At 61.1% G+C, this 56,128-nt stretch carries 59 protein-coding genes and 1 riboswitch (2 of these 60 only partly in view); of the genes, 35 read left to right on the forward strand and 24 right to left on the reverse strand.

The features are described from left to right. The 7 genes from ftsH to C7T36_RS24355 all read left to right on the forward strand — a co-directional run. Positions 1–660: the 3' end of an ATP-dependent zinc metalloprotease FtsH gene (gene ftsH / locus C7T36_RS24325; protein ID WP_045068298.1), read on the forward strand. 1,965 nt of this gene lie to the left of the window's left edge; only the last 660 of its 2,625 coding nucleotides appear in the window; its start codon lies off the left edge, out of view; the stop codon is at positions 658–660. Between the two features lie 58 nt (positions 661–718). Beyond that, entirely contained in the window at positions 719–1,336 is a 618-nt protein-coding gene (gene folE, locus C7T36_RS24330) for a GTP cyclohydrolase I FolE (RefSeq protein WP_033236318.1), read from the forward strand. 53 nt (positions 1,337–1,389) lie between these two features. Next, positions 1,390–2,202 (forward strand): dihydropteroate synthase, encoded by an 813-nt coding sequence (gene folP, locus C7T36_RS24335; protein WP_045069601.1) that lies wholly within the window; start codon positions 1,390–1,392, stop codon positions 2,200–2,202. Position 2,203: 1 nt separating this feature from the next. Next, the gene (gene folB / locus C7T36_RS24340) at positions 2,204–2,569 is read left to right on the forward strand and encodes a dihydroneopterin aldolase (RefSeq protein ID WP_045068300.1); all 366 of its coding nucleotides are present in this window, start codon (positions 2,204–2,206) and stop codon (positions 2,567–2,569) included. Next, positions 2,566–3,069, forward strand: coding sequence for a 2-amino-4-hydroxy-6-hydroxymethyldihydropteridine diphosphokinase (folK, locus tag C7T36_RS24345; protein ID WP_033236320.1), 504 nt, complete (start codon positions 2,566–2,568; stop codon positions 3,067–3,069). The genes folB and folK overlap by 4 nt, the downstream gene beginning before the upstream one ends. 17 nt (positions 3,070–3,086) lie before the next feature. Next, a complete protein-coding gene (locus C7T36_RS24350; protein WP_033236378.1) occupies positions 3,087–3,554 on the forward strand; it encodes a DUF3180 domain-containing protein in 468 nt (155 codons plus the stop codon). 70 nt (positions 3,555–3,624) lie between these two features. Next, a complete protein-coding gene (locus tag C7T36_RS24355; protein WP_045068303.1) occupies positions 3,625–4,773 on the forward strand; it encodes a DUF6779 domain-containing protein in 1,149 nt (382 codons plus the stop codon). Between the two features lie 13 nt (positions 4,774–4,786). Here the strand turns inward: C7T36_RS24355 and C7T36_RS30665 are convergent, their stop codons facing one another. Beyond that, positions 4,787–4,912 (reverse strand): hypothetical protein, encoded by a 126-nt coding sequence (locus tag C7T36_RS30665; RefSeq protein ID WP_255285245.1) that lies wholly within the window; start codon positions 4,910–4,912, stop codon positions 4,787–4,789. Between C7T36_RS30665 and C7T36_RS24360 the strand changes: the two genes are divergently transcribed. The 6 genes from C7T36_RS24360 (at position 4,893) to C7T36_RS24385 (ending at position 9,267) form a co-directional block, all read left to right on the forward strand. Then, complete coding sequence (locus C7T36_RS24360) at positions 4,893–5,834, forward strand: Rossmann-like and DUF2520 domain-containing protein (protein WP_033236322.1); 942 nt, start codon at positions 4,893–4,895, stop codon at positions 5,832–5,834. The two genes, C7T36_RS30665 and C7T36_RS24360, sit on opposite strands and share 20 nt — an antisense overlap. After that, positions 5,827–6,759 carry a pantoate--beta-alanine ligase gene (gene panC, locus C7T36_RS24365; protein ID WP_172935946.1) on the forward strand — a complete coding sequence of 311 codons (933 nt, stop codon included), beginning with the start codon at positions 5,827–5,829 and terminating at the stop codon, positions 6,757–6,759. The genes C7T36_RS24360 and panC overlap by 8 nt, the downstream gene beginning before the upstream one ends. A 28-nt stretch (positions 6,760–6,787) precedes the next feature. Continuing rightward, positions 6,788–7,234 (forward strand): aspartate 1-decarboxylase, encoded by a 447-nt coding sequence (gene panD, locus C7T36_RS24370; protein ID WP_033236324.1) that lies wholly within the window; start codon positions 6,788–6,790, stop codon positions 7,232–7,234. 2 nt (positions 7,235–7,236) lie between these two features. Beyond that, entirely contained in the window at positions 7,237–8,052 is an 816-nt protein-coding gene (locus tag C7T36_RS24375; RefSeq protein ID WP_033236325.1) for a type III pantothenate kinase, read from the forward strand. A gap of 277 nt (positions 8,053–8,329) precedes the next feature. Next, the gene (locus C7T36_RS24380; protein WP_033236326.1) at positions 8,330–8,842 is read left to right on the forward strand and encodes a cysteine dioxygenase family protein; all 513 of its coding nucleotides are present in this window, start codon (positions 8,330–8,332) and stop codon (positions 8,840–8,842) included. Between the two features lie 2 nt (positions 8,843–8,844). Further along, entirely contained in the window at positions 8,845–9,267 is a 423-nt protein-coding gene (locus C7T36_RS24385) for a rhodanese-like domain-containing protein (protein WP_033236327.1), read from the forward strand. Here C7T36_RS24385 and C7T36_RS24390 read toward each other — a convergent pair. Next, complete coding sequence (locus C7T36_RS24390) at positions 9,228–10,205, reverse strand: AraC family transcriptional regulator (RefSeq protein WP_045068308.1); 978 nt, start codon at positions 10,203–10,205, stop codon at positions 9,228–9,230. The genes C7T36_RS24385 and C7T36_RS24390 overlap by 40 nt on opposite strands. Positions 10,206–10,285: 80 nt before the next feature. On the opposite strand from C7T36_RS24390, the gene C7T36_RS24395 reads away from it, so the two are divergent. From C7T36_RS24395 to lysS, 3 genes are read left to right on the forward strand one after another with little or no spacing between them, the layout of a single operon-like run. After that, complete coding sequence (locus C7T36_RS24395) at positions 10,286–11,119, forward strand: NAD(P)H-binding protein (RefSeq protein ID WP_045069603.1); 834 nt, start codon at positions 10,286–10,288, stop codon at positions 11,117–11,119. Then, complete coding sequence (locus C7T36_RS24400; RefSeq protein ID WP_045068310.1) at positions 11,116–11,637, forward strand: DUF1772 domain-containing protein; 522 nt, start codon at positions 11,116–11,118, stop codon at positions 11,635–11,637. The genes C7T36_RS24395 and C7T36_RS24400 overlap by 4 nt, the downstream gene beginning before the upstream one ends. Beyond that, complete coding sequence (gene lysS, locus C7T36_RS24405; RefSeq protein ID WP_033236329.1) at positions 11,630–13,141, forward strand: lysine--tRNA ligase; 1,512 nt, start codon at positions 11,630–11,632, stop codon at positions 13,139–13,141. The genes C7T36_RS24400 and lysS overlap by 8 nt, the downstream gene beginning before the upstream one ends. Positions 13,142–13,221: 80 nt before the next feature. Here the strand turns inward: lysS and C7T36_RS29945 are convergent, their stop codons facing one another. Continuing rightward, positions 13,222–13,599 (reverse strand): hypothetical protein, encoded by a 378-nt coding sequence (locus C7T36_RS29945; RefSeq protein ID WP_045069606.1) that lies wholly within the window; start codon positions 13,597–13,599, stop codon positions 13,222–13,224. A 267-nt stretch (positions 13,600–13,866) separates the two neighbouring features. On the opposite strand from C7T36_RS29945, the gene C7T36_RS24410 reads away from it, so the two are divergent. The 4 genes from C7T36_RS24410 (at position 13,867) to C7T36_RS24425 (ending at position 19,151) form a co-directional block, all read left to right on the forward strand. After that, a complete protein-coding gene (locus C7T36_RS24410) occupies positions 13,867–14,808 on the forward strand; it encodes a triacylglycerol lipase (protein WP_045069608.1) in 942 nt (313 codons plus the stop codon). A gap of 20 nt (positions 14,809–14,828) precedes the next feature. After that, the gene (locus C7T36_RS24415) at positions 14,829–15,737 is read left to right on the forward strand and encodes a triacylglycerol lipase (RefSeq protein WP_045068313.1); all 909 of its coding nucleotides are present in this window, start codon (positions 14,829–14,831) and stop codon (positions 15,735–15,737) included. Between the two features lie 308 nt (positions 15,738–16,045). Further along, positions 16,046–18,589, forward strand: a complete 2,544-nt coding sequence (locus tag C7T36_RS24420) for an ATP-dependent Clp protease ATP-binding subunit (protein ID WP_033236331.1) — start codon at positions 16,046–16,048, stop codon at positions 18,587–18,589. 82 nt (positions 18,590–18,671) lie between these two features. Next, the gene (locus tag C7T36_RS24425) at positions 18,672–19,151 is read left to right on the forward strand and encodes a nucleoside deaminase (protein WP_045068315.1); all 480 of its coding nucleotides are present in this window, start codon (positions 18,672–18,674) and stop codon (positions 19,149–19,151) included. Positions 19,152–19,219: 68 nt separating this feature from the next. Here the strand turns inward: C7T36_RS24425 and fadD5 are convergent, their stop codons facing one another. Both fadD5 and C7T36_RS24435 read right to left on the reverse strand, forming a co-directional pair. Next, positions 19,220–20,809 (reverse strand): fatty-acid--CoA ligase FadD5, encoded by a 1,590-nt coding sequence (gene fadD5, locus C7T36_RS24430; RefSeq protein ID WP_045068318.1) that lies wholly within the window; start codon positions 20,807–20,809, stop codon positions 19,220–19,222. 17 nt (positions 20,810–20,826) lie between these two features. Next, the gene (locus C7T36_RS24435; protein WP_045069609.1) at positions 20,827–21,603 is read right to left on the reverse strand and encodes an enoyl-CoA hydratase; all 777 of its coding nucleotides are present in this window, start codon (positions 21,601–21,603) and stop codon (positions 20,827–20,829) included. Between the two features lie 242 nt (positions 21,604–21,845). On the opposite strand from C7T36_RS24435, the gene C7T36_RS24440 reads away from it, so the two are divergent. Both C7T36_RS24440 and C7T36_RS24445 read left to right on the forward strand, forming a co-directional pair. Further along, positions 21,846–23,057, forward strand: a complete 1,212-nt coding sequence (locus C7T36_RS24440; RefSeq protein WP_045069611.1) for a TetR/AcrR family transcriptional regulator — start codon at positions 21,846–21,848, stop codon at positions 23,055–23,057. 63 nt (positions 23,058–23,120) lie between these two features. After that, a complete protein-coding gene (locus C7T36_RS24445) occupies positions 23,121–23,555 on the forward strand; it encodes an OsmC family protein (protein ID WP_007726950.1) in 435 nt (144 codons plus the stop codon). On the opposite strand, the gene C7T36_RS24450 is transcribed toward C7T36_RS24445, so the two are convergent. Both C7T36_RS24450 and C7T36_RS24455 read right to left on the reverse strand, forming a co-directional pair. Then, complete coding sequence (locus tag C7T36_RS24450; protein WP_045068321.1) at positions 23,530–24,006, reverse strand: hypothetical protein; 477 nt, start codon at positions 24,004–24,006, stop codon at positions 23,530–23,532. The genes C7T36_RS24445 and C7T36_RS24450 overlap by 26 nt on opposite strands. Next, positions 24,003–24,518, reverse strand: coding sequence for a DUF4352 domain-containing protein (locus tag C7T36_RS24455; protein ID WP_045068324.1), 516 nt, complete (start codon positions 24,516–24,518; stop codon positions 24,003–24,005). Before C7T36_RS24455 ends, C7T36_RS24450 begins: the two co-directional genes overlap by 4 nt. Before the next feature lie 165 nt (positions 24,519–24,683). On the opposite strand from C7T36_RS24455, the gene C7T36_RS24460 reads away from it, so the two are divergent. The 3 genes from C7T36_RS24460 (at position 24,684) to C7T36_RS24470 (ending at position 27,287) form a co-directional block, all read left to right on the forward strand. Next, on the forward strand, positions 24,684–25,898 hold the full coding sequence (locus tag C7T36_RS24460) for a sensor histidine kinase (protein WP_045068327.1): 1,215 nt from the start codon (positions 24,684–24,686) through the stop codon (positions 25,896–25,898). Between the two features lie 35 nt (positions 25,899–25,933). Then, positions 25,934–26,587 carry a response regulator transcription factor gene (locus tag C7T36_RS24465; protein WP_033236385.1) on the forward strand — a complete coding sequence of 218 codons (654 nt, stop codon included), beginning with the start codon at positions 25,934–25,936 and terminating at the stop codon, positions 26,585–26,587. A gap of 70 nt (positions 26,588–26,657) precedes the next feature. Continuing rightward, entirely contained in the window at positions 26,658–27,287 is a 630-nt protein-coding gene (locus tag C7T36_RS24470) for a DsbA family protein (protein ID WP_245005902.1), read from the forward strand. 49 nt (positions 27,288–27,336) lie between these two features. On the opposite strand, the gene C7T36_RS24475 is transcribed toward C7T36_RS24470, so the two are convergent. The 4 genes from C7T36_RS24475 to C7T36_RS24490 are packed head-to-tail and all read right to left on the reverse strand — an operon-like array spanning position 27,337 to position 31,881. Next, positions 27,337–28,503 carry an NADH:flavin oxidoreductase gene (locus C7T36_RS24475; protein WP_045068329.1) on the reverse strand — a complete coding sequence of 389 codons (1,167 nt, stop codon included), beginning with the start codon at positions 28,501–28,503 and terminating at the stop codon, positions 27,337–27,339. Next, complete coding sequence (locus C7T36_RS24480; RefSeq protein WP_052683570.1) at positions 28,500–29,798, reverse strand: alkyl sulfatase dimerization domain-containing protein; 1,299 nt, start codon at positions 29,796–29,798, stop codon at positions 28,500–28,502. Before C7T36_RS24480 ends, C7T36_RS24475 begins: the two co-directional genes overlap by 4 nt. After that, a complete protein-coding gene (locus C7T36_RS24485; protein WP_045069616.1) occupies positions 29,795–31,084 on the reverse strand; it encodes a sulfotransferase in 1,290 nt (429 codons plus the stop codon). Before C7T36_RS24485 ends, C7T36_RS24480 begins: the two co-directional genes overlap by 4 nt. 5 nt (positions 31,085–31,089) lie before the next feature. Beyond that, positions 31,090–31,881 carry an SDR family NAD(P)-dependent oxidoreductase gene (locus tag C7T36_RS24490; RefSeq protein ID WP_045068331.1) on the reverse strand — a complete coding sequence of 264 codons (792 nt, stop codon included), beginning with the start codon at positions 31,879–31,881 and terminating at the stop codon, positions 31,090–31,092. A 78-nt stretch (positions 31,882–31,959) separates the two neighbouring features. Here C7T36_RS24490 and C7T36_RS24495 point away from each other — a divergent pair, with 78 nt between their 5' ends. The 5 genes from C7T36_RS24495 to C7T36_RS24515 are packed head-to-tail and all read left to right on the forward strand — an operon-like array spanning position 31,960 to position 36,576. Continuing rightward, positions 31,960–32,571 carry a TetR/AcrR family transcriptional regulator gene (locus C7T36_RS24495; RefSeq protein ID WP_045068334.1) on the forward strand — a complete coding sequence of 204 codons (612 nt, stop codon included), beginning with the start codon at positions 31,960–31,962 and terminating at the stop codon, positions 32,569–32,571. An 11-nt stretch (positions 32,572–32,582) separates the two neighbouring features. Then, a complete protein-coding gene (locus C7T36_RS24500) occupies positions 32,583–33,365 on the forward strand; it encodes a 3'(2'),5'-bisphosphate nucleotidase CysQ (protein ID WP_084702893.1) in 783 nt (260 codons plus the stop codon). Next, a complete protein-coding gene (gene cysD / locus C7T36_RS24505; RefSeq protein ID WP_045068338.1) occupies positions 33,362–34,267 on the forward strand; it encodes a sulfate adenylyltransferase subunit CysD in 906 nt (301 codons plus the stop codon). The genes C7T36_RS24500 and cysD overlap by 4 nt, the downstream gene beginning before the upstream one ends. Beyond that, positions 34,267–36,168: a sulfate adenylyltransferase subunit CysN gene (cysN, locus tag C7T36_RS24510; RefSeq protein ID WP_033236341.1), complete on the forward strand. Its 1,902-nt coding sequence runs from the start codon at positions 34,267–34,269 to the stop codon at positions 36,166–36,168. The genes cysD and cysN overlap by 1 nt, the downstream gene beginning before the upstream one ends. 45 nt (positions 36,169–36,213) lie before the next feature. Then, positions 36,214–36,576 carry a nuclear transport factor 2 family protein gene (locus tag C7T36_RS24515; protein ID WP_033236342.1) on the forward strand — a complete coding sequence of 121 codons (363 nt, stop codon included), beginning with the start codon at positions 36,214–36,216 and terminating at the stop codon, positions 36,574–36,576. On the opposite strand, the gene C7T36_RS24520 is transcribed toward C7T36_RS24515, so the two are convergent. Further along, positions 36,566–37,819 (reverse strand): GAF domain-containing protein, encoded by a 1,254-nt coding sequence (locus tag C7T36_RS24520; RefSeq protein WP_080711836.1) that lies wholly within the window; start codon positions 37,817–37,819, stop codon positions 36,566–36,568. The two genes, C7T36_RS24515 and C7T36_RS24520, sit on opposite strands and share 11 nt — an antisense overlap. A gap of 37 nt (positions 37,820–37,856) precedes the next feature. Continuing rightward, complete coding sequence (locus C7T36_RS24525; RefSeq protein WP_045068340.1) at positions 37,857–38,636, reverse strand: acetoin reductase; 780 nt, start codon at positions 38,634–38,636, stop codon at positions 37,857–37,859. A 209-nt stretch (positions 38,637–38,845) separates the two neighbouring features. On the opposite strand from C7T36_RS24525, the gene C7T36_RS24530 reads away from it, so the two are divergent. Further along, entirely contained in the window at positions 38,846–39,991 is a 1,146-nt protein-coding gene (locus tag C7T36_RS24530; protein WP_045068342.1) for a hypothetical protein, read from the forward strand. Positions 39,992–40,033: 42 nt separating this feature from the next. Here C7T36_RS24530 and C7T36_RS24535 read toward each other — a convergent pair whose 3' ends face one another. Then, positions 40,034–41,479, reverse strand: coding sequence for an MFS transporter (locus C7T36_RS24535; protein ID WP_045068345.1), 1,446 nt, complete (start codon positions 41,477–41,479; stop codon positions 40,034–40,036). 165 nt (positions 41,480–41,644) lie between these two features. On the opposite strand from C7T36_RS24535, the gene C7T36_RS24540 reads away from it, so the two are divergent. Beyond that, positions 41,645–42,100, forward strand: coding sequence for a MarR family winged helix-turn-helix transcriptional regulator (locus C7T36_RS24540; RefSeq protein WP_045068347.1), 456 nt, complete (start codon positions 41,645–41,647; stop codon positions 42,098–42,100). 116 nt (positions 42,101–42,216) lie between these two features. After that, positions 42,217–44,064 (forward strand): NAD(P)/FAD-dependent oxidoreductase, encoded by a 1,848-nt coding sequence (locus C7T36_RS24545; protein ID WP_045068349.1) that lies wholly within the window; start codon positions 42,217–42,219, stop codon positions 44,062–44,064. Positions 44,065–44,123: 59 nt separating this feature from the next. Here the strand turns inward: C7T36_RS24545 and C7T36_RS24550 are convergent, their stop codons facing one another. The 3 genes from C7T36_RS24550 to mhuD all read right to left on the reverse strand — a co-directional run bounded on the left by C7T36_RS24550 (position 44,124) and on the right by mhuD (position 45,603). Then, complete coding sequence (locus C7T36_RS24550; RefSeq protein WP_045068352.1) at positions 44,124–44,888, reverse strand: CbtA family protein; 765 nt, start codon at positions 44,886–44,888, stop codon at positions 44,124–44,126. Continuing rightward, positions 44,879–45,073 carry a CbtB domain-containing protein gene (locus C7T36_RS24555; protein WP_033236349.1) on the reverse strand — a complete coding sequence of 65 codons (195 nt, stop codon included), beginning with the start codon at positions 45,071–45,073 and terminating at the stop codon, positions 44,879–44,881. The genes C7T36_RS24550 and C7T36_RS24555 overlap by 10 nt, the downstream gene beginning before the upstream one ends. Before the next feature lie 31 nt (positions 45,074–45,104). Then, positions 45,105–45,241, reverse strand: a riboswitch (cobalamin riboswitch). A gap of 53 nt (positions 45,242–45,294) precedes the next feature. Next, entirely contained in the window at positions 45,295–45,603 is a 309-nt protein-coding gene (gene mhuD, locus C7T36_RS24560; protein ID WP_033236389.1) for a mycobilin-forming heme oxygenase MhuD, read from the reverse strand. A 44-nt stretch (positions 45,604–45,647) separates the two neighbouring features. Between mhuD and C7T36_RS24565 the strand changes: the two genes are divergently transcribed. Continuing rightward, positions 45,648–46,385 (forward strand): alpha/beta fold hydrolase, encoded by a 738-nt coding sequence (locus C7T36_RS24565; protein ID WP_045069618.1) that lies wholly within the window; start codon positions 45,648–45,650, stop codon positions 46,383–46,385. On the opposite strand, the gene C7T36_RS24570 is transcribed toward C7T36_RS24565, so the two are convergent. From C7T36_RS24570 to C7T36_RS24600, 7 genes are all read right to left on the reverse strand, one after another. After that, entirely contained in the window at positions 46,376–46,792 is a 417-nt protein-coding gene (locus C7T36_RS24570) for an HIT family protein (protein WP_045068355.1), read from the reverse strand. The genes C7T36_RS24565 and C7T36_RS24570 overlap by 10 nt on opposite strands. Before the next feature lie 27 nt (positions 46,793–46,819). After that, positions 46,820–49,420, reverse strand: a complete 2,601-nt coding sequence (locus C7T36_RS24575) for a LuxR C-terminal-related transcriptional regulator (RefSeq protein WP_052683571.1) — start codon at positions 49,418–49,420, stop codon at positions 46,820–46,822. 276 nt (positions 49,421–49,696) lie between these two features. Beyond that, on the reverse strand, positions 49,697–50,578 hold the full coding sequence (locus C7T36_RS24580; protein ID WP_033236392.1) for an A/G-specific adenine glycosylase: 882 nt from the start codon (positions 50,576–50,578) through the stop codon (positions 49,697–49,699). A gap of 152 nt (positions 50,579–50,730) precedes the next feature. Beyond that, on the reverse strand, positions 50,731–52,089 hold the full coding sequence (locus C7T36_RS24585) for an MFS transporter (protein ID WP_045068357.1): 1,359 nt from the start codon (positions 52,087–52,089) through the stop codon (positions 50,731–50,733). 25 nt (positions 52,090–52,114) lie between these two features. Further along, positions 52,115–53,341, reverse strand: a complete 1,227-nt coding sequence (locus tag C7T36_RS24590) for an acyl-CoA dehydrogenase family protein (RefSeq protein ID WP_045068359.1) — start codon at positions 53,339–53,341, stop codon at positions 52,115–52,117. Positions 53,342–53,378: 37 nt separating this feature from the next. Further along, complete coding sequence (locus C7T36_RS24595; protein WP_045068361.1) at positions 53,379–54,458, reverse strand: phosphotransferase family protein; 1,080 nt, start codon at positions 54,456–54,458, stop codon at positions 53,379–53,381. Positions 54,459–54,718: 260 nt separating this feature from the next. Further along, positions 54,719–55,306, reverse strand: a complete 588-nt coding sequence (locus C7T36_RS24600; protein ID WP_033236354.1) for a TetR/AcrR family transcriptional regulator — start codon at positions 55,304–55,306, stop codon at positions 54,719–54,721. 157 nt (positions 55,307–55,463) lie between these two features. Here C7T36_RS24600 and C7T36_RS24605 point away from each other — a divergent pair, with 157 nt between their 5' ends. Then, on the forward strand, positions 55,464–56,128 hold the 5' portion of the coding sequence (locus tag C7T36_RS24605) for a crotonase/enoyl-CoA hydratase family protein (RefSeq protein WP_033236355.1). 202 nt of this gene lie beyond the right edge of the window; 665 of the gene's 867 nt are visible here — the first part of the coding sequence; its start codon is at positions 55,464–55,466; its stop codon lies off the right edge, out of view.

Consider the following 56,128-nt stretch of genomic DNA (forward strand, 5'->3'; position numbering starts at 1 on the left):
GTGAAGTCGGGTGCGCCCGCTGCCTCGAGCATCGGCGGTTCCAACGGTTACGCGCAACCCAATGCTCCGCAGCAGCAGCCTGCGGCCCCCCAGCAACCCGCACCCGCGCCGGGTACTCCCGACTACGGAGCACCGGCCGGTTGGTCGGCTCCGGGTTGGCCGCCGCGCGAGAACGAGACGCAGGCGTACCCCGGCCAGCAGACCGGCGGATACCAGGGCACGCCCAACCAGGGCGCTCCCAACCAGGCACAGCCTGCGCCGGGCCAGTACGGTCAGCCGGCACCGGGTCAGTACGGCCAGCCCGCACCGGGTCAGTACAGCCAGCCCGCACCCGGTCAGTACGGTCAGTCGCAGAGCCATCCGGGTGAGCAGGCCTATGGTCAGCAGAATCCGGGCCAGCAGCAGAATCCGGGCCAGCAGTACCAGGGCCAGCCTCAGTACCCGACCCAGCATTACACGGGTCAACAGGGTCAACCGAGCTACCCGGTGCAGTACCCGGACGGTGGGCCGTTTGCCGATCCGAACCGTGGAAATGCCGGTGGAAACACGGGCGTCGAGGGTCAGGATCAGTGGCTGGCGCCGGAGTCGGATCCCAACGCCGCGTCGAGCGACGACGGACCGAGCACCATGCGCTGGGACGGACCGGACGGATCTCGCTGACCAACCGCCGTTAGGCTCATGCGGCGGGGTATGAAACAAACTCTCGAGGAGCGTTCGGTTGTCGGTGAATGAAGTGGTCAGTGAACTGGTATCGGTTGAAACAGGGCGGCCGTTCGATCAGGCCCGTGCAGAAGCAGCGGTCCGTGAACTGTTGATCGCGGTGGGCGAGGATCCGGACCGTCCCGGTTTGCTCGATACACCCGCACGGGTGGCTCGGTCGTACAAGGAGATTTTTGCCGGGCTGTACTCCGAACCGGATCAGGCGCTGAACACCACGTTCGACGAAGGACACCAGGAACTGGTGCTCGTGCGAGACATTCCGATGTACTCGACCTGCGAACACCACCTGGTCTCGTTCCACGGAGTGGCACATGTCGGCTATATCCCGGGTAAATCCGGCAAGGTCACCGGCCTGTCCAAGTTGGCGCGAGTTGTCGATCTGTACGCAAAGCGGCCGCAGGTCCAAGAACGGCTGACAAGCCAGATCGCCGATGCGTTGATGCGCAAGCTCGATCCGCGCGGTGCCATCGTCGTCATCGAGGCCGAGCATCTGTGCATGGCGATGCGTGGTATCCGCAAGCCCGGTGCGAACACGACGACCTCGGCTGTTCGTGGGCTCCTGCAGTCCAGCGCGGCCTCGCGTTCCGAGGCTCTGGACCTCATTCTTCGTAAGTGAGCGCCGTGAACTCCGCGGGCGGCGTGTCGACGGATCCGGGTCGGACGCTGGTGATGGGGGTCCTCAACGTCACCGCTGATTCATTCTCGGACGGTGGCCAGTTCCTCGATCGAGATGCGGCGCTTGCCCGCGGACTGGAACTGAAAGCTCTGGGCGTAGACATCGTCGATGTCGGTGGCGAATCGACCCGGCCGGGAGCCTCGAGGGTTGATCCGAAAGTGGAAGCGGGACGGGTAGCGCCGGTCATCGAGGAGTTGGTGGCCGCGGGCATTCGCGTCAGCGTCGACACCATGCGCGCATCGGTTGCCGCTGCTGCGATCGAAGCCGGCGTCGACATCGTCAACGACGTATCCGGTGGTCGCGCAGATGCCGACATGGCGTCGGTGGTTGCCGATGCCGGGATTCCGTGGGTTCTGATGCACTGGCGTTCGGCGAGTGACTACGTTCACCGCGGCAGCGCCGATCACTACGACGACGTTGTCGCCGACGTTCGTGATGAACTCCTGACTCAGGTCGACCTCGCACTGAAAGCGGGTGTCGATTCCTCTGCCATCATCCTCGATCCGGGCCTGGGGTTCGCGAAGAACGCCGACCACAACTGGGCACTGCTGCGGGCGTTGCCCGAGTTCACGGCGTTGGGTTTTCCTGTTCTGGTGGGGGCGTCGCGTAAGCGTTTCCTCGGGTCGCTGCTCAGCGATTCCGACGGGACGCCGCGGCCGCCGGCCGGTCGGGAAACTGCGACGGCGGTGGTCTCCGCGCTTGCCGCACGTGATGGCGCGTGGGGTGTTCGTGTTCACGACGCCCAGGCGTCACTCGACGCTATCGCTGTTGTGGAAGCGTGGTCTCGTGGACGGGAAAGGGACTGACATGGGCGATCGGATCGAGTTACGAGGACTGAAAGTCCGTGGCAATCATGGTGTTTTCGACCATGAGAAGCGTGACGGTCAGGACTTCTTCATCGACATCACGGTGTGGATGGACTTGGCCCCGGCCGCCGCGTCGGACAATCTCGAACACACGCTGCACTACGGCGAGTTGGCCGAGGCTGCCGCAGCGATTGTCGGTGGACCGTCACGCGATCTCATCGAAACCGTTGCTGCCGAGATCGCCGACAACGTCATTACGGATACGCGGGTGCAGAGCGTCGAAGTTGTTGTCCACAAGCCGTCGGCACCGATCCCACTCGTGTTCGCAGACGTTGCCGTCGTTGCTCATCGGACGAGGCAGAAATGACTCGGGCCGTTCTGTCGATCGGCTCGAACATCGGCGATAGCCTGGCCCATTTGCAATCTGCGGTCGACGGTCTCGGAGACGCCGTAGTGGCTGTGTCACCGGTGTATTCGACCGCGCCGTGGGGTGGCGTCGAACAGCAGGATTTTCTCAACGCCGTCCTACTCGTGGACGATCCGACGGCCGGAAGCTACGACTGGCTGCTGCGGTCGCGCAAACTCGAGGAAGACGCCGATCGGGTGCGTGATCAGCGATGGGGTCCGCGGAGCTTGGACGTCGACGTGGTGGATTGTGAAGGAATTGTCAGTGCTGATCCGGAGCTGACGCTGCCGCACCCGCGGGCACATCTGCGGGCCTTTGTACTCATTCCCTGGCTTGACGTCGAACCAGGTGCAACCCTGATGGTCGATCAGGAGGTTCGGGCTGTTGCGCAGGTGCTCGCGAACCTCGATCGCTCGGAGCGCGACGGAGTGCGCGTCACGGATTCGGTTCTGATTCGGTGACCGAACAGGATCGGGGCATGAAACCGACAAAAATCAGCGAACTACTGGTTTTGACCGGAGTGGCCGCGGTTGCCACCTGGATTCTGATTCGTGTGTTCTACGGTTCGATGCCGCCCATCCCGGTGTACGCGGGCGCGTCGCTGTATCTGGCCGCGATCGCCGAGGTGATCCTCGCGTTTGTCATTCGGTCCCGGATCAAGGGAAGCCAGATCGGCGACGGTTATCGACAACTGCACCCGATCGCTGCGGCACGCGCCCTCGCGCTCGCAAAAGCGTCAGTACTGGTCGGTTCAGCTACCACCGGGGTGTGGATCGGGGCACTGGTGTATCTGATCCCACAACGATCCGTTTTGAAAGCTGCCGCCGAGGACACGCCGGGGGCGTGGGTCGGACTTGGTGCAGCAATTGCGCTGGTAGCAGCCGCGCTGTGGCTCGAACACTGTTGTAAGACGCCAGAAGATACACCTGACGAGCCGGCGCACTGAGCGCTGCGGTAGGCGAATCGCATGGGTAAGGTCCATGGCACCTGCGCTCTCGACAAGTACCCTGGCAACCATGACGAATTCTGGTCGATCGAAGTCTGCGCGCCGTAGCAAGCGCAGCGCGAGCCAGATGATCGTTGCCGGTCTTCTTGCTCTCGCCGTCATCGCCTCACTGTTTCTGATCTTCAGTAACAGTGTTCAACTCCTTCGTGTCGGACTGGTGGTGGCGCTCTGGGCAGCCACGCTGGGTGCGATCGCGATGACGAAGTACCGCCGCGAATCGGCGCTCGACAAAGCAAAGGTCGCGGACTTGCAGACCGTGTACGAGCTGCAGTTGGAGCGTGAGATTTCCGCCCGACGCGAATACGAGTTGAGTGTCGAAAGTCGTATCCGCCGCGAAGTCGGCACCGACTCGGCAGAACTGTCAGCACTTCGCGAAGAATTGGTAGCGCTTCGACGCAATCTCGAAGCGCTCTTCGACGGTGGATTGCTCCCCGAACGCCCGGCTTTGAAGGCCGACTCGACGCGCGTCGGAGAACTCGGTGGCGGCTCCTACAGCGCATATCAACCCGCAGCATCGGGCCTGTACGTACCCGGTGCCGGTCAGAACGCCACCAATTCTCCGAGCCCTCAGGTAGGTGGGTTGGCGTCACCGAACGACGGTCCGGTCACCGCCGAAACCACCGTCGTATTCGAGGAAGTCGCGTGGCGCGAGGCAGCTGCGAAGAATGCGGCAGTGAAAGATGCTCAGGTCAAACGCAATTCGCAGCAGGCGCAAGGCGCGCAGCGCGGCGAAAACCGTGAGCCTGCTGTTGCCGCAGTGAAGCCTGTCGTTGTCACGCCGCCGATCGCGAAGCCTGCAGTTGTGAAGCCTGAGACCGTCAAGCCTGTCGCCAAGCCGGTCGTTGACGAGCCAGTAGTCGAAGAAGTGGTCGAGGTAGTCGCCGAAGTAGTCGAAGAGCCAGTGGTCGCCGAAGTAGTCGAAGAGCCAGTAGCCACACCTGCAAGCAGTGCTCCTGAGCCAATTGTCACACCTGCAAGCAGTGCTCCTGAGCCAACATCCGAACCCACGGAGGAACCACGTCGTCGGCGTCGCGCAGTCCCGGACAGTGCCGACAGCGGTGCTCACTCCAACGGTTTGACGGTGGCCGAGATCATGGCAAATCTCAGTTCTGCGAATCCGGCGGAAGGCTCGGGGCGCCGTCGGCGCCGTGAGGATTGAGAGCCGTTGAGTCCTAGATCACTCGCTCGTCCATAGCGTCGCGTCTGGCGCGGGGGATATCCTCGTCGAAGAACGTCTGGTACCCGCAGAGCGGGACTGGAACGAACGAGAGGAATCCGGTGACTTCCTTCGGGATCACTAACGGACCTGTGCCTGCGCGATTGACGGTTGGAATTGTCTCGGCAGGGCGGGTCGGAACTGCTGTAGGCGCCGCACTCGAGCGCGCTGGACACATTGTCGGCGCATGCTCTGCTGTCTCGGCGGCATCAGTTGCGCGGGCGGCCAAACGACTGCCCGATTCCGAGATCCTGCCTGCCGCCGATGTTGCAGCTCGTTCGGAATTGTTGATCCTTGCAGTTCCGGACGATCAACTGGCGGATCTGGTCAAGGGCCTGGCAGCTACGAACGCAGTCAAGCCCGGGACACTTGTGGCCCACACATCCGGTGCCAACGGGATTTCGATCCTGGCTCCGTTGACGGAACTGGGCGCGCTGCCATTGGCTATCCATCCGGCGATGACGTTCACCGGGCACGACGAGGACACCGCACGGTTGTCGTCGGCGTGCTTCGGGATCACCGCTGCAGATGACATCGGGTACGCGATCGCTCAATCGCTGGTCCTCGAGATCGGCGGCGAACCGGTTCGGGTCCGCGAGGAGAACCGTGCGCTGTACCACGCTGCATTGGCGCACGGCAGTAATCACCTCGTCACGCTGGTGGTGGATGCCGTCGAGGCGCTGCGCGCGTCGTTGCAGGGAGATGAGCTGCTCGGTCAGCAGTTGATCGACGGCGATCCCGGAGGAGTTGCAGAGCGAGTTTTGCAGCCACTTCTCTCCGCTGCCTTGGACAACGCATTACGACGCGGCCCGTCGGCATTGACGGGTCCGGTGGCTCGCGGTGATGCCGCGGCTGTCGAGACACATTTACGAGTACTGACGGATCTCGACCCGGAGCTTGCAGCCGGATATCGAGCGATGTCCTTGCGATCGGCCCAGCGGGTGGGCGCCCCCACCACATTGTTCGACATCTTGACTGAAACGGGAGGTGACCGTCGTGAGTGATTTGCAGGGCGGATACAAGCGCGGCGAACTGACAGTGCACCACGAGCCGGACATGATTCGGCGTGTGTCGAAGGCCTTGCGCGGAGTGGGTCGCCAGGTGGCGTTGGTTCCGACGATGGGCGCTCTCCATGCGGGGCACATCGAGTTGGTTCGTCAGGCCAAGATCACCGGAGCGGTTGTCGTCGTCTCCATCTTCGTGAATCCGCTGCAGTTCAGTGCGGGCGAGGACCTGGACGCGTACCCGCGCACCCTCGACGCGGACCTCGATCTGCTTCGGGCCGAGGGCGTCGAGTTGGTCTTCGCGCCGAGCGCGAAGACGATGTACCCGCGCGGTCAGCGCACGACAGTAATGCCGGGTCCGTTGGGCAGCGAACTCGAAGGCGGCGCCCGCCCGACGCACTTCGCAGGCATGCTGACGGTGGTGGCGAAGCTGCTGCAGATCGTGGCTCCCAACCACGCGTACTTCGGGGAAAAGGACTACCAGCAGCTGACGCTGATCCGTCAGATGGTGTGGGATCTCAACTTCGACGTGCAGATCATCGGTGTTCCGACGGTCCGCGAGTTCGACGGACTTGCATTGTCTTCCCGCAACCGTTATCTCGACGAGAGCCAGCGGACCGCGGCCGTGGCATTGTCGGCGGCGTTGATCGCCGGCGCTCATGCTGCCGCCGGTGGTGCGGAAGCGATCCTCGAGACTGCGCGCGCCGTTCTGACCGCGGTGCCCGAGATCGAGGTCGACTATCTCGAAGTTCGTGGTGTTGATCTCGGACCGGCCCCGGAGCGAGGTGACGGCCGACTGTTGGTGGCCGCCAAGCTCGGTACCACCCGGTTGATCGACAACGTGGGAGTCGCGGTGGGAACCGGATTCCTCGAACGTGACACCGATCCTTCCGCCGACGCTGTTGACGACCTGCTGTCTCACTGAGCCCCCTCACGAGTAAAGGACCTTGGATATGTTTCGCACCATGATGAAGTCGAAGATCCACCGCGCGACGGTGACTCATGCCGATCTGCATTACGTAGGCTCGGTCACGGTCGACGAGGATCTGATGGATGCCGCCGATCTGCTCGAAGGTGAGCAGGTGTGCATCGTGGACATCGACAACGGTGCCCGCCTCGAGACCTACGTCATTGCCGGTGAGCGCGGCAGCGGTGTCATCGGAATCAACGGTGCGGCAGCGCATCTGGTCAAGCCTGGCGATCTCGTGATCCTCATCGCGTACGGCGTGATGAACGCGCAGGAAGTCAAGGAGTACAACCCGCGAGTCGTGTTCGTCGACGCCGACAACAACCAGGTGGAACTTGGTTCCGACCCAGCGCACGCACCCGAAGGTTCCGGTCTGATCACTCCTCGTATGCTGTCGACCCTGGACGCCGAGCGCGAATCCAGTCTGGTCTAACCGTGCTGCTCACGGTCGACGTGCGGAACACCAACATCGTTCTGGGATTGTTCTCCGGGGTTGGTGAGTATTCGAAGTTGTTGCAGGACTGGCGGATGCGTACCGATCCGCGGATGACGGCTGATGAATTGGCGTTGACCTTCCGCGGGCTGCTGGGGCAGCATGTCGATCAGATCACCGGTGTCGCGGCGTTGTCGACGGTACCGTCGGTGCTGCGTGAGATTCGCGTGATGCTCGGGCGGTACTGGGGACATGTTCCGCACGTTGTGGTTGAACCAGGTGTGCGAACCGGAGTGCCGCTGCTGGTGGACAATCCCAAAGAGGTGGGTGCCGACAGGATCGTGAACAGCCTTGCTGCGCATTATCTTTACGAGAGCCCCTGCATCGTTGTCGATTTCGGAACGTCGACGTGTATCGACGTCGTGTCGGGCAAGGGTGAGTTTCTGGGCGGCTGTATTGCGCCGGGCCTCGAGATCTCGACCGACGCCTTGGCGTCGCAGTCTGCCGCACTGCGGAAAGTGGAATTGGTGCGTCCGCGTTCGGTGGTCGGAAAGAACACCGTGGAGTGCATGCAGTCAGGAGCGGTGTTCGGCTTTGCCGGTCTTGTAGACGGATTGGTACGACGCGTTCGTGAGGAGTTGCCGGAGTTCGGTGGCTTGGACGTCGCGGTGATCGCCACGGGAGACAGTGCACCGCTGATCATTCCGGAGTCCGCCACCATCGAGCACCTCGAACGGGATCTCACGCTCGAGGGGTTGCGGTTGGTGTTCGAGCGCAATCAGGCGCGTAGGGGATCGGGTCGACGGCCGATAGCGTGACCGTCCATGTGTGACGTAGGGAATTCTCTCCACAGGTTTCGCGATCGCAGAAGTTGTGCCACAATGGTCAACGTGAATCGCTGCATGAGTGCTCAGGAGTGTTGTCGAGGCTGACCGCTGCCTTGACCAATTCACATCTCCTTGGAGCTAGCTCGTGCTACCCACATATTCTGCAGATCTCTCTGTTTTGACCCCTACTCTTGCATCTGGTCGTGGTGTTTCCGCAGGTAACGGTGCTAATCGCGGTTCGTCCGGACGACGTCAGAACCGGGCTTCGTTGCCCACCCGCTTGCGTCCCGCTGATCTTCTGCGCCTCACTGACGAGGGTGCAAACGGTGTTCTCGACGGACGTTTCGATCACCTCATTCCCGAGGCGTTCCCGACCGTCGAGCGGTGGTCCACTCGCTTGTATGCCGACGACGACGTCGACGTCTGGCTCATCAGCTGGGTTCCGGAACGTAACACCGAATTACATGACCACGCAGGTTCTTTCGGGGCCCTCACGGTTCTCAGCGGTTCGCTCACCGAATATCGCTGGGCAGGTGAAGAATTGGTGGAGCGTCAGCTCGACGCCGGCGATCAGGCGGCATTCCAGCTCGGGTGGGTACACGACGTCGTATGGACACCGCCGCAGCCCGGATCGAAGATCGAAATAAGCTCTGATTCACCGACTTTGAGCGTCCATGCCTACTCGCCGCCATTGACGGCAATGTCCTACTACGAAGTCACGGACAACAACACACTTCGTCGCACACGTACCGAGCTGACCGACCAGCCCGAGGGAGTTTGAAAATGACTATCGACCAAATGCTCGACGACGCTCGCGCACAGATCGATCGTATGTACGTCTTCTCGCTCACCGAAGCCTTTCATCGCGGGGCGATCTTCGTCGACATTCGCCCGCAGGCGCAGCGCGCCATCGAGGGAACTCTTCCCGGCGCACTCGCGATCGAGCGGAACGTTCTCGAGTGGCGACTCGACCCCACCAGCAGCGCACACCTCGCGTTGGCCACCGACCACGACGTCGAGTGGGTGATCGTCTGCTCCGAGGGCTACACCTCCAGCCTGGCCGCTGCGTCGTTGCAGCAACTCGGCCTGCGTAACGCCACCGATCTGGTTGGCGGATACAAGGCGATCAAGGCTGCGGGCTTGCTCGGTGCGCTCAGCGGAGTGCGTCATTGCACCCGTGAGTTGGCGGCGGTTTCCGCCCACTGAGGCGGCCGGCGGGTTTGCCGGAACGCTTTCGGGCTCACCCCGTGATGTCGGGTGAAGGCGGTTGTGAGGGCAAAGGGGCTCGAGTAACCCACTTCTCGCGCGATCGACGACACCGTTCGTGCCGGGTCTGCGAGCAGATCTGCCGCCACCGACAAGCGCCACTCGGTCAGGTAGCCAACCGGTCCGATCCCCATGAGACCGGTGAACCGGCGCGCGAAGGCCGCTCGCGAACAGCCGGCCTCCTGGGCCAAAGCCGCGACCGTCCAGGGGTGTTCCGGCCGATTGTGTATGAGCCGCAAGGCATGTCCGATGATGGGATCCTCGTAGGCCTTGATCCATCGCGGTGATCGATCCGGGTTCGCCGCGAACCAGGTACGGACCGCCGAGATCAGAACCAGGTCGAGGAGCCTGTCCAACAACACTTCCTGTCCTGGCCCGTCCGCGGCGATTTGTTGTTCCAGAAGCGTCGTTATCGGTGTGGTTTCCATGCTGCGACGGACTACCGCGACGGGTGTCAGGCTGTCGAGAATCTGCCCGCTGACGTAAGAGTCCAAACGGTATGTGCCCGTGAGCATGACGGTCTGGCCGCTGGTCGAGTTGCCCCACGTGCGAACGCCGAGAACCGACATGTCCTCGAGTGGTGATCCGTCGACTGCGGCGCAGTTTTGTGCCTCGTCGATGAGTACGTGGATCGGGGTGCTTAGGTTATCGGCGACCGTATAGGGATCGGGGCCGCGCAGGAGTGCAATGTCGCCGGCCTCGAGGTTCTCGGTCTGTCCGGTGTCCGAGGCGACGACTGCGGTGCCGCGAACCAGAATCAGCACGGTGACGGGTGCGTGGTCCTCGATACGTAATGACCAGGGCGGATCGAGCAGCGAGCGCAGCAGAAAAGCGCCCTCCGCCCGCGATCCGGCCAGCATCATCGACAATGCATCCATGTTTCGACGGTAGACGCTGACGTATGTTTTTGCGACCTTCAGCTATGGATCGTATTGCCGCCGCGCGATCGAATGAGTTCATGACTACAACAAGCGACATTCAATCGGCAGTAGTGATCGGTGGTACCGGCAAGACCGGTGCGCGCGTTGCGCAGAGGCTGACGGCGGTGGGAATCCGTACCCGAATCGCGTCGAGAACATCCGGGACGCTTTTCGACTGGAACGATCAGACGACGTGGCAGCCCGCAGTGTCCGGCGTCGAAGTGGCATACGTGACGTATGCGCCGGATCTGGCTGTTCCGGGATCGAGCACACACATCGAGGAGTTTGCGAATCTCGCGGATCGCGAAGGGGTCAGGCGCATGGTGCTCCTGTCCGGGCGCGGTGAACCTGCGGCGCAGAAAGCCGAGCAGGTTCTGGCCGACAGCGGTCTGGAATGGGCTGTGGTGCGGGCCAGTTGGTTTGCCCAGAACTTCAGCGAGGGGTATCTACTCGATCCGATTCGGGAAGGCCACCTGGAACTTCCGGTAGGCGAGGTGGGGGAGCCGTTCATCGACGTCGACGATCTCGCCGATGTGGCGGTGGCCGCATTGACTCGGACCGACCTCCTCGGCCGAGTTCTCGAGGTGACGGGTCCGGAGTTGCTCACCTTCGTGGAGGCCGTTGAGGCGATTTCGGCGGCGTCGGGGCGTGCGGTGTCATTCGAAAGAATTGGACTGCAACAGTTTTCCGACGGCATGGCGGAAGTCGGAGTCCCGAGTGATGTCGTGGAGTTGCTCACGTACCTGTTTGCCGAGGTTCTCGACGGACGAAATCAAAGTGTGACCGGCGTCGTCGAAGAGGTCCTGAAACGACCCGCTCGAGATTTCACCACTTTTGCCGCCGAGGCTGCTCGAACGGGGGTCTGGTCGTGAAGAAATCCGAGATCTTTCTGGAGTTGCTGGTCGGCGTGACTGCGTTCGGTGCACTGGTCGCCGGCGGTGCGCTGTTCGCATTCTCCGCCTTCGTGATGCCGGCCCTGCGCTCGGTGGATGCACATACCGCGATTACGTCGATGCAGGCGTTCAACGTGGAAGCACCGCGGAGTGCCTTGATGCTGCCCCTCGTCGGATCGGCGCTCACCGCGATCGCCGCCGGAATCTGGGCATCGATCTCGAGACCGGACGGTTGGGTGCTCGCTGTTGTCGGTTGCGGCGGGGTGCTCGCGTCCTTCGCGGTGACAGCGATCTACCACGTCCCACGCAACGACGCTTTTGCCTCGGTCAGGGCTACCGACGCAGGCGCATGGTCGTCATACGAGGCCGCTTGGACGATGTGGAATCACGTCAGGGTTGGCCTCTACCTCCTGTCGGGAATCGTGCTCGCGGTGGCCGCGGTGCTACCAGCAACAAACGCGGTGGACACGCCCAGTAGTCTTGTACCCCGTGAGTGATGTAGAAGCCCAGCCAGTCGACGACACCCCCGAGCAGCTCCGTATCCGGCGCGAGAAGCGTGAACGGATCCTGGCGCAGGGGCAGGAGGCGTACCCGGTCTCGGTTGATCGCACGCATACTCTGGCGCAGATCCGTGCCGAGTTCCCGGAACTCGAAGCTGACACCGCTACCGGCGTGATTGTCGGCGTCGTTGGCCGCGTCATCTTCATGCGCAACACCGGCAAGCTGTGCTTCGCGACTTTGCAGGAGGGCGACGGTACCCAGCTGCAGGCCATGATCAGCCTCGCCGGCGTCGGCGAAGAGGCACTGGCCGCCTGGAAGTCCGACGTCGACCTCGGCGACTTCGTCTTCATCCACGGTGAGGTCATCAGCTCCCGTCGGGGTGAGCTCAGCGTGATGGCCGACGCGTGGCAGATCGCGTCCAAGGCGCTGCGTCCCCTGCCGGTCGCTCACAAGGAAATGAGTGAAGAGTCCCGTGTGCGTCAGCGCTACGCGGACCTGATCGTTCGGCCCGAGGCTCGGGACAACGCCCGCAAGCGTGTCGCTGTTGTCCGTGCGCTGCGTAATGCGCTCGAGAGCCGCGGCTTCCTCGAGGTCGAGACGCCGATGCTGCAGACGCTGCACGGCGGCGCGGCAGCTCGCCCGTTCGTCACACACTCCAACGCCCTCGATATCGACCTGTACCTGCGTATCGCGCCGGAACTGTTCCTCAAGCGTTGCGTCGTCGGCGGTATCGAGAAGGTCTTCGAGATCAACCGCAACTTCCGCAACGAGGGCGTCGACTCCACTCACTCGCCCGAGTTTGCGATGCTCGAGACGTACGAGGCCTACGGCACGTACGACGATTCCGCGAAGATGATTCGTGAGCTCGTCCAGGAAGTTGCGCAGGAAGCATTCGGCACGCAGGTCCTCACCCTCGCCGACGGTTCCGAGTACGACGTCAGTGGCGAGTGGCAGGTTCTCGAGATGTACCCGTCGCTGTCGGCTGCCATCGGCACCGAGGTCACGCCGGATACGACGGTCGACGAGCTTCTCGCCTTGGCGGAGAAGGTCGGCCTCGAGGTTCCCAAGGACAAGGGCTACGGCCACGGCAAGCTTGTCGAGGAGCTGTGGGAGCACCAGTGCGGCGATCAGCTGTACGTGCCGACGTTCGTGCGGGACTTCCCGGTCGAGACGTCGCCCCTGACTCGTGATCACCGCAGTAAGAAGGGTGTCACCGAGAAGTGGGACCTCTACATTCGCGGATTCGAGCTGGCGACAGGCTACTCCGAGCTGGTCGACCCGGTCATCCAGCGTGAGCGTTTTGTCGATCAGGCGCGCCTCGCGTCGGCCGGCGATGACGAAGCAATGGTGCTGGACGAGGAATTCCTTGCCGCCATGGAGCAGGGCATGCCGCCCACCACGGGAACCGGCATGGGTATCGATCGACTACTGATGGCGCTCACCGGCCTCGGAATCCGCGAGACGATCCTGTTCCCGATCGTGCGTCCGTCTGCTCGCTAGATTTTCCTGAAAAGGGTTCGACCGCACACTGTTGTGGTCGAACCCTTTTTCTGTTCCCCGACGGATTCGGGCCCGCCAGTTCAACGAACTGTTGCGTCCGTGGTCTCCGACTTTCGGATCGTCGAGATGATCTGGTCGATCGCTGCCTTGTCGAGGGACTTGGGGTGACCCTGATCTGACTGGATCAGGAAGATCATCACTTCCGCCGTGGCGTATCCAGGTGTGGCGACGATGTCGAATGTTGCTGATGACGGGTCGCATTCGTTGTCTGGGGGGATGTTGGTGGCGGTTGCGGTGTATCGGACAGCGGGGCGTCCGGAAATGGTGAAGTGAGTTGGTTCGCTGTAGGCGATGGTGGCGTGGGTGCCGTGCTTGTCGGAAAAACTGAGATCGGCTTTGTGGACCCATTCTTGTGCGACGGTGTCGATGTCGACGCCGTTGCGACCGGTTGTCCCCAAGTGCGCCAAAGATAATGGTGTCCTCAGTGGTGGTCCACCCGGCGACTGAGTCTGAGCTATTTCGCCAATCGGGTGGAATGTCATAGGTGAGACCGAATTTGGTGGCGATAGGCTGAGGTTGGCCGGGTTCCACATCGATCTTCGGTGGTGGCCGATCCAGAGGGTTGAATCAGCACATTGTGGGCGCGTTTTCCGAAAAGCGATTGATAACGCGTTCTAGTTTGTTAGCGTCTGCACGGTTTGTATCTGCCGTCAGAGGAGTCGATCGTGCGCAGAACTGGGATTTTCGGGGGAGTTGTACTCGCGGCGGCGATCCTCGTCGGGATGGGGTCGACGGCGTCGGCGCAGGCACCGTTGCCCGTTCCCAGCGCGTTTCTTGCCGGCGTTCCCCAGGAGTTGGGGAATCCTGGTGGTTCGGCTCCCGGATCCAACGACTTTTCGTGTAAGCCGACTGCTGAACATCCGAATCCCGTTGTGCTCGTGCATGGTACGGCCGGCAACCGGGCGACCAACTGGGCTACCTATTCGCCATTGCTCGCCAATGAGGGGTACTGCGTTTTCGCGCTGACCTACGGCAATTTTCCGGAACAGCCGTGGCCGCTGTCGGCGATCGGTGGGATGCAGGAAATACCCTCCAGTGCAGCGCAATTGTCGAGTTTTGTCGATCAGGTTCTTGGTGCTACCGGAGCGTCGTCGGTAGATCTGATCGGACATTCGCAGGGCACGATCATCAACGGGTATTACGCGAAGTTCCTCGGTGGCGCCGACAAAGTGGACAACATCATCTCGGTTGCGCCGCTGTGGAAGGGAACGCTCGGAAACGAGCAGGTCAGCATCGGGCGCACCATGCGTGATCTCGGGGTGTCCGAGGCAGCGCAGGCCGGATTCCCGATCTGTAAAGCCTGCTTGAACATGGGCGCGGGATCGGAGTTCATCGAGAATCTTCGTGCCGGTGGCGTCTACGCGTCGGGTGTTCACTACACGAACATCACGACGCGATACGACGAGCTGGTTCTTCCGTACACAAATGGTCTCGAGCCTGGGCTGAACGCCACCAACATTGTTGTCCAGGACGGTTGTGAGCAAGACATCTCCGATCACCTCGCCATCGCGGCATCGCTGCGCGCTGCGACATTTGCTCTCAATGCGCTCGATCCATCGCACCCGCGACCGGTACCGTGTCATCCGGTGTGGCCCATCGTGGGTTGAGCAGAGCATGGAGGCGTGCGATGGGCATACGGGCACTAGCCTGCGCGGCGGTTGCGGCAGCAGTACTGGGGGCTGCTGCCGCGCCGGAACGTGCGTCGGCGGATACGCCGCCCGTGACTACACCGTCTGTCACTTCAACACTGCCTGTTCCGTTCGGTTTCGCCAGCGGGATTGCGCTGGAAGCGCTCGACCCCGGGGGATCAGTGCCGGGAACCAACAACTACTCGTGCACGCCTTCGGTGGCGCATCCGGATCCCGTGGTCCTCGTCCACGGAACCGCGGCAAACCGTCAGACCAACTGGGCGGTACTTGCGCCGGTTCTCGCGAACGAGGGTTATTGCGTTTTTGCACTCACCTTCGGGAACCGATTCGACCTGCCATGGCCGTTGTCGGCTGCAGGTGGCCTCGCGCCGCTGCCGGAGAGTGCACAGCAGTTGTCGGACTTCGTCGACGGAGTACTGGAGGCGACGGGTGCCTCGAAAGTCGATCTCGTCGGACATTCGCAGGGGACGACCGTCAGTGGGTACTACGCCAAGTTCTCAGGCGGTGACGACAAGGTCTCGAAGATCGTGTCGATAGCCCCGCTGTGGAACGGTTCCGACGTCGGTCCGCCGAAAGGCGTCGGCGGTCCGGATTTCGACAACGCGAGCTTTGTGTCCGAGCTGCGTGACGCCGGCGTGTACGCGGACACCGTCGAGTACTCCAATATCGTGACTCGCTACGACCAAGTAGTGGTTCCGTACACCAGCGGAATACTCGCGGCGTCGAATGCGTCCAACATCGTGGTGCAGGATGGTTGCCCGCAGGACCGGTCGGACCACATTGCCGTGGTGGCGTCACAGAGAACGGCAGCGTTGACGCTGGCGGCACTCGATCCGTCGACGACCCGTGAAATCCCGTGTGATCGAGTGCTCCCGATTATCGGCTGATCTCAGCGCCGAACTCGAATTACGTACCTGTTCGCTTCAGGCGTACAGGAAGTGGGAAACGATTGCCGGAGCTGCGACGTTGTGAGATGTAAGTAAGCCGGTATCCCCTGCCAATCGGGTGGAGGAGCAGCAGGTGGACTTCGCGCCCTCTAGAGTAATAAGTGGGGTCGTGCAACCTCAGTCGATTCGTAGACGCCATGTCTGCTGACCGGCGAGGCGATCAGTCTGTAGTGCCGGAGCGAAACGCGGCGACCAGGGACGAGACATCCGGTCTCGAACCTGCACGCCGGAGAGTGTGAGGGAGAGCGATGTTCGAGAGGTTCACCGATCGCGCGCGGCGCGTTGTTGTCCTGGCTCAAGAAGAAGCCAGGATGCTCAACCACAACTACATCGGTACGGAGCACATCCTCCTCGGCCTCATTCACGAGGGCGAAGGTGTTGCCGCCAAGTCGTTGGAGTCGTTGGGTATCTCCCTCGAGGGAGTCCGCAGCCAGGTCGAGGAGATCATCGGCCAGGGCCAGCAGGCTCCGTCCGGTCACATCCCCTTCACACCGCGCGCCAAGAAAGTCCTCGAGCTGAGTCTGCGCGAAGCGCTGCAGCTCGGACACAACTACATCGGTACGGAGCACATCCTGCTCGGTCTCATCCGCGAGGGTGAGGGCGTTGCAGCCCAGGTTCTGGTCAAGCTCGGTGCCGATCTCAACCGTGTCCGCCAGCAGGTCATCCAGCTGCTGTCGGGCTACCAGGGCAAAGAGCCCACCGAAACCGGTGGCACTCGCGGAGAGGCCGGCACGCCGTCCACCTCGCTCGTGCTCGACCAGTTCGGTCGCAACCTGACGCAAGCTGCCCTCGAAGGCAAGCTGGACCCGGTCATCGGCCGCTCGAAGGAAATCGAGCGTGTCATGCAGGTTCTCTCGCGTCGTACCAAGAACAACCCGGTCCTCATCGGTGAACCCGGTGTCGGTAAGACCGCTGTTGTCGAGGGCCTGGCTCAGGCAATCGTCAACGGTGAGGTCCCCGAGACCCTCAAGGACAAGCAGCTGTACACGCTCGACCTCGGGTCGCTCGTGGCCGGCAGCCGTTACCGCGGTGACTTCGAAGAGCGCCTGAAGAAGGTTCTCAAGGAGATCAACACCCGCGGCGACATCATCCTGTTCATCGACGAGCTGCACACTCTCGTGGGTGCGGGCGCGGCTGAGGGCGCTATCGACGCGGCCTCCATCCTCAAGCCCAAGCTTGCCCGCGGTGAGCTGCAGACCATCGGTGCCACCACTCTCGACGAGTACCGCAAGTACATCGAGAAGGATGCCGCACTCGAGCGTCGTTTCCAGCCCGTTCAGGTGGGCGAGCCCACCGTCGAGCACACCATCGAGATCCTCAAGGGTCTTCGTGACCGCTACGAGGCTCACCACCGTGTGTCCATCACGGACGGTGCTCTCGTGGCAGCTGCGACGCTCGCCGACCGCTACATCAACGACCGCTTCTTGCCGGACAAGGCGATCGACCTCATCGACGAGGCGGGCGCGCGAATGCGCATCCGTCGGATGACTGCACCGCCGGACCTGCGCGAATTCGACGATCGCATCGCCGACGCGCGTCGCGAGAAGGAGTCCGCGATCGACGCGCAGGACTTCGAGAAGGCCGCGAACCTGCGTGACAAGGAAAAGACCCTCGTTGCTCAGCGCGCTGAGCGTGAGAAGCAGTGGCGTGCGGGCGACCTGGACGTCATCGCCGAGGTCGACGACGAGCAGATCGCCGAGGTTCTGGGCAACTGGACCGGCATCCCCGTCTTCAAGCTCACGGAGGAGGAGACCACTCGTCTGCTCCGCATGGAAGAGGAACTGCACAAGCGGATCATCGGCCAGGAAGAGGCAGTCAAGTCCGTCTCGAAGGCGATCCGTCGTACGCGTGCAGGTCTGAAGGATCCCAAGCGTCCCTCGGGTTCCTTCATCTTCGCCGGCCCGTCCGGTGTCGGTAAGACGGAGCTCGCGAAGTCGCTCGCCAACTTCCTGTTCGGCGACGACGACGCTCTGATCCAGATCGACATGGGCGAGTTCCACGACCGCTTCACCGCTTCGCGTCTGTTCGGTGCCCCTCCCGGGTACGTCGGATACGAAGAGGGCGGCCAGCTCACCGAGAAGGTCCGTCGCAAGCCGTTCAGCGTCGTGCTGTTCGACGAGATCGAGAAGGCACACCAGGAGATCTACAACACCCTCCTGCAGGTGCTCGAGGACGGCCGTCTCACCGACGGTCAGGGTCGTACCGTCGACTTCAAGAACACGGTGCTGATCTTCACGTCCAACCTCGGTACGTCGGATATCTCCAAGGCTGTCGGCCTGGGCTTCAGCTCGGGAACGGGCACCGGCTCGAACTACGAGCGGATGAAGCTCAAGGTGCACGATGAGCTGAAGAAGCACTTCCGCCCCGAGTTCTTGAACCGTATCGACGACATCGTCGTGTTCCATCAGCTCACGAACGAGCAGATCGTTCAGATGGTGGACCTGATGCTTGCTCGCGTCGAGAAGGCACTCAAGAACAAGGACATGGCCATGGAGGTCACCGACAAGGCCAAGTCGCTTCTGGCCAAGCGCGGATTCGATCCGGTACTGGGTGCGCGGCCGCTGCGTCGCACCATCCAGCGCGAGATCGAGGACCAGATGTCCGAGAAGATCCTCTTCGGAGAGATCGGACCGGGACACATCGTGCTCGTCGACGTCGAAGGCTGGGACGGCGAAGGCTCGGGCGAGGACGCGAAGTTCACGTTCACGCCTACGAAGAAGCCGATCGACGTGCCGGACGCACCGCCGATCGAACTGTCCAAGGCAGGCGAGAGCGAAAGCGCCGCAGAGTAAGTAGTACAGAGCTGTAAACGAAAACGGGCGGCACCCTTACCGGTGCCGCCCGTTTTGTGTATCACGGGGAGAGAGCATATTCATGAACGAGATCGAGATGGGCCATCTGCGTCGTTGTGTCGAATTGGCGCGAGAGGCCTTGGACGAAGGCGACGAACCGTTTGGATCGGTACTTGCTGCCGCTGACGGGACTTTCCTCGCGGAAGATCGAAACCGAATTGCGGGAGGCGACAGCACACGACATCCGGAATTCGAGTTGGCGCGGTGGGCTGCGCAGTATCTGACGACGGAAGAGCGCTCTACGGCAACGGTATTCACCTCCGGCGAGCATTGTCCGATGTGTTCGGCTGCTCATGCCTGGGTGGGATTGGGCCGGATCGTGTACGTGTGTTCGTCTGCGCAGTTGAGTGAATGGCTTACGGAGTGGGGAGTGGCCTCGGGGCCGGTACGATCCCTCTCGATCAACGAGGTTGCGCCGAATCTTCCGGTGGAAGGGCCGGTTCCGGAGCTGGTCGATGAGGTCCGCGAACTGCACCGCATGCTGCACTCACGCGGCGCCTGACGACACGCAAACGGGCGGCACCTCTCGATCGAGATGCCGCCCGCTCTATGGCGTTCAGGACATGACGTTCAGGACACTACGTCTACAGCCCGAGCCTGTTCACGCAGTTCACCCTTGACTACCTTGCCACTTGCATTGCGCGGCAAGGCTTCCACGACGATGATGTCCTTGGGGTGCTTGTACCGTGCCAGGCGATCATTGAGGAAGGTGCTCAGCTCCTCGATGGTCAGGTCCACGGTTGAACCGGGGGTCATCGCGATGATCGCTACCGGTACCTCGCCCCACTTGGCGTCGGGACGCCCGACGACTGCGGCTTCGACTATCAATTCGTGTTCGTACAGAACGTTCTCGACCTCGGCGCAGTAGATGTTCTCGCCGCCGGAGATGATCATGTCCTTCTTGCGGTCGACGACGTACACAAATCCTTCGTCGTCGACACGGACCAGGTCGCCGGAGTGAAACCACCCGCCGTGGAAGGCATCTGCGGTGGCCTGGGGGTTATTCCAGTACTCACTCATCATTGTGGGTCCGCGGTAGACAATTTCCCCGATTTCGCCGGGTGCCACGTCATCCATGTTCTCGTCGACGACGCGAGCCGAGATGGTGGGGATGACCCGGCCGACTGAACCGAGCTTACGGATGGCGTCATCGCCGTCGAGTACGCAAGTGATGGGAGACATTTCGGTTTGCCCGAAGACTGCGACGTTGAACGCATCAGGGAAGGTTTCGGCCATCGCCCGCAAGATCGTGTCCGACGACGGGGCGGCACCCCAGGAAATGTTCTTGAGCGAGAGGGCTCGAGGTTGGGCTTTCTGAACTGCACACACCGCCTGCCACTGCACGGGCACGAGGAACAAGCTGGTGACCTTCTCGGCTTCGAGGATATCGAGAAGCTGACCTGGGTCGAATGCGCCAACCGGGTGGATCACCGTGGTAGTGCCCAGTTGCAGGCTTGGGGCGATGGAACCGAGGGCAGCGATGTGGAACATCGGCGACGCACAGAAGCCGATGGAATCCTCGTTGAACAGGTGGAAGGCACGAATGCAGGTCAACGCTTGTGACGAGAGATTGGAATGCGAGAGCACGGAACCTTTGGGGCGTCCTGTGGTTCCCGAGGTGTACATGATGAGAGCCGGTGTGTCGTCCGGGATGTCGATCAATGCATGAGGTTCACCCGGTTCGCTGATCAAGTCCTCGTAGTTCAAGCTGTCGCCCTCAGCGGGTGCGCCCACCGTGATGGAGATGTCGATGCCCTCGGACGCTGCGCGGGCTGCGCCGGCCAACGGAGCCAACGGGCCCTCCGCGACAATGACTTTGGAGCCCGAGTCGTTGACAAGGTAGGCGACCTCAGGTGGGGTCAGTCGGAAGTTCACCGGGACAGCGATCGCGCCCAACGCATTGGTCGCGAGAACAATCTCGAGGTACTCGGGGCGGTTCAGCATCAGGATCAGAACGCGGTCACCAAAACTGACGCCGCGCCGGGAGAGCGCGTCTGCCAGTTTTTCGACGCGCTCGTTCAGCGTGCTCCAGGTGATGGAATCGCCCTGGAATCGCAGCGCGATGCGGCCCGGGATCATCTGCGCGTGGCGGGCAACCTGATTGTTCCAGTTGGTGCGTCGCAGGCGCTGTACCTCGGACGCTGTATCGGTGGAGGGCATCTACTGTTTCCTCTCAATCACTTGAAGTGGGGTGCGCGTTTCTGAAGCATTGCGGTCGCGCCTTCGGCGAAGTCGGCTCCGACAAGAAGTTCTGCTTGACCGGTCTTTTCGAGTTCCAGAGCGGAGTCGATGCGATCGAGTGTTGCGGCGTTTAGTGCGGCTTTGGTGAGTTGGAGAGCACGACGGGGCGCTGCGCTGGTGCGCTTCGCGACGGACTCGATGTGTGCAGCGAACTGATCGTCGGGAAGGGTTTTGGAGACGAGCCCGAATTGCGCTGCATCTGTAGCGGATAGACGCTCACCCAGCAGAAGCATCTCGGCTGCACGCGCCCGGCCGATCGCTGCCGGAATCAATGCGCTGGCGCCGCCGTCTGACATCAGTCCGATGTTGACGAAAGACATGAGGAAGTAGGCACTTTCGGCAGCATAGGTCAGGTCTGCGGCGAGGGCGATGGAGACGCCTACACCTGCGGCAGGTCCGTTGACTGCGGCGATCACGGGCACGGAGGTGCTGGTGATAGCGCGAATCACGGTGTTTGCGGTGTCCATGACGATCTGGGGATCTGTCGGATTGGTTGTGATAGCTGCGAGGTCTGCTCCCGTGCAGAAGGCGCGGCCTGCTCCGGTGATGACGATGGTGCGCACATCCGGGTTGTCGCCGGCGTCGGTAACAGCGTCGATGAGACTTTTCATGGTCTCGAAGTCGGCTGCGTTCATGCGTTCGGGGCGGTTGAAGGTCAAACGCAGAATGCCGTTGTCGAGTTCCGTCAGGAGACCCGCTTCGGACGAGGTCATGACGAACTCGGGAAAACGGTACAACACATGCGAATCATCAGCACACAGCTTCCTTCTCACGGTTGATCTGGCGAAATGTGTTCCCTTGGCGTAGGCCGTAACTCGTGCCGCAGGAGGGTCTCTTCAGTGGTGAATCTATCTGCGAGATTGTGCGAATAGCGGTTAACATAACACCTCGAGTGGCAGTGTCAAGGGTGTTCGGAGAATCCGATACGGTAGCTGTGAAACGAATGGAGGGATTCATGCCCGGACGGACACGCGTCGTGGCACGTGGCGATGAATCCACTTCGCGTACGCGGCCGAAGAATCGCAAGGCTCAGATCGCGGCGGTTGCAGCCGAGGCGTTCAGTGAGCGCGGGTACCACGCGGTGGGTATCGACGACATAGCGTCTGCCGTCGGCGTGTCCGGTCCCGCGCTGTACCGCCATTTCCCCACCAAATACGCACTGTTCGTTCACGCGGTCGAAAACTTGTCTCGGGCACTGCTCGATGCGGCCGATTCCGCGCACTGCGAGAGCGACGATCCACGGCAACAGTTGCAAGCCGTCATGGTCGCGGTCATCGGTGTCACCCTCGAGAATCGGCGTCGGGGCGGGCTCTATCGTTGGGAAGGCCGCTACCTCGAGAAGGTGGATCGCGAGAACCTGCGCCTGGAGGTGGTGGCGTTGCGCTTGCGGGTGTCAGAGCCGTTGGCTGCGGTCCGCCCGGAGCTCGGTCGTGCCGATCTCGACCTCGTCACGGCAGCGATTCTGAGTGTGATCGGTAGTGTCACGGGGCATCGATCGGCGTTGCCGCCCAAGCAGATCGAGTCCTTGATGCTCTCCGCCTGCTGGTCTGTGATCGATATGGAACTCCCGCGGCGAGCCTCGTCGGTAGTGCCTTTGCAAGGCGTCAATACGATTCCAGGACTCGAACGTACATCGAAACGTGAAGTGCTGCTTCGCGAAGCGGTGCTGCTTTTCCATGAACGTGGGTATCACGAGGTCAGCATCGAGGAAATCGGAGCCGCCGCCGGGATCACCGCATCGAGTGTGTACCGGCATTTTCCGAGCAAGGCAGACCTACTGGCCGCAGCCTTTCATCGGGTGTCCGAACAATTGACCGTCACGTTGGGCTCCGCCCTGGCAGAATCCGAGACTCCGCGCCAGGCTGTGCACACACTTGCTGAGCTGTACGTTGCCGTCTTCTTCGCTCAGAGTGAGTTGCTTGCCGTCTATTTCGCGGAAGTCGGAAATCTCCCTGCCGATGCCGGCAAGGAGCTACGGAAGATTCAGCGACGCAATGTCGAGGAGTGGGCGCACCTGTGCGTCGACGCCCGGCCCGAACTCACTGTCGCGTCGGCTCGATTTCTTGTTCACGCGGCGCTGGGACTGGTTCTCGATGTCGGCCGCGTCGTCCGATTCGCGGAAGCCGAACGCGTCGCGGCACTTCTGTCGGTGACACTTCTCGGATAGTCGCGGGTAAGTTCGAGTGGCAAGGCGTTTCACACAATCCGCAGACGGAAGTAGGGACACCCAATGCCAACTCGTACCGCACGCACTGCCTGGAACGGCACCTTGGAAGCCGGATCGGGGCAGGTGGAACTCACCAGTTCCGGAGTCGCGACATTCGACGTGTCGTTCCCCAAACGAGCAGCTGAGGAAGCCGGCGGAACCACCAGCCCAGAAGAACTGATCGCCGCGGCACATTCGTCCTGCTACGCGATGCAGTTGTCAGCGCTCATCGCCGAGGCCGGGGGAACTCCGCAGAGCCTCGACATCACGGCGGATGTCTCGTTGGGCCCCGACACGGTCGGCTTCAAGCTGACCGGAATCAAGCTCACCGTTCGCGCCGAGGTCGACGGCCTCGACGCCGACGGTTTTGCCAAGGTAGCCCAGGCCGCAAAGGAAACATGCCCGGTCAGTAAGGCTTTGACAGGCGTCGACATCACATTGGATGCAGCGCTGGACTGATCTTCTCGTGCTCGGGCGCCGTTTTCGGCGCTCGAGCACCTCTGATCACCAGGTAGCTCGCGAGCAGTATCGGGAGCACCCACAGATCCGAAGGATCGCGGACGACGAGGATCGGCAAGAGGTTTCCGCGTAATCCTGCTGCGGCCCAACGGAGAAATCCGATCACCCACTCGTACGCGTCGCCAACCGGCGCAACCATTTTCACGGCGGCAAAGCCTATTCCCGTGACTGCGATGGACCAGGCGATCGCTGCTCGCCCCACCAGGCTGCGTCTGGGCACCTCGAGAACCGAGAGCAGAAGCAGTGGAAACAGGAACACACCGGCTATGTCGGACAGCTTGCCCGTCATCGTGTTTCCGAAGGCGTCCTTGAGCACGTGGTCGTTGATCAGAATGATCGCCACCGAAACCAGGGCCCACGGACTCAGCAGCAGATCGCCCGGACGCCTCACGACAGGTTGATGGTTGCCGAGCCGGACGAGAACAGATCGCATTTGAACTGCAAACGCAGACCGGTGGTGGCTTCGGGGACCTCGTACGACAATTCACCGCGCTTGGCCGCACCCGGCGCTAGTTCTCCGTCGACGCTCGACGTGCTGCTGTCGGTGAACGTGATGTTGTATGACTTGTTTGCCGAGTCCTGCAGTTCGAAGCACATCATCGACGACACCGCGGCGGGCTTGTCACTGTTGTTGGTGACCTCGGTGTCAACCACGACGTAGCGGTTTCCGGGATCAGCGGTGATGAACTGATTGGTCGAGACGTACGGATCGACAACGCCGTGTACCTGAACGCGCCAGTCACCGAGTTCGACGACGTCACCGATACCGAAAGCGGCAGCGGGTGCGGCGGACGAACCGTTGTCGTCGACCTTCTTCGCTTCATCGGTTTCGCCTGACGCGATGGTTGCGAACAGGGCTGCGCCGACGGCGAGGACGGCGAGGGGAGTGCGGAGTGATCGCATGATGGGTGCCTTTCGAGAGCGGGTATGGCACTAGTCAACGATGTCCGGGATGCCTTTCGCGTCAGCCGAAAGATCGGGTGATCTCCTCCTTTCGGTCGTTGTTTGCGCGCGTGGTGGTCCAATCGGCTGATTCGAGGAGTCGGTGGTGGTCTATACGCTTACTCGGTGATCACCACCCGAGGAACTGCAGTGCGACGACGCGTATGGACAACTGTCGCCGTCGCATTCAGCATTTTCTGCTCGATCATGACGGCGACTATCGCCGGCTCGTCGGGAAATGTGCCACCGGTGCTGGTCGGAATCGGCTTTGTTCTCGGCGCAGCTGGTGGGATATCGCTGGTGTGGCGGCGTCAACGTCCCTGGGCGGTTCTGGCGATCACGCTGGTCGGTCCTCTGTTCTTTCCGACAGATGCCACGGCGGCGCTCATCGCTTTGTTTGCAGTTGCTCGAATCGCGCGCGGAAATCAATTGGCGGTCGCGGGCGCGGCGGTGTACGTCGCATGCGGAATCTCGTTGACCTACGACGCCTTTCGGGATCGCGAGTTTTCGGTGCTGACGATCGGAACTGCTGCGCCGAAGGACGGCACAGAGCTCGCGCAGTACAACCTGGCGCTGTGGATTCCATGGCTGGTCGCAGCCGTCATGGTCGCCGTCGTGGTGGCGCTCTCGCTTCTCGTTCGTACCAAAACCGAACTCGTCGAGGCCGAGCACGTGCGGGATCTGGCGACGGAACAGACCGATGCGATGCGCGACGAAATGATTCGCACCGAGGAACGCACCCGGATCGCCCGCGACATGCACGACACAATCGCGGCCAGCTTGAGTCGAATTTCGTTGTTTGCCGGCGGGTTGCAAGTCAGTGCTGCAGACAATCCGGAGAAGGTCGTCAATACCGCAGCCATGATCCGAACTACCGCACACGAGGCTTTGGACGAATTGAAGGGCATCGTCGGAGTGCTCAGGGGAAGTGGTGATCGTCGTGAGCACGGTGGGCATCAGGGCATCGATGCGATCGGTGATCTGGTCAACGGTGCTCGTGCGGCCGGCATTCACTGCCGTCTGGAATCGGAACTGCTTCCGGGTGACGTGGGAATGTTGGCTGGTCACGTGTGTTATCGCGTAGTGCAGGAAGCGCTCACCAATGTTCAGAAATACGCGAGCGATCAAATGCTCGTCATTTCCGTCACTGGATCACCGCATGACGGAATTCGCATTCTGGCACGCAACAAGCTCAGCGATCTGCCTCCGATGACGTCGATCGGTTCGCGTTCGGGGCTCCGCGGATTGGCCGAGCAGGCACGCGAGATCGGCGGCAAGGTCGAGGCCGGCGCGCTGGGGGAGGACTTCCTCGTCAGTTGCTGGGTGCCCTGGTTCGCATAATTTTGTCGGTGGCACTCGGTAGTCTTGCGCCCACCATGAACACAGACTCGCGGGTGACGACGCTGATTGTCGACAACGACGCCTGGGTGAGGCGCGGGATGAAGGACATCCTCGAAGCCACACCCGACATCGTGGTGGTTGCAGAGGCCGAGGACGGCGACCAAGTGCCGGCCAAGGTCACTCGATTTCGTCCCCACGTCGTACTGATGGACCTCAAAATGGTCCGCGTCGGGGGCTTGGAAGCAACTCGCCAGTTGATGTTGATGCCCAACCCTCCCAAGGTCATCGCAATGACGGCTTTCGACGTCGACGGCCTGGTGATCGAGGCGGTCGAGGCCGGCGCACACAGCTTCATGCGGAAAGATGCTGCACCCGAAGCCTTTCAGCAGGCCGTGCGCGTCGTTGCATCCGACCATGCGCTGTTCAGCCGGGATTCTCTGCGGGCTATCGCCGAGTCGACTCCCCGTGAACCTGTTCGGGACCAGACGGCATTGGCGGTGCTCACCGACCGTGAGCGCGAAGTTCTGGTGCAGTTGGCCACAGGTCTGGGAAACGGTGAAATCGCGGAGCGTATGTACCTCGGTGAAACAACGATCAAATCGCACGTCTCGTCGTTGTTCTCGAAACTCGGAGTGAACAATCGGGTGCGTGCATCGCTGGTTGCGTACCGGTGCGGTCTCGTCGTGTGATGTAAGGACTAATCTCGCCGCTGCTGTTGTTGCACCTTCGGTGACTGATCAAATCGTGATTGACCAAGACGTGACCATCGAAGTGTGGTCGGACGTTGCTTGTCCGTGGTGCTACATCGGAAAGACCAGGTTCCTCTCGGCCCTGGATCGTTTCGAGAACAAGGACCGCGTCAACGTCATCTGGCGCTCGTACCAGCTTGCGCCGGAGACTCCGGTGGGAGAGGGCCGCACGGAACTCGACGCCTTGGTCGAGATGAAGGGAATGGCGCCTGATCAGGTACGCCAGATGTTCTCGCATGTGAGCGCGACGGCCGCCGAGGTCGGATTGACCCTGGACTTCGACACCGTGATCGCCGCCAACACTTTTGATGCGCACAGACTGCTACATCTCGCCGGTGAGCGACAGAACGAACTCCTCGAAGCACTGTTCAAGGCTCACTTCAGCGACGGAAAGGTGATCGACGATCGTGAGGTGCTGGTAGATCTGGCTGTGAGCGTCGGCCTCGACGCGGACACCGTGCGTGAGCAGCTCAACTCCGATGCCGCCGCCGAGTCAGTGCGCGAGGATCTGTCCATGGCCCGCCAGCTCCAGGTCAGCGGCGTTCCGTTCTTCGTCGCCAACCGTGCGGTCGCTGTGTCCGGCGCTCAGCCCGAAGAGGTGTTCCTGCAGCTGCTCACGCAGGCTTCCGAGCCGGCCTGACAGCGAACATCCCTGACAGCGCGTGCGCAGAGGCGCTGTCAGGGATGGGTCACGGCCGCAATACGCAGCGAGTTCCCCCGTAGATCGTGGTAATACATTTGTTGCAGTGAATACAGAGCGTCTGCCCGTGGCCTTCTTCCTCGATCGTCTTGATCAAGTTCGGGTCGCTGAGCAGTGCGCGGCCCATTTGGACGAACTCGAATCCCTCACGCATGGCGAGGTCGATCGATTCCTTGCCCGTGATTCCGCCGAGCAACACCAGCGGGAGGTCTACTGCGTCGCGGATCTGGCGCGCGTGATCGAGTAGGTAGGCGTCGGTGTACGGGTAGGTGCGCAGGAAGTGTTTTCCCACGAGTTTGATTCCCAGCTTCTGTGGCTGCGGCATGAGTGCCCCGAATTCCCGTAGCGGTGCGTCACCTCGGAACGTGTAGAGGGGGTTCTCGAGTGAGCTTCCGGCTGTGAGGACCACCCCGTCCAGGGTTCCGTCTTCTTCGAGCCAGCGCACAACTGTGATTGCCTCTTCGAGCCAGAATCCACCAGGCACGCCGTCATCCATGCTGACCTTGGCGATCACGGCGATTTTCGTACCGACCGCGTCTCGGACGGCGCGTGCGGTTCGACGCGCGAAGCGTGCCCGATTCTTCAGGCTTCCGCCGTAGGAATCGTTGCGGTGGTTCAGTTTTGGGCTCAGGAATGAACTGATGAGGTAACCGTGACCGAAATGCAGTTCGATGGCGTCGAACCCTGCTTCGGTGGCGGCTCTGGCAGCGTGGGCGTGGGCCTCGACGATCCGATCGATGTCGGCCTCGGAGGCGGCTTCGGCGAAGCTGAGGGTTGTCAGGTGAAAGTGTCTACTCGATGTAATTGCCTTGTGGCCGTTTGATTTCGGGTTTGCGACGGCACCCGCATGGCCGATCTGTGCTGAGACGGCCGCGCCTTCGGCGTGAATCGCGTCGGTCAGCCGACGTAACCCGGGTGCGGTTTCCTCGGTCCACTGGAGCTGCCCTGCGGAAGTACGACCCTCCGGTGCGACGGCGCAGTAGGCCACTGTTGTCATACCGACGCCGCCGGCAGCGAACTTGCGATGAAAGTCGATCAGTTCGTCGGTGACCACACCTTTGGGTGTCATTCCCTCGAACGTGGCCGATTTGATGATTCGGTTCCGGAGCGTCGCCGGTCCCAACTTCGCAGGCGCGAAGGCCTCTAGTGTGGTCATCGGCTCGTATCCAACTCTGCGACAGCTGCTTCGAGCTTCTTGATCTGGTGTGCCAGCCACCCGGATTCCCAGAAGTTCGCCTCGGTGGACGGCTGTGTCAGCAGTTCCCGGTGGCAGGCCAGGAGGACGCGGGTAGCAGGTCCGTTATCGGGCTCGAATGCGAGAGCAGCCTCGGACAGCGCGGTGGCCTCGACCACTGCTCCTTCGGCGAGTCTCGTTTCGGCGAGTTCGATTGCACGCTCCACTCCGGCCAGTTCGACGAGATCAGCCAGAGTCTTCGTTCGGGGCAGATCGTAGAGCGCTGTGGTGGAGTCGTGATGGAACCATCCCAGGTAGGTTTCCCAGATGGTCTTGACTCCCCACTTGACCTGACCGTAGCCCTGTCCAACGTAAAGGTGTGGCGGCAAGTTGATTTCGCGCATCAGCGATTCGACGGACTTACCCGCGTTGATTCCGGAGAGCGTCGTGCGGTGAACGTAGTCGACGGCGTCGTACATCCGTTTCAAGACGGCGTCGATGAGTTCTTCGCCCTCGATGGGCTCGCCGCGGCCGGTGATCAGGGTCTGCGGTCGCAGGTCGCGCAGCGTGCGAATTGTCTTCAGGTACGGCTCGACAAAGCGGTATCGCTGTCCGCGGACGGTATTGAGATTGGGGAAGTGGCCGAAGAGGGGGCCGAGCAGGTTGCTGATCATCGCGATGCGATGCTGTGGAGGCCACACCATTGCGCCGTCGACTGTTTCGCCGACACCGGAATGTAATTCGACATCCAGTCCGCCGACCGTGAGGTCGAGACAGTCTGTGAAAGTGAGATCCGGGACCGGCTCGTCCTGTGCATTGGACACGGATGGGAATTCGGCGGCAAAGCGGGCGACGGTGTCGGCGTCCCGGCCGAACCATACGGGTGCCCATTGACGCATCCGCTTGATGACACGAGCATCGTCGAGCTGAACGGACTGGTTCAGCTCGTTGGCCACGTAGACGGCACCCGGCTCACGAAAGGCGTGAACTCCACCGACGTGGTCGGTATGGCCTTGAGTGGTGATGATGTACCTGGTCGGCCCGGAGTAGATGTCGTCGAACAGCTTTCGATGATGCGGTCCTTCGAATCCGCAGCCGGTGTTGACGATGATCCGGCCGGCCGGCGTGACGATCATGTACGCCGAGCTGGTGCCGCCGCTGCGGTAGATGAAATCGTTGATCGTGATCGCTTCGTCGGTGTACTCGGGTTCGAGCAGGGTCTTTCCCGGTCGTTGTGCGATCAGAGCGTCGACTTGATCGGAGATGTGCTGGTTCACAGAACCTCTACTTTCACAGAGAAGGCGTCAAAATAGTTGGCAAATCGAGTGCGCAGTTCGGCCGGTTCTCGGCCGAAGTCTGCTCGCAGGTCGTACACAACCTGACCGTTGGAACCGCGTTTGTGACTGGACATGTACTCGCGGATCTCTCCTCGCGCCTGCTCGGTCATCTCGAGGCCGGCGCGGTTGTAGATGTGCTCGACAGTTCCGATGTCGTTCGCCATGAATTGGTCGAAGTACACATCCACTCGCCGCTCGTCGGGGATCAGGGCGAGATCGCGGGTTCCCGCATCGAGCAACCGGCTGACGCGGTCGATCCAGTAGTCGCACACCGCATCCAGGTCGAGCTCGTGAAAGTTCATCCGGGCGCCGTAGCCGACCATCGTCGCTGCAGACTGGACTACCGACACCGGATCGCGGTGTGTCATGACGACGGTGGCGTCGGGGAAGGTGTCCATGAGTGGACCGAGTTGCTCGAGGTGCTGCGGGCACTTGAGAATCCAACGGTTCGGACCACGTTGCCACTGAAGGAGTTTGAGCATCGTCTTGATGAACTCGTAATGGGGGCGCTGATCGTGGGCGAGATAGTAATCGCGCCAGCGAGGTGCCATCGACGACATCCACTCGAAGTTGTAACTCGAGAAATCGAGGCTTTCGAGTTCGAGTTCCTCGTGAATATGTTCCGGGGTCATCGGATGCATTGCTGCCACCAGAGGGCTCTTGGCCTGCATCTGGTTCCAACGTTCTTGGCTCCGAAGCAATCTCGGGTCGACGCCGTCCACGCCGAGTTCGTCACCCGCGAAGGGGACGGGTTCCTGACTTTCCCAGAGTGGCAGCGACCGGAAACGGGAATCAGCCGACATGAGGTTCAGGAGATGCGTGGTACCCGAACGCGGCAGTCCCACAACGATGATGGGAGCCACGATCTCCTCGTCGTGAATCTCGGGGTGGCGACGCAGGACATCCAGTACTCGAAGTCGGTTGGCCGCGTAGCGGGTGCACGCTGCGTGAGTAGTCATCCGGGAGACCGGTGAACGGTTGGGATCGGCGTCGATCTCGTCGAGCCACAACGCCAGTCGCTCGCGGAAGTCGTCAGGACCGAAATCGCCGAGGCCTGTTTGTTCTCGCGCGGCGGAGAGAACGCTGTCCACGGACAGGGTTATCGGGTTCGCTTCGGCGTAGGCCCACGTCTGTTGCTGGGATTCGGTGAGTACGGGGTAACGGAGGTCGGTGATGCGCACGCGTTTCGGTGAGGTTGCTTCAGGTTGCGCGGTGGACGACGGCATCGAAGTCATCCTCTGATCGAGAATCCGCCGTCGACGGGCAAGGTCTGTCCGGTAACGAATTGTGCGGCCGGGCTGGCAAGGAACAGTACGACGGGAGCGACGTCCACGGACGGGTCTGCCCACCGGGCCATCGGTGTGCGATCGAGTGACGGTTTGCTGTGTTCAGGGCGCTGCTGGAGTCCTGCCGTCATTTTTGTTGCCGTCAGTCCAGGGGCTATGGCGTTGACTCGAATGCCGTCCTTGGCCCAATTCGATCCCATCGTCTTGGTCATCTGGACGACGGCGCCCTTCGATGCGCCGTATCCGGGCACGACGTCAACGGCGAAGTACGACGCCATCGATGCGACGTTGATGATAGAAGCGCCTCCGCTCTGCGTGCTTTCCTTGAGCAGTGGCAGGACAGCGGAAGACATTCGGAACCCACTCACGACGTTCACCGCGAGCGATTCCTCGAATACCTCCGGGTTCCATTCGCCTTTCTGGGTAAGCGTTTGACCTGCGTTGTTGACCAAGATGTCCAGCGTGGACAGTCCTGCGGCTACGTCGGCGATCTGTTCGCGATCAGTCATGACGCACTGCCGGTAGACGAATGCCGAGAGGTCGTGCTCGTAGTCGTCGGCCGACGCTTTGGTTCCGGTAATCGTCACGTGTGCGCCGGCGTCGACGAAGCGATGTGCAATCGCAAGTCCGAGGCCGTTGGACCCTCCGGTCACGAGAACTCGGGAGGAAGAAAAGTCGAATGCCACAACACTTTTCGCAATAGAATCAGTTGCGCTGTCTTCGGTGCTTGATGTCATGAGGTGTGACAGTAGCCAGTTTGTGAACAATGTTCAATAGCTGTTGAACATTGTTTAACGAGCAGCTAGTGTGTGTGGATGAACGCAACGAACACCACGTCTGTCCGCGGAGATACGGAAGCACGGCGCCGAGGGATCCTCGATGCTGCAGCAGCCATCCTGGATGTGGGTGGCTACGCCGCACTGACGATTCGGAGCGTCGCCAAAGAAGCCGGTATGAGTCCCGGACTCATCTACCAGTACTTTGTCGACAAACGCGACATCTTTGCAGCTCTCCTCTTCGAGAGTCAGCAGGAGTTGACCGCGTTCATTGCCGAATTGCCACGCAATCAAGGCATATCGGCCCTGATCGCAGCTATCGTGCCTGAAACCACCAAGCAATGGGCCCGAGTCGGGCACGTGGCATCTGTGTGGCGAACGACCGAAGACGCTTCGAACTCCGACGGGCAAGCGGTCCAAGACTTACGACATTCCACCGAAGCACAATTCGCAGAGTTGCGGACAGCTCTCGAAGACGCAGCGGGTGCACAGGGGCTTTCACTCCGTGAGGGACCTTCCCTGATCCCCTTCGTCTGGGCCGGCCTCATGGGGCTGGCCGACACCATCGTCAACAACTGGGCCCAAGACCTCGATCCGACGGAGTACATCACGTACTCGGCAGACGGGCTAGCGAGGGCAATTACACACTGACTGGAGCTTCGATGACGCGAACTACCACGCATCATGACGACCCACCCGAAGCGACGTGCGATACAACCGCTGCCATCGATATCAGCACTGCCGCAGGAGAACTGCTCCTCCGGTATCGCGAAGCGTTGACTCCCGACGATGTCGATCCCGTCGCATTCCGAAAGGGTGCAGACCGAGTCAGTCAGGAATTCATCGCTGGGGAACTGGCTCGCCGATTCAGCGGCGACGCGGTGCTCTCGGAAGAATCACCTGACAATGCTGTGCGGCTCGGTGCGTCGCGCGTCTGGATCGTCGACCCACTCGACGGAACCCGCGAGTTCGGTGAGATCGGCCGCAGTGACTGGGCTGTGCACGTTGCATTGTTCGAAAACGGCTCTCTCACAGCAGGAGCCGTGGCGCTCCCGGGTCTGGGAATAACACACTCGAGTAGAGACCCGGTACCGCTGTACAACGTCGTGCCGTCCAACCCTCGGGTTGTCGTAAGTCGCACTCGGAGGCCGGAGCCAGTGATGGCACTGGCCCGAGCGTTGGATGCCGAGTTGATCGAGATGGGCTCGGCTGGAGCCAAAGCCATGGCGGTAGTGCGCGGCGACGCGGACATCTACGCTCACTCCGGCGGACAGTACGAGTGGGATTCTGCCGCCCCGGTTGCCGTGGCTCAGGCTGCCGGCCTGCATGTTTCACGAATCGATGGCTCTGCTCTGCACTACAACCAAGAGAACCCTTGGTTGCCCGACTTGTTGATCTGCCGCCCTGAACTTGCTGCTACCGCACTGGAGGTGCTGAACCGATGACTACCACGCTGACGCATCTCGAACGGCTCGAAGCCGAGAGTATCCATATCATGCGAGAAGCGGTCGCCGAGAGTGAAAATCCGGTGATGCTGTATTCGGTGGGCAAGGACTCCGCCGTGATGCTGCACTTGGCGCGCAAGGCGTTCTACCCGTCGAAGCTTCCGTTTCCGTTGCTGCACGTGGACACTACGTGGAAGTTCCGCGAGATGTACGGCCTTCGCGACGAGACAGCAGCGGCGCCGGACCTCGATCTCCTCGTGTACAAGAATCCGGAATGTGTGGAGAAGGGAGTCAACCCCTTCACCCACGGCAGTGCCGTCCACACCGACATGTGGAAAACCGAGGGACTCAAGCAAGCCCTCGATCACTACAAGTTCGACGCCGCATTCGGTGGCGCCCGCCGTGACGAAGAAAAATCCCGCGCCAAGGAACGGATCTTCTCGATCCGATCGGCAGCGCACCGCTGGGATCCGAAACAGCAGCGGCCGGAGCTGTGGCGGATGTACAACGTCCGCAAATCGCCGGGGGAGAGCTTGCGCGTGTTCCCGCTCTCGAACTGGACCGAGCTCGACGTGTGGGAATACATACGCCAGGAACAGATTCCGATTGTCCCGCTGTACTTCGCCGCCAAGCGTCCCGTCGTCGAACGTGACGGCGCGTTGATCATGGTCGACGACGACCGGATGCCGTTGCTGCCGGGTGAAACACCGGAACTCAAGAGTGTTCGTTTCCGAACCCTCGGGTGCTATCCGCTGACCGGCGCTGTCGAATCGACCGCGACATCCTTGACCGACATCATCCAAGAGATGTTGTTGACCACCACATCCGAACGCCAAGGCCGGGTCATCGACCACGACTCGAGCGCGTCGATGGAGAAGAAGAAGCAAGAGGGGTACTTCTGATGACCGTTTCCTCGGATCTGATTGCCGACGATATCGAACAGTATCTCGAACGTCATGCCAACAAGACGATGCTCCGCTTCATCACCTGCGGCAGTGTCGACGACGGCAAGAGCACGCTCATCGGTCGCCTTCTCTACGAATCGAAATTGGTTTTCGAAGACCAACTTACGGCTCTGGAAAACGACTCACGCAAGGTCGGCACCCAGGGCGAAGGTCTCGATTTCGCGCTCCTCGTCGACGGACTGGCTGCCGAACGTGAGCAGGGCATCACTATCGACGTCGCGTACCGGTACTTCACGACCGAGCGTCGCAAATTTGTCGTCGCCGATACTCCTGGTCATGAGCAGTACACCCGCAACATGGTCACCGGCGCATCGACAGCTGACCTCGCGGTCATCCTCATCGATGCTCGCAAAGGTGTGCTCACTCAAACCCGCCGCCATTCGTACTTGGTTTCACTGCTCGGTATTCGACATGTAGTCATCGCCGTCAACAAACTCGATCTTGTCGACTACTCGCAGGAGGTGTTCGACAACATTGTCGCCGAATACCGTGCTTTTGCAGACGAAATCGGTTTGAAGAACGTCGTTCCGATTCCCATGTCGGCATATATGGGGGACAACCTCACCGAGCGCAGCGCGAATACCCCGTGGTACGACGGTCCGACACTTATCGATCACCTCGAAACCGTCGAGATCGACGATGATGTGCAGCAACGCCCGTTCCGTATGCCGGTGCAATGGGTCAACCGCCCCGACCTCGATTTCCGCGGCTTCTCCGGCCAGGTCACTTCCGGCATCATCCGCCCGGGTGATCGGATTCGAGCGCTTCCCAGCGGAAAGGAATCGACCGTCGCGCGCATCGTCACGATGGACGGTGATCTCATCGAAGCCATCGCCGGCCAATCCGTGACCATCACACTGACCGACGAGATCGACATCAGCCGCGGCGACATGCTCGCTTCATCGGATGCGCTGCCCCCGGTAGCCGACCAGTTCGAAGCCCACGTGGTGTGGATGGGTGAGCATGAGATGCTCCCGGAGCGGCCGTACCTCTGCCAGATCGGCACTATGACGGTCCAGGCTCGAATCACCAAGCCCAAGCACAAGATCAATGTCAATACTATGGAGAAGACGGCGACCGACACGCTTGCACTGAACGAAATCGGTGTCTGCAACCTGAGTTTCGACCGTCCGGTGCCATTCGACCCGTACGCCGACAACCGTGATACCGGTGGATTCATCCTCATCGACAGGTTGACGAACACCACCGTCGGCGCCGGACTCATCCAGCATTCTCTTCGGCGTTCGGACAACATTCACTGGCAGGCCGTCGATATCGACGAGAAGGCGCGAGAGACGCTCAACAGTCACAAACCGTGCGTAGTGTGGTTCACCGGGTTGTCCGGCTCGGGTAAGTCGGCGATTGCCAACGAGTTGGAGCGTAAACTCCATGCGCTAGGCTGCCATACCTATCTTCTCGACGGCGACAACGTTCGCCACGGACTCAACCGTGATCTCGGATTCACCGAAGCTGATCGTGTCGAAAACATCCGCCGCGTAACAGAAGTCGCTAAACTTATGGCCGATGCCGGACTGATCGTCCTCGCTTCGTTCATCTCACCGTTTCAGATCGAACGTCAATCCGCCAAGGAAACCATCGGCGCCGATCAGTTCTTCGAGGTGTTCGTCGACACCCCGCTGGCTGTCGCCGAAAAGCGAGATCCCAAGGGGTTGTACAAGAAGGCGCGCAGTGGTGCGTTGAAGAACTTTACCGGCATCGACTCGCCGTACGAAACTCCGGTCTCGCCGGATATTCGTATCGATACGACGTCATCGTCGACTCTCGATGCCGCTGATCAGATAATCCGGCATCTGCTCGAACGCGGAATCATTCACTGATTTCTCGATCTGCTGATAACTCAACCCTCAATTAAGGAGTCCTACATGCCTTCTCGTGACGAGATCTGCGCCGTTGTCGACAGCTACGTCAAGCTGCTCGGATCGCACCAGATCGATGAGTTGATGGAATTGTTCCATCAGGGTGCTGTGCAGCACGAGCCCGTCGGTGTTCGCACCAATCGGGGTTTTGACGAGATTCGGGCATTCTTCGCCGAGAGTGAGGACACGCCGTTCACCGTGAGTCTGCTGACCCCTGTCACTGTTGTGGGCAAGTTTGCTGCGATGCAAATGCGTGTCGAGCGCGAAGGTTTGGAGGATTTTGCGTCTACAGATCTCTTCGAGTTCGATGACAACTGCAAGATTCTCTCGATCACTGCAGTCCCCGACATCAAGGCCCTCATTCCCTGATTCGGGCGGCCCGGACGGCTGGAGCGTTCGAGAACGGGAGCAGATGTGCACCGATGTCGGGGCAGGAGAGCGTGACCTGCGCTGCATCGACAAACCGATACGGTTGTGCTGCAACTACTCCAGCAAGATTCTTGCGTAGGCGGGACATCTCGGCCCGTACGGTCACCGTGCGGGCTGGGTCGTCGAACAGGTCCTGAGCTAATTGCGACGCGGTGCGCCCTCTTCGCTCCGATCCCAGGAGAAACAGAATTTCCGCATGGCGCTGGGTGGGGGAGTACGTCCATTCACCCAACTCCGAAGACACTGTTACCGACATGCTCTCGGAATCACGCAGATCGACGTGCACTGTGGGAGCAGCGACGTTGCTTCCGGTGGAGGTCGGCCTGATCAGCCAACCTCCTGGTAGCGGATCCAATTCGCACAGCCCGAGGGCCGGGAACCACGTCCGGCCGGGAGTCAGCGCCGAGGGCAGCAGGATTCGAGTGCGATGTGGCAGAGAATCGACCGCCGCAACCCAGCCATGAGCGTCGGTGACCAGTGCGGGTGATCCGCCGCGTGCGAGCATCGGCGCTGCAACAGAACGTAATTGGTCGAGGTTGTCGCGGTGCTTGTCACGCAGGTGTGATTGGGCAAGACGTGCGACGGCGTCGACCAAGGCGAGTGTGGTGGGGTGGATGGTCTTGGCCGGCCCGCTGATGTCGACCACGCCGATTACCCGATCGTCTCGTGGATCTCGAATAGGTGCACCCGCGCAGGTCCACGGGTGATGGCTGCGCGCATAGTGTTCCGCCGAAAAGATCTGAACGGCTTGATGCGACACCAATGCGGTACCGATGGCATTGGTGCCGACAGAGTCCTCGGCCCAGTTTGCACCCTCGATAAATCCGAGCCGCCCCGCCTGATCCAGGACCCGATTGGATCCGCTGCGCCACAGCACTGTTCCACGTATGTCCGCGACAACCATGATGTTCTCGCCGCTCGCAGTCACCGATTCGAGTCCGCGGGTCACGTCGTCGAGTACGTCGTACAGGCCCGATTCACGGCGACGTAGGTCGAGTTCTGCCACATCCATCGACGGTTCGATTCGGCTCTGTTCAGGATCGACTCCCAGCTCTCTCAGCCGCTGCCAGGACTTGCGGATCACGTCGCGGGGACGCGCGGGGGATCGATCACCGGCCATCGTGGCGTCGTACACCGCGGCGAGGGTCCTCGCGTAGTTGCGAGGATCCTCACCGGGTGGCATCGCGGGCTCGGGCAACCGCGTTGTGGGTGTGGCCATGTCAGCGATATACCAACCCTCCGTCGATGAGTCCGGCTTGGCCGGTCATGTAATCAGAATCCGGTCCGGCCAGATAGGAGACGAACCCCGCCACGTCGTCGGGAGTCTCGGCTCGACCCAGAGCAATGCCGCCGACAAACTTTTCGTAGGTCGCACCTTCCGGTGCCCCGGTGAGTTCGGAGAATCGCTTGTCGATGGTGACCCACATGTCGGTTCCCACAACTCCGGGGCAGTACGCGTTGACTGTGATGCCGTCTGATGCGTATTCCTTGGCCGCAGCTTGGGTAAGTGCCCGGACGGCGAATTTAGTTGCGCTGTACACACCCAACATGGCAAAACCGTCGTGGCCTGCAATGGACGATGCGTTGATGATTTTCCCGCGCTGACCGAGTTCCTTGAACTTCGCGGCCGCGGCTTGAATACCCCACACCACGCCGTCGACGTTGACGCTCCAAATCTTGGAGACTTCCTCGGGGGTGACGTCGGACAGGGGGCCTACCAGTGCTATTCCGGCATTGTTGACGATGATATCGAAGCCGCCCAACGTTGAATGTGCGTGTTCAATGCTTGCCTGCACCTGGTCGCGGTCGCTGACATCGGCGATGAACGTGGTTGTCCGACAGCCGATTTCGCGAATCTCTTTGGCGACGGCATCCAGCTTGGTCTGGTCGAGATCGACTAGCGCGATGTCTGCGCCGTCGTGGGCGAGCCGGAGTGCGATTCCACGTCCGATCCCTTGGCCTGCTCCGGTGACCAGTGCAACTTTGCCGGTGATGCTCATATTCAGTGTCTCCTCGTTGGCGGGTAAGCCGATGAGTGAGTTATATGTGATGACGACCACACTATAGAAGGGTTGCATCGCGTTGCAAACCCGAACAATCGGACATCGATTGCAACTGTCGGCAACTCTCCCTGTGTCCGGTTCGGTGCCTTCATAGTTGCGCGACCACTTCGCGAATTGCTTTGTGGCACAAACCGGGAGAAGAAGATATGACTGCAACAGTCGATGTTCCGAAGGGTTCGGCGACGCCGAGCCGTCGACCCTCGCGCCGCTGGATTCCGTTCGGTGCTGCAAATCTTGTGATCGTTCTGGTTCTGGCTCTGGCGAGTTGGTATCTTCTGGCCGATCCGGTGACCAGCCCCTGGAATTTCTATCCGTTGCCGTTCAATGCAGCGCTGTTCTGGGCCATACTTTTTGTGGTGTTCATCGGCTTCAACTGCGAGTTTGCCGGATTCGATCAACTGCCGCAGCCGGCCAGAGGCGTTGCAATCATGGCAGCGACAGCCGTGTTCGCGGTTGTGGTGACGTGGTTGCTCGCCAACGGAATCGGGAGTCTGTATCCGGACTTCGCGGCAGACCGCGCCGGCGGTCTCGGCTACTTCGCCGGTGCGTTGTTTGTGCTGTTCGGGTTCGGAACCTGGGTGATGGTGGTGCTGAACTGGCAGCATTGGCCGTGGGTCTCCATCGGGATGAAGCAGCCGTTGGTGGGTCTGTGCGAGATCGCGTTTGTCGCGGTACCGACGCTTGCCCTGTATTTCGTTTTCGGGCTGCCGTCCGTATCGCTGTCCGCAACCAATCCATTGATGACCGTCGACACCGTGCTCGGGTGGTTCTACTGCGTTGTGGTGGTCGTGATCTTGACCGGTCAGACTCTGGAAAATTGGCCGTGGCGGCTGTTCGGTGGTGGAGGGAAAACCGCACTCGCGGCTACGGTGGGCAATTTTGCACTGGGAACCGGGCTGTACTTCGTGGCACTGTCTGTTGTGAAGGTTCTGCTGGGAAGTGCTGCGGTTGCCGAGTTGGGTGGCGTCGTGAATCAGTTTCCGGCCCAACTCGGTGTGTGCTGGGCCTTCTGGATGATCTTCTGGGCCAATGCATTCGGAAACAGGCCGACTGGGTTCGCTGACGGGGTGAACCTGTTGATCCGCGCAGTGCTCACGTTGGGGCTGGCAGTGGTGACGTTCCTCTTCTACTACCGTTTTGCTGCCGAGCACATTCTTCACGAACCCGCAGTGGCCGACGGATTGCACGGCAATGCACTGGGTTTCGTGGACTGGGCGGTGCTGTGGACGTTGTTCTACGTTGTCGGTTTCCAGTCGCTGGGGCTTGGCCGATTGAAGCCTGAATCCGTGTGAACTGGTTGCCCGCAAATGTATGCGGGCAACCAATCGCGTAGGTCAGACTTTCGTGAGGGGTGCTGACTCTGCGGCAGTTTCCTTCTGCGCCGCGTTCTTTCGTGCGGGAATCAGCAGCGTGATTGCGCCGGCGATCAGTGCGGCACCGCAGGCGATGAGCAGACCTGTACGGAACCCGGCTTCCGTCGGGAGGGTGTGACCGGCGAAGTCCATACTCATCTGAGCCAGGACAACGCCAACGACAGCGGCGGAGATCGAGGTGCCGACGGACCGCATCAGGGTGTTGAAGCTGTTGGCCGACGCCGTGGCGGACGGCGGAACCGCGCCCATGATGAGGGCGGGCATCGAGCCGTAGGCAAGGCCGATTCCAGCGTTGCAGATGCAGGTCACGATCAGCAAGCCCCAGGTCGATCCCATGAGAAGCATCGAAGATCCGTAACCCAGTGCGATGACCAGGGTTCCGAGAAGCAGTGTCATCTTGGGGCCGCGGGCGGCGGAGAGCTTTGCCCCGGCGACGGAGACGGCCATCATGACAAACCCGCCGGGCGCCATCCACAGACCCATTGCGAGCATTGATTGACCCATGCCGTAGCCGGTCGCGGCGGGCAACTGAAGAAGCTGGGGCAGGATCAGCGCCTGGGCGTACATCGCAAAGCCGACGGCTACGGAGGCGGCATTAGTGAACAGCACCTGCGGCCTGGCGGTGACGCGGAGGTCCACTAGCGGATCGTCGGTCTCGAGTTCCCACCAACCCCACGCCGCGAGGACGATGACGGTAGTCGCGAAGAGGCCGAGCGTTGTTCCGCTGCCCCAGCCCCAGTCCGCGCCTTTGGACACAGCCAGCAGAAGCGAGACCAATCCGACTCCCAGTCCGAGTGCCCCGATCAGATCGAAGCGTCCGCCGGTGTTGTGTACCGGGGTGGAGGGAACGAAGAACCAGATCAGCACGGCGATGATCACGCTGAGAACGGCGGAACCCCAGAAGAGGACACGCCAGTTGGTGTGCTCGGCCACGGCAGCTGCCATTGGCAACCCGAGTGCGCCGCCGATGCCCATGGACGAACTCATCAGTGCAATGGCTGAATGCAGCTTCTCCGGCGGGAGAAGGTCGCGTAGGGCGCTGATGCCCAGCGGGATCATGCCGACGCCGATGCCCTGAAGTCCGCGGCCGATCACCATCGGCATCAGTGACGACGCGGTAGCGGCGACAACTGACCCGGCAATAAGCGGTATCGAGCAGATCAGGATCATCTGTCGCTTGCCGTACAGGTCGCCGAGGCGGCCGGTGATCGGTGTAGCAACAGCACCGGCCAGCAGTGTTGCGGTGATGACCCATGACGCGTTGGACGCCGTGGTGTTCAGCAATGCGGGGAGATCTGCGATGAGCGGTACGACGATCGTCTGCATGAGTGCAGCGACGATGCCCGCGAACGCGAGCACTCCGACAAGTCCGCCTGCGCGGACGTCGGGTTGTGGTGAATTTTCCACAACCTCCCCCTTCTACTAAAGTAAAGAATTGTTTACTAAACAAACGAGTTGCATCATGCAAGAGATGTGCAGCATACATATTTGTTGTTCGATGCATCTAGTCGTGCGTACCGTCGTGTCGAGATTCGGTGCGCGGATCGAGAATGGATCGGTAGAAGGACTGGCATGGACAAGCCCACGCATTTGATCGAGTTCGAAACCATGCTGCTCGGGCGATACGTCGGCCTCCATCCGCCGCAGTACAAGCATGGTGGCAATCACCTCGATCGAAGTGCGTACACGTTGCTCAGTCGCATCGACATGCAAGGCCCTATGTCGATCGGTGAACTCGGCGAGGCCTTCGGGCTGGATACGTCGACACTGAGTCGCCAGACGTCCGCAATGGTGAATTCGGGTCTGGTTCAACGTATTTCCGACCCTGATGGCGGTATGGCGCGAAAGTTCCGCATCACCGACGAGGGGATGCGCCGACTCGGTGCGGATCGGGCTGGCAACGTGGACGGCCTGGATCGGGTCGTGGCCGATTGGGAACCTGAGGATGTGGCGACGTTTGCGATGTGGCTTCGGAGGTTCAATTCCGACGTCGAGAAACTAGCCGGACGTCCCTGGCCGCGAACGTAGCGGGGCGCAGTCCGGGAGAACTTCAACGGCCCGGGGATTGCAACGGATTGCAACGCTTGTGACCCGGGCCACTTATGCGATGTGCTGTGTATCACATTCCCAAAGAAGGAGAAGTGATGACGCAAACCATCGATTCCGCAGTCGTAGCCGCGGAAAGCTCGACGGCTGTGACACCTCAGGAGCGCGTCGACGCCTGGCTGGCGGATTTCGAGTCGGCGCTCGCCGCTCGTGACATCGAACGGGTCGCAGCAAAATTCGCCCTCGACAGCTTCTGGCGAGACTTGGTTTCGTTCACCTGGAACATCAAGACCGTCGAAGGTCGCGAGCAGATTGCCGACATGCTTTCCGAGCGTCTCGACGACACTGATCCTTCAGGATTCCGGACCACCGAGACCCCCGACGAAGCCGACGGCGTCACGTCGGCCTGGATCGAATTCGAGACCGCGACGGGCCGCGCGCACGGACACCTTCGGCTCAAGGACGAACTCGGCGAGCCTGTTGCTTGGACGCTGCTGACGTCATTGCAGGAACTCAAGGGACACGAAGAGGGCAAGGGCACCCGCCGGCCACGCGGCGCGAAGCACGGGGCAGACCCGGACCGCATCACCTGGGCCGAACAGAAGGAGATCGAGGACCGCGAACTCGGCTACACCACACAGCCTTACGTCGTGATCGTCGGCGGCGGCCAGGGCGGAATCGCGCTCGGAGCGCGCATGCGCCAGCTCGGAGTTCCGGCCATCGTGATCGACAGCCACGAGCGGCCGGGAGATCAGTGGCGCGGACGCTACAAGTCCCTGTGCCTGCACGATCCGGTTTGGTACGACCACCTGCCCTACATGCCGTTCCCCGACAACTGGCCGGTGTTCGCGCCCAAGGACAAGATCGGCGACTGGCTCGAGATGTATACCAAGGTCATGGAGGTTCCGTACTGGAGTTCCACGACCTGCACGTCGGCGTCATTCGACGAGAAGGTCCAGGAATGGACCGTCGAGGTCAACCGCAACGGCGAGAAGCTGACGTTGCGTCCCAAGCAGTTGGTGATGGCGACCGGTATGTCCGGCAAGGCAAACGTTCCGACGTTCCCCGGTCAGAACAAGTTCCTGGGCGATCAGCACCACTCGAGCAAGCACCCCGGCCCGGATCAGTACGTGGGCAAGAAGGTTGTGGTCATCGGGGCGAACAACTCCTCGCACGACATCTGCGGCGCTCTGTGGGAGAACGGCATCGACGTGACGATGGTGCAGCGCAGCTCGACGCACATCGTGAAGTCGGATTCGCTGATGGATCTGGGCTTGGGTGATCTGTATTCGGAACGCGCACTCGCCGCCGGTATGACGACACACAAGGCCGACCTCACGTTCGGTTCGCTGCCGTACCGGATCATGCACGAGTTCCAGATCCCGGTGTACGACGCAATCCGTGAGCGCGACAAGGACTTCTACGATCGCCTCGAAAAGGCCGGCTTCGAGCACGACTGGGGCGACGACGGTTCTGGCCTGTTCATGAAGTACCTACGACGCGGCTCGGGTTACTACATCGACGTCGGCGCTGCCGAACTGGTCGCGAACGGGGACATCAAGCTCGCGCACGGCAACATTCGTGAGCTGACCGAGAACAGCGTGATTCTCGAAGACGGAACGGAACTACCGGCCGACGTGGTGGTCTACGCAACCGGCTACGGCTCGATGAACGGCTGGGTGGCCGATCTGATCGGTCAGGACACTGCCGACAAGGTGGGCAAGGTCTGGGGCCTGGGGTCGAACACCACCAAGGATCCAGGACCGTGGGAGGGCGAGCAGCGCAACATGTGGAAGCCGACGCAGCAGGAAGCGCTGTGGTTTCACGGCGGCAATCTGCATCAGTCTCGCCACTACTCGCTGTATCTGGCGCTGCAGTTGAAGGCGCGCTACGAGGGCATTCCGACGCCGGTGTACGGGCTGCAGGAAGTGCATCATCTGAGCTGAAAACAAACTGCTGTGCGCCTTTGTTAACCGCCCGTGGTTAACAAAGGCGCACAGCAGGGTCAGCGCAGGGCGAACTTTTTCGCGACATCGGCATCCTTGGTCGCGCGCTCGGTGAGGAAGGCAAATGCCAATCCGAGTGCAAGCCACAAGGTTGCCTGTGTAGCGAGGGACGAGAGGCGGAACTCCCACAGCAGAGTTGCCGGGAAGTCGTCGCCCACCTCGTTGATCGTGGGCAGCGAGAGGTAACCGATTGCCACGATGACAAGGAACGCAGCCACCGGAGCGGCGACGCGCACACTGAGGAACTCGTGGGCGGATACAGCTTTTGCCGCCGCGGCGGCCGCGGTGACGGCCAGCAGTCCGAGGATCACGGTCGCGAGCCACAGCCAGGTTCGCTGGTTGATCGTGTCGGGATCGCCGACGGCTGGTGGGTTGGCCGGGTACTTGAAGAACGGCACCGCCTCGATGGCGAGCCAGCCTCCCAATGCGATGGCCATCACCAACAACGGTCCGGACATGGTGGTGATCCGCCGCGCGTAGTTGGCGACTACGGCGAAGATGGCACCGAGGGCCAAGCCCGCGAGCGACGTTGCGAGGAAGAGTCCAGCGCGTTGACCGTCACGACTGACGAGTGGAGCTTCTTCGTCGCCGTGCGAGTGTCCGGCAGTTTCGCCGGCGGCACTGTTGGCTTCTTCGATCGCGATGGCAGCGTTGACGTGCGGTTCACCCAGCACAAATGCAACTCCGCCGGCAAGGATGCCTGCGATCAAACCAGCCAACAAGCCACGAATCAGAAGCTTCGTGAAATTGTCGACTAGTGGCACGGGAGGCCCATCAAGTGGCGTCCGTCGTGCATCAACTCATGCATGTACATGCCTGTGCGTGAGATTGCGCCCTGGTCGAATCCGACCAGGTAGAGAGCCAGCATCGCGAACAGCACAACAGCTGCGGCGAGGAAGGCAAGACGAGTCGAATCGATCGACGAGTCGGGAGAGTAGGCGAGTGCCATCGAAGCCTCCTGGGATTTTCGCGTCCCCTAGGTCAAATGCGATGGCCGAAGTGTCTGGCTGTCGAGGTGGTTTCACCTCGAATTACAGTGGCGCGACCGCTCCGGGCTTTCACCGGATTCCTGTCGACCATCGCGTGTACAGAGCGCACTTTAGCAGTGAACACACGAAAATCGTGAAGGATTTTGTTCGCTAGGCGAGCAAAATCCTTCACGATCACGGATCAACTCTTGGCGGGGACGTCCAGAACTACCTCGAACTCGAGCAGCGACGCTCCCGAGGCGACGGGCTTGGCGCGCTCACCTGAGTGCGCTGCGCGGGCCGGGCCGTCACGCCAGTCGGCGAACGCCTCCTCGTTCTCCCACTGCGTGACCACGAAGTAGCGGTTCTCTCCGGCGGTGGGGCGCAGGAGCTGGAATCCGAGGAATCCGGGAGAGTTCTCCACGGCGTGAGCGCGTGCTGCGAAGCGCTTTTCCAGTTCGGGGCCCGCGCCCTCGGGGATTTCGATTGCATTGATCTTCACGACTGCCATGTAAGCGACATTACCGCGCGGCTCCACCGCGTACGGTGACATTCGTGTTGCATGACGAAGGTGGTACCGGCCAGCCGATTCTGTTGTTGCACGGCCTCATGGGCAGTGCCCGGACGTGGCGCCGGCATGTGCCCTGGATTCGCGAGTTCGGCCACGTCTACACGTTCGACGCGGCCGGTCACGGACGGCCGGCGCCCGCAGAATTGACGACTGAGGCCTTTGTCGAAGACCTTGCGTCGGCCGTCACGATCATCGACGAGCCGATGATCGTGATCGGGCACTCGATGGGTGCCCTGCACGCGTGGTGTTTTGCCGCCGCACATCCGGACCGAGTGCGTGCGTTGGTTCTCGAGGACATGGCACCGGATTTCCGCGGGCGCACTGCGGAGGACTGGGCTCAGATGGTGTCGTCGTGGCCGCAGCCGTTTGCCACCGATGACGCGGTGAAGGAATTCTTCGGTCCGGTTGCGGGACAATACTTTCTGGATTCGTTCGACCGCCGCGACGACGGGTGGTACCTGCACGGTGACGTGTCGACCTTCCGCGATATCTCGGAAGAATGGGGCACGCGACATTTCTGGGATCAGTGGAGTGCAATCGAGGTGCCCACCCTTCTCGTCGAGGGTGAGTTCACGATTACCCCGCAAGGCCAGATGCGCGAGATGGCAGAGCGTCCGGGGACTCGGTATGTGCGCATTGCCGACGCCGGTCACCTTGTCCACGATGATCAACCAGACCGGTACCGCGACGAAGTGACGGCGTTCCTGGTTGATCAGAGCTGACTTCGGATCGACGCTCCCGCTTCTTCGAGTTCGACGGCTCGCCTCGCCAGGAGCCCGGCTGCGAACTTGGCTTTGTCTCCGCTGTGTCGCGGCACGACGTGCAGATGGGAGTGAAAGACGGTCTGACCGGCAGCACGACCGTCGTTGACCAGGATGTTGACGCCGTCTGCAGCGATGTCGCACCTCCGCAGCGCGCCGGCGATGAGTGTGCCTACCCGGAACATCTCTGCGCCCTCGTGGTTTTCGAGTCCGTCGAGGTTGGTGGCGTGGCGTTTGGGCACAACAAGGGTGTGTCCGCGACTGACCGGGCGGGCGTCGAGAAAAGCGAGCACGGTTTCGGTTTCGAAAACACGAATTGCGGGCTCGTCTGCCGAGATGATGTTGCAGAAGACGCAGGTATGGCTCATGACTACAGAATGTATCCCGTCGGTGGATCAGAGCAGACGTAGCTCCCGTCCGCGTGCGAGTGCTTCGCGTCGATTGTGGACTTGAAGCTTTCGGTACAGCGTGCGCACCTGCGTCTTGACCGTGTTGACGGAGATGAAGAGTGCGTTTGCCATCTCCGTCAAACTGGCGTCGGACGCGATCAGATCAAGAACCTGTCTTTCTCGCTCGGTCAAGGTGACCAGGTTCAGTTCGTGTGGAAATGTTTCTCCTGGAGCAAGTTTCAGGAATTTGGCAAGTGCGCTCGATCCGGTACCCGCTATGGATTCAAGGTGATCGACGTCGTGTCGAGATATGGTCGAGAACGATCGGAGATTGCCGGTTTGGTCTGCGATGCTGCAGGCATTCGACCAGGCTTCGGCGGCGCGTCGCGGCTCGCCACCTCGTGAATGCGCGACGGCTTGAATCAGGAGTGCCTCGATTTGTGGGCGTGGGTACGACTCTCGCGCCCAATCGAATTGGTGGCACAGTGCGATTGCAGATTCATTCTGACCGGCCCGCTGATACAGGCGCGCGACGGAAACCAGTGTCCAGGGGTTGGCGGCCGGCTCGGCAATGTCCGACGACAGTGCCATTGCCAAGTTTCCGTCCCCGAGCGCGAGGGCGAGATCGATTTTGGTGGAGCGCAACAACGGTAGCGCAAACGAATCGGGTTTCAGCTTTGTGGGGTTGTCGGAAATTGCCTTGCGCAGCAACGTGATAGCTGCGGCTTCTTCACGGCAGGCGAGTGCGTACTGGCAGTGCGTGTAGAGGACAAATGCCCACAGTTCCTCGTTGTTGTCGGGCTCTCCCAGGGTTGCGACGGCCTCACGTGCATCCTGGAGGTCGAGAGTGCACAGTGCAGTCAACGCACGGGCTACCAGTCCTGGCGTTCGTACCATCGAGTGGAGCCATCCATATGTGTTCGGATGTTTGCGCTCGAGCCGTGACCATCCCTGCGACAGAGTGGGTTCCCCGACAATCGCCCAATTCATGGCTACACCTCCCGCCGCATTGCGGGCGATGAAGTCGATGCCTTGTGATTCACCGCCCCAGTACGCCATGCGCATCTCGGTGGTGGATTCGGCGAACCGTCCGCTCAGTTGAAAGGTGATACCCCATTGCACGCGCATCAACGGGAGTTGCGGGCTGATGTCGTCGGGGTTCGTAGCGAGAGCGCTTCTGCTGATCTGGGCCAGGCGGCGGGTCGTTTCGGCTGCAGGCCCGTATTTTCCGGCGACGCGCAGCCTGATCGAGTGAACACAGCCGACATTGAGTACGTCGCGGGCGTCCTTGCTTGCACCGATCGCTCGGAGTGCTTCGGCAGAGCGAGGCAGCGCGGTGATCGGCTTGGGGATGTCGCCCGGCTGCATGGTGAACAGGTCGCGGCCCGCCAGAGCAATCGAACTCTTCTTCGCCGTTGCGGGCGGTATCTGTTGCAATGCGCGGCGTACGATATCAAAGCTTTCGGAAAGCATTGTTACCCAATTATTTTCGATAATATTGATGGCAAGATCCCAGTCGCCGCCTTCGGTCGCGTACTTCAGCGCCGACGCGTGTTGGCCGGAATCGAGTCGGAAATGTGCCAGCGAGGACAATTGCTCTGTCGGATCGAGTCCGAGCTGTGGTTGCGTTGCCATCAGTGACGCGCGAACTGCCGCTGGAAGTTCCCAGCTTTCGTCAGTTCCGATTTCGATCCGGGAGAGTGTGCCTGCCGATTCCAGCTCGAGTAGACGTTCACGAATCCGGTCACGGGATTCGGGGGAGGCGAACAGGTGCGCTGCAGTGCTCACATCGAGGGTTCGCGCTGTCGAACAGGATACGAGGAAGTCCCGATGGTCAGCGATGTCGGTGTTATCGAGGGTCGTGCGCCGGGTGTACTCGTCGATCGTCTGTTGCAGGTTCAGCTCGAGGAGTTGATCTCGATCATGTTGTGTGGGTAGTAATTCGACGACCGCGGCGCCGGCATGTACGAGAGTTGGTAGGCCGCCGGTCATAGTCGTGATCTTCTCGGCTTCGCCGGGAAGGGGATTCGACCCGATGAACGTCAGTAGGTTTGCCGTGTCGGCCGAGTTGAAGAGTAGTTCCTCGGCACGGATCAGTTCGTGATCTACCTCGAGGAAATATGGTTCGGCAAACAGGGTGAGTCCCGACAATGTCACGGCGATGTCCAACTGGTGGCAGCGGGTGACTAGTTCGACAAGTTGCTCTTCGAGTGCGTGGTTTGGGATGAGATCCGGCCGAATCAATACCAGGAGAACTGGATTGGTGACGGCGGAGAATGCGGCGGCGAGGTCGGTGAACGGATCGCCGGATACGTGTGGGGCAACAATGCCGGACTGCCTGCTCTGGCGGAGGATCGTGGTGAGGTATTCCGATGCGCTCGAATTGAGCGGTGGAGCCGGAACCCACACGAGATCGTGATCCGAGGTGTCGGAAGATTCGAGCCAGGATTTCAGGAGGTCGGATTTACCGTATCCGTTCGGGGCGCGCACAATTGTCAGGGGAGTCCGGCGATCCAACTTTGCAAAGAGCGCCTGACGGGGGAATGGTCTGGCGATGGCAGAGTGATTGACGCCCTCGACAGTTGCGTCCCCCTCCCGCCCCGACATCCTTGTGTTCCTAATCCCCGTTGTGCTCGTGCTTGCAATCTTCGGACCGACAGGCACAGAGAGATTGGGTGAAATGTCCAATTCTTCGTGTGCTTCCGAAATAGTAACTGGTACGGAGAATTGATGCCCTAATTAGGGCAATTCGGGCACAATTCTTCTCGAGGGAATCTGGTGTCCGGCCGATAATCCAGCCTCACCACGGGCTTTTGTGCCCAGAGAGTGAGGACGTAGGGCCATAGCTCGAGATTCGCCGGAGTGTTAGCGCTTAACCCGCTGTCAGCGGTTGCCCTCACCGGCCAGTGCAAACAGGCCGTCTTCGGTTTGTTCCACCAATCCGTCGACAAGCAGTGAATGCAGTGCGCGGTCGCGTTGACCGGGGTCGGTGAGCCAGACGATGTCGAGGCGCGCACGTTCGACGGGATGGTGGGTCTCTCGAAGAACGGCCATCAACTTGCCGCGGACCTGGCGATCGGTACCGGCGAATTTCTGCACTTTCTTCGGTGGACCGGTGTGTGCCGGTTTTCCGGAGGCAACCCAAGCGCAATTGGGCAGCGGGCAGTTGTCGCAGCTGGGTGTACGCGCCGTGCAGATCACGGCGCCGAGTTCCATCAGCGCAGCACTGTAGGTAGCCGCTCGTGCGCGGGTGCGGGGCAACAGTGCGGCGACGTCCGCGAGATCGCGCGTGTTCGACGGATTGCCCGGCTCTGCGTTGCCGTGCACGGCACGGGCAACAACGCGGCGAACGTTGGTGTCGACGACGGGAACTCGTTGTCCGTAAGCAAAGCACGCCACGGCACGCGCCGTATAGGAGCCGATACCCGGCAGTGACAGCAAAGTGTCCACGTCGCTGGGGACCACGTCGCCGTGTTCGGTGGCCAGGACGCCGGCACACTCGTGCAGGCGCAGTGCGCGTCGTGGGTAACCGAGCTTGCCCCACGCCCGCAGTACCTCAGCCTGGCTCGACGCCGCCATTGCCGACGGAACCGGCCAGCGCTGGACCCATTCCTCCCAGATCGGCGCGACCCGTACCACCGGCGTCTGCTGGAGCATGATCTCGCTCATCAGAATCTGCCAGGCACTGACTCCGTCGCGTCGCCACGGAAGATCACGGGCGCTATCGGCATACCACTTCAGCAGCACCGAAGATTCCACTGCCACCTTGACTGACACACTCCTAGGGCCTGGTTACGCGCTCGGCGACGTTCACCAAGACCCTATCGTTACGCTCCGACATCCAACATGCGCACCTGATGCAGAGAAAACGGTGGGTGGGCGGTATCAAGAACCGCCCACCCACCTCGTCGTTTCGATCAGGACGCGTACTGTGCATCCGTTCGTGTCGCGGTCGACGCGGGCGTCGACGTTCCCGAGTACCGGCGAACGATGATGTAGAGGCAGATCAGTCCGATCGCTCCGGCAGCGGCAAGGAATGAACCGACCTTCCACGCATTGTCCGGATTACCGTTGATCAGCATCACCATGATCATCGGCGCAAAACCGCCGATGATGGCCGAGATCTGATAGCCGAGCGACGCTCCGGAGAATCGGATCTCCGGCGGGAACAATTCTGCGAAGAGTGTTCCCTGAGTGCCGGTTTGGAGCGACATCGCAACGACGCCGACGATCACGGCCACTGCGAACGGCCAGATCGTGTCCGGACTGGAGCCGCCGATCATCAGCCACATCGGAATGCCCCACAGCATCATCGCCGCGGTGCCGAGACCGAAGACGAGCTTGCGGCCGTACAGATCGGAGAGGTAACCGGCCAGAGGGACCAGGGGAATCTGAATGGCGCAGGCAATCAGGATGTACGTCAATACCGTCGACCGGGGGATCTCCAGATACGTCGTCGCGAACTGCACGGATCCGGTGATCATCGTGTAGAAGAAAATCACACCGATTGCATTGGCGCCTGCCGCGGCAAGAACCGTGCCCGGGTTCTTCTTGAGGACCTCGAGAATGGGGGACTTGCGGACAACCGGCGATTCTGCGAGCTTCTCGGCAATAGCCTTGAATTCAGGCGTCTCCTCGAGATAACGGTGAATGAGGAACGCGACCGGGAGCATCACCAAACTGATCCAGAACGGGATGCGCCAGCCCCAGGCGAGGAACGAATCCGCGGCGAGAGTGGCTGTAAGAATGAGGAAGACGATATTTCCGAGCACGACGCCAATCGGAACGCCCAGTTGCGCAAAGCTTCCGAACAATCCACGACGGTCGGCTGGGGCGTTCTCGGTAGCCAGCAGCACTGCGCCGCCCCACTGTGCGCCGACGGCCAAGCCCTGGCAGATTCGCAGAGTGACAAGGATAGCCGGGGCCAGCCAGATCACATTGGTGTTCGGGACGAAGCCGACCAGCGACGTGGCAATGGCCATCAGGACAACCGCGGCCACCAACACCGGCTTGCGGCCGTAGCGGTCACCAAAATGTCCCGCGAGCACGCCGCCGATGGGGCGAGCGATGAAACCGACTGCAACGGTGGCAAACGAACTCATTGCTGCAACCACCTCGCTGTCGGTGGCGAAGAACGTCGAGTTGAACACGAGTGCCGCAGCAGTCGCGTAGATGAAGAAGTCGTACCACTCCAGGGAAGTGGAGATGGCCGCTGCGAAGGACGCGCGCCGGGACCTACCCTGGCGCTGCACCGCTGATTCGGTGTTGTTGGTCATCACGATTCACTCTCTGTGGGATCGTTCACTTGGGTTCGTTGAGGACTGGAGTTGCGGCGAATTCGGCGCGAGCGAGCGAGCGACGGTGGACTTCGTCCGGGCCGTCCGCGATCTGCAGGAACCGTGCCTGCGCATACAGGACCGGAAGAATGGTGTCCTGCGACAGCCCGGCGCCGCCGAACACCTGAATGGCGTTGTCGATGATGCCCTTGACTGTCAGTGGAACCAGAACTTTGGCCGCTGCAATGTCATGGCGCGCAGCCTTGTTCCCCTCGACGTCCATCCGCCAGGCGGCGCGCAGAACGAGCAACCGGGCGGCGTCGAGCTTGATCCTGGAATCAGCAAGGTTGGCCTGTACAACACCGAGATCGGCGAGGGGAGACCCGAAAGCGACTCTGGTCCTGGCACGTTCGGTGAGCAGTGCGATTGCGCGCTCTGCCATACCGATCAACCGCATGCAGTGATGAATGCGTCCTGGACCCAAGCGTGCCTGAGCGACTGCAAAACCCCGACCGCGGGGACCGAGCAGGTTTTCCTTGGGGACACGAACACTGTCGAAGACGATTTCGCCGTGTCCACCCTCGTGGCGGTCGTCGAAGCCGAGAACCGTTGTGGAACGGACGATCTGCAGGCCGGGGGTGTCCATGGGTACCAGGACGATGCTGTGGCGGCTACCGACCGGAGCATCGGAGTCGGTCACGCCCATGACCATCGCAACCTTGCAGTCTTCGCGAAGAGCGGCAGTGGACCACCACTTGCGTCCGGTCAGCACCCACTCGTCACCGTCCTCCGCGATATCGAGACACACGTTGTTTGCATCGGAACTCGCGACCTCGGGCTCGGTCATCGAGAAGCACGATCGGAAATCGCCGTCGAGAAGTGGGGTCAGCCACTCGGCCTTCTGCTGCTCGGTGCCGTAGAGATGGAGCAGTTCCATATTGCCGGTGTCCGGTGGATTGCAGTTGACGGCTTCGGGACCGATCAACGGACTCCAGCCCGTCAATTCCGCCAACGGTGCGTATTCGAGGTTGCTCAGGCCGGCGCCCTCGCGGGCCGGGAGGAAGAGATTCCACAGGCCCGATTCCTTGGCCGTTGCCTTGAGTTCGGCCATGATCGGTGGTGCGCCCCAGTGGCTGGGGTCTGCCGCCAGTTGCTGCGCTGCAACGGCTTCGGCGGGTAGGACGTGCTCTTGCATGAAAGCCGTCAGCTTCTGTTGCAGCTCTTTGACTTTCGGACTGTATTCGAAATCCACGTCGGTGGTTCCAATCTCGGGGCGCGTCGCACAAAATTCAGCGGCGCAGTTCGTGAACAGAGGAAGTGCGGGTCAGATCGAGCGCACGCTGTAGAAGCGGGCCGACCATGTCGGCGACGTCGTCGAATCCTTCGCCGACAGTGTCGCCCTTGGCGTGTCTGGCATTGATGCCCTCGAGGATGACGGCAATCTTGAAGTCGGCGAACACCGTGTACCAGTCGATATCCGGCAGATCGATGTTCCGGCGGTCGGCATATCGTTCGAGTAACGCAGCGCGACTGGGAAATCCGTCCAATCGAGCAAGTCCGCGAGTGATCGGGTTGTCGACGGCTCCGGGTTGATCCCAGAAGCTGAGCATGATGCCGACATCGGCGAGTGTGTCTCCGAGTGTTGCCATCTCCCAGTCTAGAAGCGCAACAATCTTTCCGGGATCGGAGCGGGAGTAGAGAACATTGTCGAGTTTGACGTCCCCGTGCACGATCCCGGGTAGGGATGCGGTGGGAACGGCACGGCGAAGTTTGTCGAGGAGTGCCGCGACCTCGGGGCGATCAGTGGTTCGAGAGGCGTCCCATTGCCGCGACCATCGGTCCAGTTGTCGCTCCAGGTATCCGTTGGTTCGCCCGAAAGTGTTGAGTCCCACTGAATCAGGATCGACAGAATGAAGGTCGGCGAGGACATCGGCAAAGGCAAGTCCGGCGCGTTCTCGATCGGCCGGAGACAGGGCGGCGGCGGATTCCGGGGTGCCGATGGAATTGCCGTCGATCAGTTCCATCAGATAGAACGTCGCGCCGAGTACGTCTTCGTCCTCGCAGAGAAGGAACGCCTCAGGTACCGGCACCGACGTGGATGCGAGCGCGTCGATGACGGTGAATTCCCGAACCATGTCGTGAGCGCTCGGAAGTACGTGACCGAACGGCGGACGGCGTAATACCCAGGTGTTCGAGCCGTCTGCGACGCGGTAGGTGGGGTTGGATCGCCCGCCGCTGATGAGTGACGCCGTGATCTCTCCGTCGATCCCGCCAGCGAGATGCGTCGACAGGTACGTGGAGAGTGCGTCGAGGTCGAGTCCGGAGACGACGCGGCCTGCGTCGGACGTCGTCGATGATGCCGCGGACATTCGATGCACGCTCCTTTCGATGGAAACACAGCCGAACGATCGTTCGGCTGTGGATCATCATCAATGGAACGATCGACAAATGTCAACCATGAATAAATATCGAACTTCCTGCGAACATTGGTGCGGGAGCAACGATGATCGAACCGCTTGCCAAACGATCGTTCGCCTGACATTATGGGCATTTAGTGACGCAGGTCTCACGGATGGTGGAGGTGTGGATTCCGGTGAAACGCGTGCAAAGGAAGGATTGTTCGGGCCGGTCAGGCCGGTTCGACCATCGCAGTGGCCAAAGCGCAGTAGCGATCCGCGATGTCCTGCGCGCTCAGGGGCCCGTCGGCACGCCACCATACGCAGACCTGCTGCCCCATATTGATGATGGCGCGAACGGCGTCTCGTGGGTATTCGGTGCGAAACGCGCCTTCTTCCACTCCGCGTTCGATGACATCCCGGAAGATGTTTTCCTGTTCGTCGCGCAGTGCGACTACCAGGCGGTGCCCCGGCTCGTCGAGACTGCGCAGCTCGGTTGCTCCGACAAGAGCGTCTTCGCGCCGCGTCGTGTGGAACATGACCCAGGCGCGAACCAGCGCTTGCAGTTGGTCTTTCGGCTCTCCGCCCGAGCGGAGCAGCGCGCTACGCGTCATGCCGTGAGCGTCTCGCAGTGCCTGGAGCATTATTTCCTGCAGAATGTCCTGCTTGGATTTGAAGTGGTGATAGATGGATGCGACTGTCAGATCGGCGCCTGCAGCGATGTCGCGCATGGATGTGCCGTGGTAGCCGCGTTCGTTCATGTTTCGGACGGCGGAATCGAGAATGAGCTGCCGGACTGCGGCAGTTTTTGCCACGCTCATTTTTCTTGTCTCCTCGCGTTCTGCACGTCTTCCGGTATCCGGACACAGCGTAGTAGCCGAACGATCACAACGTTCGACGGGCAGCAAATATCCGCCGTGAACTGTGAAGATCCACGTCCTGTGAACTTATCGTTCGTTAATAAGAGGAGAATTGCCTGTGCAGCACATATCGCTGACCGTGGACGATGGCATTGCCGTCATTACTCTCGATCGACCGGACAAGCTGAACGCCTTCACCACAATCATGGAAAACGAGCTGATCGAGGCGTTCAACATCACCGATGCTGACGATTCCGTACGCGCCGTGATTCTGACCGGAGCAGGCCGAGCGTTCTGTGCCGGCGCCGATCTGTCCTCCGGGCCGGATACCTTCACCGAATGGAGCGCCGAGCAGAACGAAGCAGAGGAGAGTAGTGCCGGCGAACGGCGCGATGGCGGTGGTCGTGTGGTGTTACGGATGTTCGACTCGCTGAAGCCGATCATCGCGGCGATCAATGGTCCTGCGGTCGGCGTCGGTATCACCATGACTCTCGCAGCGGACTTCCGATTGGCGGCCGACGACGCCCGGATGGGGTTCGTCTTCAATCGCCGAGGCCTTGTGCCCGAATCTTGTTCCTCATGGCTGCTGCCGAAGTTGGTTCCGCTGCAACGAGCGCTCGACTGGATTTACTCCGGGCGCATCTTTCCGGCTACCGAAGCCCACGCCGCCGGATTGGTCTACCAGCTCTATTCTGCCGACGATCTGCTTGGCGAGGCTATTGCCCTCGCGCGCAGCCTTACTCGCCACAGCGCTCCGGTTTCTGTTGCTCTCTCGCGTCAGAT

The sequence above is a fragment of the Rhodococcus sp. AD45-ID genome (genome assembly GCF_003023755.1).
Taxonomy (GTDB): domain Bacteria; phylum Actinomycetota; class Actinomycetes; order Mycobacteriales; family Mycobacteriaceae; genus Rhodococcus_F; species Rhodococcus_F globerula.

Coding starts and splice junctions, on each gene's coding strand:
- C7T36_RS24455 (WP_045068324.1), bottom strand. CDS start 24,518: ATGCGATCACTCCGCACTCCCCTCGCCGTCCTCGCCGTCGGCGCAGCC.
- C7T36_RS24435 (WP_045069609.1), bottom strand. CDS start 21,603: ATGACCTCGTCCGAAGCGGGTCTCCTGACGGAACTCGACAACGGCATT.
- C7T36_RS24545 (WP_045068349.1), top strand. CDS start 42,217: ATGACGCAAACCATCGATTCCGCAGTCGTAGCCGCGGAAAGCTCGACG.
- C7T36_RS24540 (WP_045068347.1), top strand. CDS start 41,645: ATGGACAAGCCCACGCATTTGATCGAGTTCGAAACCATGCTGCTCGGG.
- C7T36_RS24530 (WP_045068342.1), top strand. CDS start 38,846: ATGACTGCAACAGTCGATGTTCCGAAGGGTTCGGCGACGCCGAGCCGT.
- panD (WP_033236324.1), top strand. CDS start 6,788: ATGTTTCGCACCATGATGAAGTCGAAGATCCACCGCGCGACGGTGACT.
- C7T36_RS24485 (WP_045069616.1), bottom strand. CDS start 31,084: ATGCCGTCGTCCACCGCGCAACCTGAAGCAACCTCACCGAAACGCGTG.
- C7T36_RS24570 (WP_045068355.1), bottom strand. CDS start 46,792: ATGAGCCATACCTGCGTCTTCTGCAACATCATCTCGGCAGACGAGCCC.
- folB (WP_045068300.1), top strand. CDS start 2,204: ATGGGCGATCGGATCGAGTTACGAGGACTGAAAGTCCGTGGCAATCAT.
- fadD5 (WP_045068318.1), bottom strand. CDS start 20,809: ATGCCCTCCACCGATACAGCGTCCGAGGTACAGCGCCTGCGACGCACC.
- C7T36_RS24525 (WP_045068340.1), bottom strand. CDS start 38,636: ATGAGCATCACCGGCAAAGTTGCACTGGTCACCGGAGCAGGCCAAGGG.
- C7T36_RS24600 (WP_033236354.1), bottom strand. CDS start 55,306: ATGAGCGTGGCAAAAACTGCCGCAGTCCGGCAGCTCATTCTCGATTCC.
- C7T36_RS24490 (WP_045068331.1), bottom strand. CDS start 31,881: ATGACATCAAGCACCGAAGACAGCGCAACTGATTCTATTGCGAAAAGT.
- C7T36_RS24465 (WP_033236385.1), top strand. CDS start 25,934: ATGAACACAGACTCGCGGGTGACGACGCTGATTGTCGACAACGACGCC.
- C7T36_RS24475 (WP_045068329.1), bottom strand. CDS start 28,503: ATGACCACACTAGAGGCCTTCGCGCCTGCGAAGTTGGGACCGGCGACG.
- C7T36_RS24520 (WP_080711836.1), bottom strand. CDS start 37,819: ATGCCACCCGGTGAGGATCCTCGCAACTACGCGAGGACCCTCGCCGCG.
- C7T36_RS24445 (WP_007726950.1), top strand. CDS start 23,121: ATGCCAACTCGTACCGCACGCACTGCCTGGAACGGCACCTTGGAAGCC.
- C7T36_RS24515 (WP_033236342.1), top strand. CDS start 36,214: ATGCCTTCTCGTGACGAGATCTGCGCCGTTGTCGACAGCTACGTCAAG.
- C7T36_RS24355 (WP_045068303.1), top strand. CDS start 3,625: ATGACGAATTCTGGTCGATCGAAGTCTGCGCGCCGTAGCAAGCGCAGC.
- folP (WP_045069601.1), top strand. CDS start 1,390: ATGGGGGTCCTCAACGTCACCGCTGATTCATTCTCGGACGGTGGCCAG.
- C7T36_RS24585 (WP_045068357.1), bottom strand. CDS start 52,089: ATGACCAACAACACCGAATCAGCGGTGCAGCGCCAGGGTAGGTCCCGG.
- mhuD (WP_033236389.1), bottom strand. CDS start 45,603: ATGGCAGTCGTGAAGATCAATGCAATCGAAATCCCCGAGGGCGCGGGC.
- C7T36_RS24420 (WP_033236331.1), top strand. CDS start 16,046: ATGTTCGAGAGGTTCACCGATCGCGCGCGGCGCGTTGTTGTCCTGGCT.
- C7T36_RS24440 (WP_045069611.1), top strand. CDS start 21,846: ATGCCCGGACGGACACGCGTCGTGGCACGTGGCGATGAATCCACTTCG.
- C7T36_RS24350 (WP_033236378.1), top strand. CDS start 3,087: ATGAAACCGACAAAAATCAGCGAACTACTGGTTTTGACCGGAGTGGCC.
- C7T36_RS24500 (WP_084702893.1), top strand. CDS start 32,583: ATGACGCGAACTACCACGCATCATGACGACCCACCCGAAGCGACGTGC.
- C7T36_RS24390 (WP_045068308.1), bottom strand. CDS start 10,205: ATGGATGCATTGTCGATGATGCTGGCCGGATCGCGGGCGGAGGGCGCT.
- C7T36_RS24495 (WP_045068334.1), top strand. CDS start 31,960: ATGAACGCAACGAACACCACGTCTGTCCGCGGAGATACGGAAGCACGG.
- C7T36_RS24415 (WP_045068313.1), top strand. CDS start 14,829: ATGGGCATACGGGCACTAGCCTGCGCGGCGGTTGCGGCAGCAGTACTG.
- C7T36_RS24595 (WP_045068361.1), bottom strand. CDS start 54,458: ATGTCCGCGGCATCATCGACGACGTCCGACGCAGGCCGCGTCGTCTCC.
- C7T36_RS24385 (WP_033236327.1), top strand. CDS start 8,845: ATGACTATCGACCAAATGCTCGACGACGCTCGCGCACAGATCGATCGT.
- folK (WP_033236320.1), top strand. CDS start 2,566: ATGACTCGGGCCGTTCTGTCGATCGGCTCGAACATCGGCGATAGCCTG.
- C7T36_RS24555 (WP_033236349.1), bottom strand. CDS start 45,073: ATGGCACTCGCCTACTCTCCCGACTCGTCGATCGATTCGACTCGTCTT.
- C7T36_RS24575 (WP_052683571.1), bottom strand. CDS start 49,420: ATGTCGGGGCGGGAGGGGGACGCAACTGTCGAGGGCGTCAATCACTCT.
- C7T36_RS24395 (WP_045069603.1), top strand. CDS start 10,286: ATGACTACAACAAGCGACATTCAATCGGCAGTAGTGATCGGTGGTACC.
- cysD (WP_045068338.1), top strand. CDS start 33,362: ATGACTACCACGCTGACGCATCTCGAACGGCTCGAAGCCGAGAGTATC.
- cysN (WP_033236341.1), top strand. CDS start 34,267: ATGACCGTTTCCTCGGATCTGATTGCCGACGATATCGAACAGTATCTC.
- C7T36_RS24425 (WP_045068315.1), top strand. CDS start 18,672: ATGAACGAGATCGAGATGGGCCATCTGCGTCGTTGTGTCGAATTGGCG.